Origin of the sequence: Shewanella sp. SM74 (assembly GCF_025653725.1) — a bacterium.
In the GTDB taxonomy this organism is placed as follows: domain Bacteria; phylum Pseudomonadota; class Gammaproteobacteria; order Enterobacterales; family Shewanellaceae; genus Shewanella; species Shewanella oncorhynchi.
This window is the reverse complement of sequence record NZ_JAKKRZ010000005.1, coordinates 173,014-225,431: the sequence shown is the minus strand read 5'-3', so window position 1 is coordinate 225,431 and position 52,418 is coordinate 173,014. Positions and strand designations below refer to the sequence as shown.

Annotated in this window: 50 protein-coding genes and 4 pseudogenes (1 of these 54 running past the window's edge); 22 read left to right on the top strand and 32 right to left on the bottom strand. The window is 43.7% G+C overall.

What is annotated here, in order from left to right; genetic code table 11:
- Positions 1 to 157: transposase (locus L5M49_RS07875; protein WP_263265784.1), on the bottom strand; the 157-nt coding region annotated here is incomplete at its 3' end.
- 92 nt (positions 158 to 249) lie between these two features.
- Between L5M49_RS07875 and L5M49_RS07870 the strand changes: the two are divergent.
- Together L5M49_RS07870 and L5M49_RS07865 are read left to right on the top strand one after the other, a co-directional pair.
- Positions 250 to 501 (top strand): annotated as a pseudogene (locus tag L5M49_RS07870) (hypothetical protein); the annotation flags it as partial.
- Positions 502 to 802: 301 nt separating this feature from the next.
- Positions 803 to 1,159 (top strand): glutathione S-transferase N-terminal domain-containing protein, encoded by a 357-nt coding sequence (locus L5M49_RS07865; protein ID WP_028760396.1) that lies wholly within the window; start codon positions 803 to 805, stop codon positions 1,157 to 1,159.
- A 161-nt stretch (positions 1,160 to 1,320) separates the two neighbouring features.
- Here the strand turns inward: L5M49_RS07865 and L5M49_RS07860 are convergent, their stop codons facing one another.
- Entirely contained in the window at positions 1,321 to 2,010 is a 690-nt protein-coding gene (locus tag L5M49_RS07860) for an energy-coupling factor ABC transporter permease (RefSeq protein WP_263265781.1), read from the bottom strand.
- 131 nt (positions 2,011 to 2,141) lie between these two features.
- Between L5M49_RS07860 and L5M49_RS07855 the strand changes: the two genes are divergently transcribed.
- Positions 2,142 to 2,603, top strand: a complete 462-nt coding sequence (locus L5M49_RS07855; protein WP_263265780.1) for a hypothetical protein — start codon at positions 2,142 to 2,144, stop codon at positions 2,601 to 2,603.
- 138 nt (positions 2,604 to 2,741) lie between these two features.
- Here the strand turns inward: L5M49_RS07855 and L5M49_RS07850 are convergent, their stop codons facing one another.
- From L5M49_RS07850 to L5M49_RS07835, 4 genes are read right to left on the bottom strand one after another with little or no spacing between them, the layout of a single operon-like run.
- Positions 2,742 to 2,921: a Trm112 family protein gene (locus L5M49_RS07850; RefSeq protein ID WP_006081200.1), complete on the bottom strand. Its 180-nt coding sequence runs from the start codon at positions 2,919 to 2,921 to the stop codon at positions 2,742 to 2,744.
- Positions 2,922 to 2,931: 10 nt separating this feature from the next.
- Positions 2,932 to 3,927 (bottom strand): tetraacyldisaccharide 4'-kinase, encoded by a 996-nt coding sequence (lpxK, locus tag L5M49_RS07845; RefSeq protein WP_263265779.1) that lies wholly within the window; start codon positions 3,925 to 3,927, stop codon positions 2,932 to 2,934.
- Entirely contained in the window at positions 3,928 to 5,736 is a 1,809-nt protein-coding gene (msbA, locus tag L5M49_RS07840) for a lipid A export permease/ATP-binding protein MsbA (RefSeq protein ID WP_105252892.1), read from the bottom strand.
- A 32-nt stretch (positions 5,737 to 5,768) separates the two neighbouring features.
- Positions 5,769 to 8,087, bottom strand: coding sequence for a DNA internalization-related competence protein ComEC/Rec2 (locus L5M49_RS07835; protein ID WP_263186267.1), 2,319 nt, complete (start codon positions 8,085 to 8,087; stop codon positions 5,769 to 5,771).
- Positions 8,088 to 8,119: 32 nt separating this feature from the next.
- On the opposite strand from L5M49_RS07835, the gene L5M49_RS07830 reads away from it, so the two are divergent.
- The 5 genes from L5M49_RS07830 to L5M49_RS07810 all read left to right on the top strand — a co-directional run bounded on the left by L5M49_RS07830 (position 8,120) and on the right by L5M49_RS07810 (position 10,828).
- Positions 8,120 to 8,629, top strand: a complete 510-nt coding sequence (locus L5M49_RS07830; RefSeq protein ID WP_028760402.1) for a DUF2062 domain-containing protein — start codon at positions 8,120 to 8,122, stop codon at positions 8,627 to 8,629.
- Positions 8,630 to 8,886: 257 nt separating this feature from the next.
- The gene (locus L5M49_RS07825; RefSeq protein ID WP_028760403.1) at positions 8,887 to 9,291 is read left to right on the top strand and encodes a phosphate-starvation-inducible protein PsiE; all 405 of its coding nucleotides are present in this window, start codon (positions 8,887 to 8,889) and stop codon (positions 9,289 to 9,291) included.
- A gap of 158 nt (positions 9,292 to 9,449) precedes the next feature.
- Complete coding sequence (locus L5M49_RS07820) at positions 9,450 to 9,752, top strand: PilZ domain-containing protein (RefSeq protein ID WP_263192887.1); 303 nt, start codon at positions 9,450 to 9,452, stop codon at positions 9,750 to 9,752.
- 76 nt (positions 9,753 to 9,828) lie between these two features.
- Positions 9,829 to 10,497 (top strand): AAA family ATPase, encoded by a 669-nt coding sequence (locus L5M49_RS07815; protein ID WP_028760405.1) that lies wholly within the window; start codon positions 9,829 to 9,831, stop codon positions 10,495 to 10,497.
- Positions 10,484 to 10,828, top strand: coding sequence for a replication protein RepA (locus L5M49_RS07810; RefSeq protein ID WP_105252895.1), 345 nt, complete (start codon positions 10,484 to 10,486; stop codon positions 10,826 to 10,828). Before L5M49_RS07815 ends, L5M49_RS07810 begins: the two co-directional genes overlap by 14 nt.
- 382 nt (positions 10,829 to 11,210) lie before the next feature.
- Here the strand turns inward: L5M49_RS07810 and L5M49_RS07805 are convergent, their stop codons facing one another.
- The gene (locus L5M49_RS07805) at positions 11,211 to 11,453 is read right to left on the bottom strand and encodes a YecH family metal-binding protein (RefSeq protein ID WP_263265778.1); all 243 of its coding nucleotides are present in this window, start codon (positions 11,451 to 11,453) and stop codon (positions 11,211 to 11,213) included.
- A gap of 128 nt (positions 11,454 to 11,581) precedes the next feature.
- Here L5M49_RS07805 and L5M49_RS07800 point away from each other — a divergent pair, with 128 nt between their 5' ends.
- From L5M49_RS07800 to L5M49_RS07780, 5 genes are all read left to right on the top strand, one after another.
- Positions 11,582 to 13,279 carry a sensor histidine kinase gene (locus tag L5M49_RS07800; RefSeq protein ID WP_028760408.1) on the top strand — a complete coding sequence of 566 codons (1,698 nt, stop codon included), beginning with the start codon at positions 11,582 to 11,584 and terminating at the stop codon, positions 13,277 to 13,279.
- Positions 13,276 to 13,986: a two-component system response regulator BtsR gene (gene btsR / locus L5M49_RS07795; protein WP_028760409.1), complete on the top strand. Its 711-nt coding sequence runs from the start codon at positions 13,276 to 13,278 to the stop codon at positions 13,984 to 13,986. The genes L5M49_RS07800 and btsR overlap by 4 nt, the downstream gene beginning before the upstream one ends.
- Positions 13,987 to 14,185: 199 nt before the next feature.
- Positions 14,186 to 15,646: a carbon starvation protein A gene (locus tag L5M49_RS07790; RefSeq protein WP_263265777.1), complete on the top strand. Its 1,461-nt coding sequence runs from the start codon at positions 14,186 to 14,188 to the stop codon at positions 15,644 to 15,646.
- Positions 15,647 to 15,828: 182 nt separating this feature from the next.
- On the top strand, positions 15,829 to 16,212 hold the full coding sequence (locus L5M49_RS07785; protein ID WP_198572217.1) for a VF530 family DNA-binding protein: 384 nt from the start codon (positions 15,829 to 15,831) through the stop codon (positions 16,210 to 16,212).
- 169 nt (positions 16,213 to 16,381) lie between these two features.
- Positions 16,382 to 16,837, top strand: a complete 456-nt coding sequence (locus tag L5M49_RS07780) for a FlxA-like family protein (RefSeq protein WP_263163214.1) — start codon at positions 16,382 to 16,384, stop codon at positions 16,835 to 16,837.
- Positions 16,838 to 16,889: 52 nt separating this feature from the next.
- On the opposite strand, the gene L5M49_RS07775 is transcribed toward L5M49_RS07780, so the two are convergent.
- From L5M49_RS07775 to L5M49_RS07745, 7 genes are all read right to left on the bottom strand, one after another.
- Positions 16,890 to 17,834, bottom strand: coding sequence for a hypothetical protein (locus L5M49_RS07775; RefSeq protein ID WP_263163216.1), 945 nt, complete (start codon positions 17,832 to 17,834; stop codon positions 16,890 to 16,892).
- A 57-nt stretch (positions 17,835 to 17,891) separates the two neighbouring features.
- The gene (gene ribA, locus L5M49_RS07770) at positions 17,892 to 18,506 is read right to left on the bottom strand and encodes a GTP cyclohydrolase II (protein ID WP_006087423.1); all 615 of its coding nucleotides are present in this window, start codon (positions 18,504 to 18,506) and stop codon (positions 17,892 to 17,894) included.
- 273 nt (positions 18,507 to 18,779) lie between these two features.
- On the bottom strand, positions 18,780 to 19,136 hold the full coding sequence (locus L5M49_RS07765) for a YibL family ribosome-associated protein (RefSeq protein WP_028760414.1): 357 nt from the start codon (positions 19,134 to 19,136) through the stop codon (positions 18,780 to 18,782).
- Positions 19,137 to 19,250: 114 nt separating this feature from the next.
- Entirely contained in the window at positions 19,251 to 19,712 is a 462-nt protein-coding gene (gene nrdG / locus L5M49_RS07760) for an anaerobic ribonucleoside-triphosphate reductase-activating protein (RefSeq protein WP_105252903.1), read from the bottom strand.
- A 104-nt stretch (positions 19,713 to 19,816) separates the two neighbouring features.
- Positions 19,817 to 21,934 carry an anaerobic ribonucleoside-triphosphate reductase gene (gene nrdD / locus L5M49_RS07755; RefSeq protein ID WP_263163218.1) on the bottom strand — a complete coding sequence of 706 codons (2,118 nt, stop codon included), beginning with the start codon at positions 21,932 to 21,934 and terminating at the stop codon, positions 19,817 to 19,819.
- 261 nt (positions 21,935 to 22,195) lie between these two features.
- The gene (locus tag L5M49_RS07750) at positions 22,196 to 22,885 is read right to left on the bottom strand and encodes a hypothetical protein (protein ID WP_173496521.1); all 690 of its coding nucleotides are present in this window, start codon (positions 22,883 to 22,885) and stop codon (positions 22,196 to 22,198) included.
- 120 nt (positions 22,886 to 23,005) lie between these two features.
- On the bottom strand, positions 23,006 to 23,494 hold the full coding sequence (locus tag L5M49_RS07745; protein WP_263138198.1) for a MarR family winged helix-turn-helix transcriptional regulator: 489 nt from the start codon (positions 23,492 to 23,494) through the stop codon (positions 23,006 to 23,008).
- A 146-nt stretch (positions 23,495 to 23,640) separates the two neighbouring features.
- Here L5M49_RS07745 and L5M49_RS07740 point away from each other — a divergent pair, with 146 nt between their 5' ends.
- Positions 23,641 to 24,651, top strand: coding sequence for an NADP-dependent oxidoreductase (locus L5M49_RS07740; RefSeq protein ID WP_263265776.1), 1,011 nt, complete (start codon positions 23,641 to 23,643; stop codon positions 24,649 to 24,651).
- A 135-nt stretch (positions 24,652 to 24,786) separates the two neighbouring features.
- Here the strand turns inward: L5M49_RS07740 and rssA are convergent, their stop codons facing one another.
- On the bottom strand, positions 24,787 to 25,734 hold the full coding sequence (rssA, locus tag L5M49_RS07735; RefSeq protein WP_105252908.1) for a patatin-like phospholipase RssA: 948 nt from the start codon (positions 25,732 to 25,734) through the stop codon (positions 24,787 to 24,789).
- A 250-nt stretch (positions 25,735 to 25,984) separates the two neighbouring features.
- Between rssA and L5M49_RS07730 the strand changes: the two genes are divergently transcribed.
- The 4 genes from L5M49_RS07730 (at position 25,985) to L5M49_RS07715 (ending at position 29,100) form a co-directional block, all read left to right on the top strand.
- Positions 25,985 to 27,340 (top strand): DEAD/DEAH box helicase, encoded by a 1,356-nt coding sequence (locus L5M49_RS07730; RefSeq protein WP_173496518.1) that lies wholly within the window; start codon positions 25,985 to 25,987, stop codon positions 27,338 to 27,340.
- A 203-nt stretch (positions 27,341 to 27,543) separates the two neighbouring features.
- Positions 27,544 to 27,981: a DUF3010 family protein gene (locus tag L5M49_RS07725; RefSeq protein ID WP_028760422.1), complete on the top strand. Its 438-nt coding sequence runs from the start codon at positions 27,544 to 27,546 to the stop codon at positions 27,979 to 27,981.
- A 48-nt stretch (positions 27,982 to 28,029) separates the two neighbouring features.
- Positions 28,030 to 28,554, top strand: a complete 525-nt coding sequence (locus tag L5M49_RS07720; protein WP_105252910.1) for a M48 family metallopeptidase — start codon at positions 28,030 to 28,032, stop codon at positions 28,552 to 28,554.
- Between the two features lie 90 nt (positions 28,555 to 28,644).
- Positions 28,645 to 29,100, top strand: coding sequence for a hypothetical protein (locus L5M49_RS07715; RefSeq protein WP_173497885.1), 456 nt, complete (start codon positions 28,645 to 28,647; stop codon positions 29,098 to 29,100).
- A gap of 371 nt (positions 29,101 to 29,471) precedes the next feature.
- On the opposite strand, the gene L5M49_RS07710 is transcribed toward L5M49_RS07715, so the two are convergent.
- The 4 genes from L5M49_RS07710 to L5M49_RS07695 all read right to left on the bottom strand — a co-directional run bounded on the left by L5M49_RS07710 (position 29,472) and on the right by L5M49_RS07695 (position 36,393).
- Positions 29,472 to 30,773, bottom strand: coding sequence for a peptidoglycan DD-metalloendopeptidase family protein (locus tag L5M49_RS07710; protein ID WP_028760425.1), 1,302 nt, complete (start codon positions 30,771 to 30,773; stop codon positions 29,472 to 29,474).
- Positions 30,774 to 31,037: 264 nt separating this feature from the next.
- Positions 31,038 to 34,094: an AAA family ATPase gene (locus tag L5M49_RS07705; RefSeq protein ID WP_263265775.1), complete on the bottom strand. Its 3,057-nt coding sequence runs from the start codon at positions 34,092 to 34,094 to the stop codon at positions 31,038 to 31,040.
- Complete coding sequence (locus L5M49_RS07700; RefSeq protein WP_263265774.1) at positions 34,091 to 35,236, bottom strand: exonuclease SbcCD subunit D; 1,146 nt, start codon at positions 35,234 to 35,236, stop codon at positions 34,091 to 34,093. Before L5M49_RS07700 ends, L5M49_RS07705 begins: the two co-directional genes overlap by 4 nt.
- Before the next feature lie 383 nt (positions 35,237 to 35,619).
- Complete coding sequence (locus tag L5M49_RS07695; protein WP_173245583.1) at positions 35,620 to 36,393, bottom strand: TSUP family transporter; 774 nt, start codon at positions 36,391 to 36,393, stop codon at positions 35,620 to 35,622.
- Positions 36,394 to 36,549: 156 nt separating this feature from the next.
- On the opposite strand from L5M49_RS07695, the gene L5M49_RS07690 reads away from it, so the two are divergent.
- Positions 36,550 to 37,437, top strand: a complete 888-nt coding sequence (locus L5M49_RS07690; protein ID WP_168823676.1) for a LysR family transcriptional regulator — start codon at positions 36,550 to 36,552, stop codon at positions 37,435 to 37,437.
- A gap of 153 nt (positions 37,438 to 37,590) precedes the next feature.
- On the opposite strand, the gene L5M49_RS07685 is transcribed toward L5M49_RS07690, so the two are convergent.
- The 5 genes from L5M49_RS07685 to L5M49_RS07665 form a co-directional block, all read right to left on the bottom strand.
- Positions 37,591 to 37,986, bottom strand: a complete 396-nt coding sequence (locus L5M49_RS07685; protein WP_105252914.1) for a ribonuclease E inhibitor RraB — start codon at positions 37,984 to 37,986, stop codon at positions 37,591 to 37,593.
- A gap of 22 nt (positions 37,987 to 38,008) precedes the next feature.
- The gene (locus tag L5M49_RS07680; protein ID WP_028760431.1) at positions 38,009 to 38,239 is read right to left on the bottom strand and encodes an RNA-binding S4 domain-containing protein; all 231 of its coding nucleotides are present in this window, start codon (positions 38,237 to 38,239) and stop codon (positions 38,009 to 38,011) included.
- 75 nt (positions 38,240 to 38,314) lie between these two features.
- Positions 38,315 to 38,851, bottom strand: coding sequence for a GNAT family N-acetyltransferase (locus L5M49_RS07675; RefSeq protein WP_028760432.1), 537 nt, complete (start codon positions 38,849 to 38,851; stop codon positions 38,315 to 38,317).
- 83 nt (positions 38,852 to 38,934) lie between these two features.
- On the bottom strand, positions 38,935 to 39,213 hold the full coding sequence (locus L5M49_RS07670) for a peptidylprolyl isomerase (RefSeq protein ID WP_028760433.1): 279 nt from the start codon (positions 39,211 to 39,213) through the stop codon (positions 38,935 to 38,937).
- A 171-nt stretch (positions 39,214 to 39,384) separates the two neighbouring features.
- Positions 39,385 to 41,214, bottom strand: a complete 1,830-nt coding sequence (locus tag L5M49_RS07665) for a DUF885 domain-containing protein (protein WP_263265773.1) — start codon at positions 41,212 to 41,214, stop codon at positions 39,385 to 39,387.
- A gap of 79 nt (positions 41,215 to 41,293) precedes the next feature.
- On the opposite strand from L5M49_RS07665, the gene L5M49_RS07660 reads away from it, so the two are divergent.
- Positions 41,294 to 41,803 carry a diguanylate cyclase domain-containing protein gene (locus tag L5M49_RS07660; protein ID WP_028760435.1) on the top strand — a complete coding sequence of 170 codons (510 nt, stop codon included), beginning with the start codon at positions 41,294 to 41,296 and terminating at the stop codon, positions 41,801 to 41,803.
- A 71-nt stretch (positions 41,804 to 41,874) separates the two neighbouring features.
- On the opposite strand, the gene L5M49_RS07655 is transcribed toward L5M49_RS07660, so the two are convergent.
- From L5M49_RS07655 to L5M49_RS07630, 6 genes are read right to left on the bottom strand one after another with little or no spacing between them, the layout of a single operon-like run.
- Complete coding sequence (locus L5M49_RS07655; RefSeq protein WP_131524317.1) at positions 41,875 to 43,122, bottom strand: tetratricopeptide repeat protein; 1,248 nt, start codon at positions 43,120 to 43,122, stop codon at positions 41,875 to 41,877.
- On the bottom strand, positions 43,122 to 43,745 hold the full coding sequence (locus tag L5M49_RS07650; protein WP_131524316.1) for an energy transducer TonB: 624 nt from the start codon (positions 43,743 to 43,745) through the stop codon (positions 43,122 to 43,124). Before L5M49_RS07650 ends, L5M49_RS07655 begins: the two co-directional genes overlap by 1 nt.
- A gap of 1 nt (position 43,746) precedes the next feature.
- Positions 43,747 to 44,151 (bottom strand): ExbD/TolR family protein, encoded by a 405-nt coding sequence (locus tag L5M49_RS07645; RefSeq protein WP_037428129.1) that lies wholly within the window; start codon positions 44,149 to 44,151, stop codon positions 43,747 to 43,749.
- Positions 44,152 to 44,164: 13 nt separating this feature from the next.
- The gene (locus L5M49_RS07640) at positions 44,165 to 44,692 is read right to left on the bottom strand and encodes a MotA/TolQ/ExbB proton channel family protein (protein ID WP_113938836.1); all 528 of its coding nucleotides are present in this window, start codon (positions 44,690 to 44,692) and stop codon (positions 44,165 to 44,167) included.
- The gene (locus tag L5M49_RS07635; RefSeq protein ID WP_173496514.1) at positions 44,692 to 46,047 is read right to left on the bottom strand and encodes a MotA/TolQ/ExbB proton channel family protein; all 1,356 of its coding nucleotides are present in this window, start codon (positions 46,045 to 46,047) and stop codon (positions 44,692 to 44,694) included. Before L5M49_RS07635 ends, L5M49_RS07640 begins: the two co-directional genes overlap by 1 nt.
- Positions 46,047 to 46,829 carry a DUF3450 domain-containing protein gene (locus L5M49_RS07630; protein ID WP_113938838.1) on the bottom strand — a complete coding sequence of 261 codons (783 nt, stop codon included), beginning with the start codon at positions 46,827 to 46,829 and terminating at the stop codon, positions 46,047 to 46,049. Before L5M49_RS07630 ends, L5M49_RS07635 begins: the two co-directional genes overlap by 1 nt.
- A gap of 938 nt (positions 46,830 to 47,767) precedes the next feature.
- Here L5M49_RS07630 and L5M49_RS07625 point away from each other — a divergent pair.
- Positions 47,768 to 48,168 (top strand): annotated as a pseudogene (locus L5M49_RS07625) (IS5/IS1182 family transposase); the annotation flags it as partial.
- Positions 48,169 to 48,179: 11 nt separating this feature from the next.
- Here L5M49_RS07625 and L5M49_RS07620 read toward each other — a convergent pair.
- Positions 48,180 to 49,275 (bottom strand): annotated as a pseudogene (locus L5M49_RS07620) (ISAs1 family transposase).
- Between the two features lie 117 nt (positions 49,276 to 49,392).
- Here L5M49_RS07620 and L5M49_RS07615 point away from each other — a divergent pair.
- Positions 49,393 to 49,686, top strand: a pseudogene (locus L5M49_RS07615) (IS5/IS1182 family transposase); the annotation flags it as partial.
- Positions 49,687 to 49,821: 135 nt separating this feature from the next.
- On the opposite strand, the gene L5M49_RS07610 reads toward L5M49_RS07615, so the two are convergent.
- Positions 49,822 to 52,418: the 3' portion of a TonB-dependent receptor gene (locus L5M49_RS07610; RefSeq protein ID WP_263265772.1), read on the bottom strand. The gene runs 220 nt beyond the window's last position; the window shows 2,597 of its 2,817 coding nt (coding positions 221-2,817); the start codon falls outside the window, past its right edge; it ends in the stop codon at positions 49,822 to 49,824.

The following is a 52,418-nucleotide window of genomic DNA, read 5'->3' as shown; positions in this document are numbered from 1 at the left end:
AGCCCTCTGATGAGATGGTTATTGATTTTCGAGAACATTTTGCCAATTGAGCGGCGACGTTAACCAGACGGGTGGTACGGCGAGGATCACCCAGTGCCGCCGAAGAGAACACAGATTTAGCCCAGTCGGCCGCATGATGAAGAGCAGAAGTTAGCATGATCGTTACCATGTTGGGAGTCACATGGAAGATCAGATCCTGGAAAACGGGAAAGGTTCCGTTCAGGGCGCTACTTGTGTATAAGAGTCAGGGCCAAAGACGCGCAGCTTTCCGATGACGAAATCACCACCCGCTGGCATATCGCTTTATATAATCTGTCGGTAAAAGCGCAGAATGTTAACGATGGCATGTTGGGTAATTTGGCCCAAGAAAGAGCCAAAGCCGTTAAAGCTTACCTTGTGGACGTGAAAGAAATTGCTCCAGAGCGGATCTTCTTGCTCGAAAGCCGAGTGAGTTTAACCCAGAATGCAGCCCAAGTGAGCCTCACCATTGATGCTCAATAACTCTGCTAATTAACTGCTTTTTATATAAAACTAAGCCCGCTAAAGTTCGACTTTAGCGGGCTTTTACCTTATGGCTAAGCGTCATAACCAATCAAAAAACCATTCTTCTACAATCAAATCATCTATCTGTTAATTCACTCTAAAATGTTGGCCGTGCTTGGTGCCATAGGTTACACTCTGCGGCCTTTATACAACTGAGATCACAGTTTTAAACGACTGGAACCCAGACTCGCCGCACGCTTTCTGTGGCGCCATGACGCACAAATGTTCTTCAACAAAAATTATCATTAAGGTCAATAACATGTTTATCATTCGCTGGATTTTAGGCAGGATTATTCTGTTTTTAAACTTCGTATTTAGCCCTAAGAAGCGCCAACGTCCACTGGCTGAGCAACAAAAAATTGATGCTCAAACTCAAGCATTAGCCCTGTATCAATATCCTGCATGCCCATTTTGTGTAAAAGTCCGCCGTGCAATGCGTCGCCAAGGACTCAACATAGTGACCCACGACGCTAAAAAAGCACCGCATAAAGATGAACTCATCGCTCAAGGCGGCAAACAGCAAGTGCCTTGTCTGCGGATTGAAGAAAACGGTCAAGTACAGTGGTTATATGAATCAAAAGAAATCATTAACTACTTAGACCAACGCTTCGCCTAAATCACGGCGCAACGGTCAGCGCAAATATACAAATAAGTGCGTCCAATAACCTTTTCAATCGTCTGTTCAATGGGCTCCTTACAAAGGGCTTTACGTTGGAATGACGAGGTTTCGGGCGCAGTTCTTTTATTGCGTTGTTTTATCACATTCTTTTATCGCATTTACTTACGCCACAAATATTCACGGTCAGAATAATCAAATAACCACTGGGGCTGATACACCACCAATAGCGTCACCGCCATGCCATTAAGCAATGCCTCTGGGAATGCCAGCAAAGGGATTAGCATCAGGTAGTCGTCCACTAACACATTCCAATCGTAATCCGCCGCAGACCACAACCACGTCGCCCAACTCAATTGATGAAACACAGTTGAGAGGCCCGCATTGATAAAACCACTGACGAAAATGAATACAAAAATATGCTTAGGAAATAAATGGTAACTGCGACTGTATAGGATAAAACACAGAAACAGCGGTACAGCCATAGCGAACAAACTAAAAGCACCAAAATCAGCGGGCTGCTTTAATATAAAAAGACTAAAAAAAGCGCTCGGCAATAGCAACACTAAGGTCGCAAGACGCCAGCCGAACATCAGCATACAAGTGACAATTCCCAGAAAATGCAGATGCAATCCAGTTTGAATACTGGCATTTAACGACCACAGTGCATTGATCCCCACCAACGTCAGCAACAAACGTAATTGGAGATGTTTATCCCGCCGGAGCTGCACTAACTCTTCTTTTGGCCATATGGCGTAAATCCATAACGCCAAGAACATAAGGCATATACCTTGAGTCAGGCCCATATCCCATTCGATTTGCGCCCATTTATTCGACCAAAACGCCAACATTACTCGCCCATCCTTAATCCATTACACCTATCGGCGCGTACTCAGCCAATGAGAATGCCATAAATCCATGAACTTTAGGGCCATATTAAGGTATTCTTCTGTCAGTTAATAACTAAGAGTTAAATTTGATTATGCCGTTTCGATATCTCAACCTTGCCATCTTAAGTTGTTTCTCGCTCATCGCCTGCAGCAGTGCGCCAATTGACCCGAGTGAACTCGCCGGAAAATTACGGGATAAGTTAACGACGGATATTAAAAACGATGGCCTTAAACTCTTCAGCTACAAAGCTCGTCTGGTCGATGAAAAATCGACAATGAATGATACAGAGCGCCCTTTTCCACACGAGGCACGCATACGTAATATGCAAGATCCCCGTGAGCAACGTCGCGCGATGCAAGATCTACAGGACTCATTAGAAATTTGGGGGAGACAGGTTGATTTGGGTTTAATCAAAACCCTTGAAATGACGGGTTATTGCCGCGAAGGTTATATTGAATTAAGCCGAATTATCGAGCCTGGTCGAGGAGAAATCCGCGGTGAGTGCCAAGAGGGGGCAACCAATGCTGATAAACAAAAATTTATGAGCTATTAACTAAACTCAAAGTAATGAAGAAACGTGCACAGTTACCAATACAAAAAAACTTAAATTGGCTAAAAATAGCGAAAACGATAATAAGCAGAATAAAAAGTAAGCATGCGCGTATGAGACAATACGCGCATTCACATCACACTAAACTGATTCGGTCAGTGGCACAGCACGATTTTCCAATAACACAGGGATACCTTCAGTGATCGGATAAGCAAGTTTATCTGCCTTACAAATCAACTGCTGCGTCGTTTTATCGTACTCAAGTTTTCCCTTACACACAGGGCAAGCCACTATATCTAACAATTTTTTATCGAATGCCATAGAAGTTTCCTTATTTAGCTGCAGCCACTTCACGAAGACGTGCGAGCAGCTGTTCATCAAATTGTGGGGATAGCTTGGCATCGACCGCCAAATACCACCAGTTTTCTTGTGCAAAATCGCGACATTTAACCGCATCTTTTTCTGTCATCAACAGTGGCAAGCCTTGGGCTAAATCACCTAACTGGGTTTTATCGTAGGCCTGATGGTCATCAAAACCATGGCAGAAGGCCAGTTGATAGCCTTGTGCGCGCAACGATTCAAAGAAACGCGCTGGATTACCTATGCCTGCCATCGCAACGAGCGGCTGAGACTTATCGAAAGTATATTCACCAGACATCGCATCACATTTAACAGGCTTCACTGCCATAGGTGTCAGTTGCATTTCGAACTGCCCTTTTGCCGCTGGGCCGCCATTACTGACGATAAAATCCACGGTATCGAGACGCCACACGCCTTCACGCAATGGACCTGCTGGCAATAGCAAGCCATTGCCTAAACCGCGCTGACCATCAATTACCACCAACTCAATATCGCGTGCCAGAGCATAATGCTGTAGGCCATCGTCACAGATGATGACATCGACACCAAACTCAGCAATAAGCGCATTAGCCGCATCGACCCGTTTAGCGCCAACCACCATGGGCACTTGAGTACGCGCCACTATCATGGCAGGTTCATCACCCACCTCTGCCGCACTTGCACCTAAGCAAACCGATTTAACGCCTTGAATATCAACACCGTAACCACGACTGATCACACCGGGGTGAAATCCATGTTGGCGCAGTAATTCAATCAGATAAATCACAGTTGGCGTCTTACCACTGCCACCGACGGTAATATTACCGACGACGATGACAGGTACAGGCATTGCAGTTTGTGATTTCATTCCGAGGTGAAACAAAGCGCGGCGCACATAAGTGATAACCGCGAATAAGCCAGATAAAGGTAACAAGAGCCATCGCAGTGGATGGCCCTGATACCAAATTTTATTTACTAAGGCCTGCATCTAACTACCAAATTGCATCTGGTATAATTTGGCGTACATGCCATCTAATTCCAATAGTGATTGGTGCGTCCCGCGCTCGACGATACGCCCCTGATCGACTACTAAAATCTGATCCGCACTCTCGATGGTCGACAACCTGTGGGCGATCACTACAGATGTGCGGTTTTGTCTGAGGTTATCTAACCCTTTTTGAATGGCTTTTTCTGACTCAGTATCCAGTGCAGAGGTCGCTTCATCGAGGATCAACACGGGCGCATCACGTAGCATAGCGCGCGCAATCGCAATCCGCTGCCTTTGACCACCGGACAATAACACACCATTCTCACCCACTTGGGTATCAAGGCCCTGGGGCAGCTGATCAATAAACTCCATCGCATAGGCCAAGGTCGCAGCTTCGATGATCTGCTCACGAGTGGCTTCACCTGGGTAGGCGTAAGCGATGTTATTGGCTATCGTGTCATTGAACAAGGTCACCTGTTGCGATACTAGTGCCACTTGATTACGCAGCGATTTTAGCGAGTAATCGTAGATACTGACGTCATCAAGCAGAATATCGCCGGATTCAAGGCCCGTATAAAAACGGGTCACTAAACTCGCAATAGTCGACTTACCTGAGCCAGAACGTCCAACTAAGGCTAAGGTTTGTCCAGGTTTGACTTCAAAATCGACATTCTCAAGTGCACGACGATCTTGGCTGTCATAGGTAAAACACACATTATCAAAACGTAGATGACCCTTAGCACGCTCGACAGTATAAGTTCCCGTATCGGACTCAGGCAGCGTATCCAGTAATTCAAACACTGTGGTACAAGCCGCAATACCCCGTTGAAATTCGGCATTCACTCGGGTTAAGTTTTTGATTGGCTGTAACATGGCCATCATAGCGCCAAGAATCGTCGCGAAAGTACCCGCGGTAAGATCAGCTTTCATGCTGTCTAAGCTTGCCGCATAAAGTACAAAGGCTAAGGCGAATGAGCCGATAATCATGATCAGAGGCTGACTAATGGCTTGTGCCACAGCTAACTTCATATTTTGATGGCGGTTTTGATCGTTTACTTTAGCAAAACGAGTGGCTTCGGTTTCCTGTCCACCAAAGGCCAATACGTTTTTATGGCCTTTAATCATTTGCTCCGTAGTCGCACTCACCCCGCCCATGGCTGTTTGAATTTGCTTAGAGACCTTGCGGAAACGACGACTAACCACCGCAATGACCATGCCCATGATAGGACCAATCACAAGAATACAGAGGGATAGTTTCCAAGAGTTATAGAACATCAGCACCAGCATACCAAACACAGTCACACTATCGCGGACGATGGAAATCAAAGCACTTCCCGATGCTCGAGCGATTTGCTCAGTATCAAAAGTCACTTTTGAGATCAAGTTACCGGTATTTTCCTTATCCATATAACTGACAGGCAGGCTCAGATAATGCTCAAACACTTGCTGACGCATGTCCATGATCAAACGTGCACTCATATATGAAATGCCGTAAGTCGAAACAAAGTTAGCAAAGCCACGTAGGGAAAACATAACGATAACCACAAGCGGCGCCATCATAAGCACGTCGTTGTTTGCGTGGAAACCTTCACTGGTTGGCAATGCGATGCCGTTGGTCACCGCAGCAGGTGCGCCGCCGGAGAAACCCTTATCAATAAAGGGGCCGATGAAAGCGATAAAGGCGGCATCGACGAGACCATAAATAATTAATCCCGCAACTGAAAGCATAAACATGCCTTTCATCTGTTTTATATAGCCCAGTAATCGTTTGAAAACTGTCCACATTTCGTCTTTAGGAGATGTTGTCATTGATAACACTAAATTATGGCAAAGTAGGCATTCTACTCTGGATTAATCAAGTCACCAAATCTAAACAGAGAGTTGTACCAAAATGGCGCTAAATCACCACGATAGGTCTTAACCTCTCGCTCAGACTGCTGAAAAATCACACTAATTTGCCCTTCTATACCTGTAGTTAGGCCCATAATCTCCCGTTGCTGATACCGTTCAACCACTGTGGATTTTGGAAACCCCCAGCGATTAGCAAAACCAGCAGGAAACAAAACTAACTTGGGGGCAACAGCATCAATAAAGGCTTCTGTTGACGAGGTTTTACTGCCGTGGTGGGGCGCAACGAGCACTTCACTTTGTAACTCATACTCACCACTTAGGGCACGACTTAATAGCGAAGTTTCGATTTGCTTTTCGATATCCCCCGTAAGCAGTAGACTCTGCCTGTCATCATCAATGCGTATAACACAGGAACCATTATTACCCACTAACGCTTGAGGCGGAGAAAGCAAATTCAAGCTCAGCCCTTGCCATTGAATCTGCCTTGGGCGGCAATCTTGGCCGCTAAAGCCAGCCACGTCTGTGATCACTAAAGCCTTAGGGTAAGCCTCAATCAAAACAGGGGCACCACCTGCATGATCGTTATCGCTATGGCTGATAACAATATAATCAATATCTTGAATGCCTTTGGCTTTTAGGAAAGGTAATATCACCCGCTCCGCATAACTGAAGTCATCACCAAAGGCGGCACCAGTGTCGTAGACCAGCCCTCTACCATTCTTTTCAATAACCACAGCTAAACCTTGGCCCACATCCAGTAAATGCATAGCCCATCGATTATTTTGAAAGGGTGACCACAGCGTAATACAGAAAAGCAAAGCGGGAATAAACAGTAAACTCAGCAGGCTTAACCAAGAAGTATAATTTTTATTTTTAGGCACATAGCGCCATAACACACCACCGATGAGCGCGGATAACCCCAAGGCTAATATCGTATCTGAAAGCGCTAACCAATGGGCTGGCAATTGCTGGCTTATGTCTAGCAACTGCGAATAGGGTGATAAACTCCAATCACTTAGGCGAAGCAGTCCCAACCAAGAGAACCCAAACGCAGTACCAACCCACCAGCATATAAATCCCGCCATAGCTAATGGGATAACAACAAAACTAAACCATGGCACAGCTAGGATATTCATCCACAAGCTGTGTAAACTCACACCACCAAAGAGTGCTCCTTGCAGTAATCCAAGCCCAAGGCTCAAGCGCCACTGGATGGCCCAAAATTGCAAAAGCCCCGCGCCTACACGCGTCCTTCGAGTCGACACAGCCGTAAACTCTTTGGGCTGGATGACTAAGGTATATAAAATCACCCCTAAAGCACAAAACGACAGCCAAAATCCCGCACTTAAACAAGCAAGCGGGTCGAGTAACAATACGACAAACAATGCAAACAGCAAGCGCTCCCACGCAGTAGAAAATCGCTTTAATAAACTCAGTAGCATTAACAGTAAAATCATCACGAGTGCACGCTGAGTCGACACACCAAAGCCTGCAAGATAGGCATAAAATGCGGCGCCTATACCTGCCGCGACTAACGCAAAAGTCATATTACGTCGACTCTGATGTGACACCAAACGACTCAATCCAAACAAAAGGCAAGCGTATACCCATGCCGCGACAACGGAGAGGTGCAAACCGGAAATCGCCACTAAATGGCCAGTGCCTGTCTGCCTTAGTGCTTGCCAACGAGCTTGTGAGATCAAATGCTTATCCCCCAAAAGCAAGGCAAGTAAAATGTCACCTTGAGGTAAAGAGGCTAATTCAGGTGTCAATGCGCTTATGAGGTCATTACGTAATGAAGGCGAAACCGCAAGTAACTGCGCCTCAATCACTCGTCCTTTACCGACAACATGTTGACTGATTAATTGTTTTTGTTCGTTGTAGCCGCCTTGATTTAGCACGCTAGCAATGCTCTTAGGTGTCAACGTAAACAGCCAAACCTGACCCACATCGACTTCTGGCGGATCTTTCCACGTGAGTCGCAATTTTGCGTTTGGCCCTAAGATTAAATTTGGTTTAATGAGCGATATATCCAAACTTAGCCAGTCGCTGTTTCGACTAACTAGTGATATGATTTCGCCCCTTACCTGTATAGGTTGTTGTAACACTGGCAAATCCTGCCTAGATAATCCTAAGCAAAAACCAGTTAGCCATGCTACCGCAAAGAGCCCACCTGCACAGACAGGGATTTTTCGGTGTAAGATTAACGCCCCAACAACAAAGTAGGGTATGTAACTGACTGGCGGCAGCGAAGGCCATAACATCGCTGATAATAAGATGGCACTAAAGCCAAACATGAATCGATTCATAGTGAATTAAGTTAAGACAGCAATTTCAGCATATGCCAAAAAAATTAATTAAAAGATTTATGCCTAAGCCTGAAACCTTGCGTGAGCATAAACACTTACGCATGTTCGGACGCTTGTTACACAATCCCAATCTATGGGCACTTAATCGAAAATCCGCCCCAGGCGCATTTGCCGTAGGGTTATTTGTCGCTTGGATCCCCATGCCATTTCAGATGGTTGTTGCAGCGGCTTTTGCCATTCTATTTAACGTTAATATTCCCGTTTCAGTTGCATTAGTATGGATAACCAATCCCTTAACTATGCCAGTGATGTTTTATGGGGCGTATTTGCTCGGTGCTAAAATACTCGGCCATGCTCCGCAAGATTTTGCCTTCGAAGCAAGTTGGCAATGGATTGAAGCATCGCTTGCGACCATAGGTCCGGCATTCTTACTCGGGTGTCTCGTGCTAGGAGTGGTTTTTTCCGCTGTCGGTTATTTGCTGATTAATAATCTGTGGAAATATTCAATTATGTTTAAGTGGCAGAAACGCAAGAATAAATAATCTTTTATATTCAAACCGCTTATGTTGGTACAACGATTTAGTCGAGGTAACAGCATAAGCGGATTAACACATTCGCTCTCGCTTCCCTTTTGTTCATCATATAAATCACCTTCTACATACAAGCACGTTAACTCCACTTTGCGCCGAATTTAAGATCGTACATATCTGTGAATTAAATCACACAGCGGCGCCTAGCTTTTCCCTAAAAACAGATTTTTGCTGTTACTATTTATAAAAACATCAAGTAGGGAATATCCATGCCTTTTTATCATCAATATGGTTCTAAAAGCCTTAAAGCCGTTGAACACTTAGTCCTATTTATTATTGCCATTGCCACCGTTGTCGCAATAGGCCAAGAAATTGTGCATATCATCTCTGTACGTATGGTCGCACTGGCCGATTTACTCTTGTTATTTATTTTCTTAGAAGTGTTAGCCATGGTGGCTAACTACTATGAATCCGGTAAGTTACCAGTACGTATGCCGCTTTATATTGCGATTGTCGCCTTGGCCCGTTACCTAATCTTAGATATGAAGAGCATGGAAGACTGGCGTATCGCAGCAATATCATTATCGACGCTAATTTTAGCAGCAACCGTGATTGTGATTCGTTGGGGCCAATTAAAAATGCCTTATCCAAAAAATCAAGAATACGACAATTAATCAAATACCTGAGTTGGTGCTATTGAAACCTAAATCAATGGCACCTGCTTTTCTCGTTTTAAAACTATTATCAAAGACCTAGCTTTCACATTGGTATTCTGCCAAAAAGCAATTATGCTAGTTTTACTGAGATCAATAATTTACGGGGCAATTGAGTTATGGGTGACCATACTAGTGGTTTTGAAGAAAAACGCACATCGCTGCGAGTCGACATGGAAGCAGAGCGCGTGGTCTTGAATTGGATCGACACTCAAGGCATGAAGCAAACAGATGAAGGTGTGTGTATCGACTTAGCAAGACGCGGCATTTTATTCGATTATAAAAATCCGTTTGCACTGGGCGAACTCATCGAAGTGACCTTTAATCCCAATTCATCCCAACAAAATACAGTTAAAGGACAAGTCTGCCGTTGCGCGAGATGCCATGACCAAAGCTACCATATTGCTATGCAACTGCTTTAATTTAACTTAAATTTCGCAGCTTTAATGGCTCTGTTCTACACTCAATGAATTGAACAATTCATTAAGGGGCGTCAGTATGATCTTGCTGGTAGGTGGTGAAAAAGGTGGTAGCGGAAAAAGTTGTCTCGCTCAAAATCTTGCCGTTTATATTAAGCAAAAATTTCAGGCAAACGTCCTCATGGTCGATTGTGATCCCCAACGCACGACTTCAGATTGGATCCAAGCCAGAAATAATGATCCAAGCCTCCCAAGTATTAATTGCATCCAACTTTACGGCAAGATTCGTAATGATTTACTCAGCCTCAATGAGCGTTTTGACTACGTAATTGTAGATTGTGGTGGCCAAGATAACTTAGCCATGCGCGCAGCTATGTCGGTAGCGACTTATGTTGTGATCCCCCTCAGACCCAAAAGACGCGATCTCAAAACATTACCCCACATGGAAGACATGCTAAGTACGTGTAAGATGGTGAATCCTAAAATGATCGCGACTATAGTGCTAACCCAATGTCCAGCGCTTCCTACACAGTTTAAACGCATTTTAGAAGCCAAAGATGTGGTGCAATCCTTTGGACTAAGAGTGCTAAATTCAGTTACATTTTGCCGAAATATTTATGATGACAGTGAAGAAAGAGGCTCTTCAGTCGTCGAAATAGAACCCGATGGGAAAGCAGCCGATGAGATCCGCGCCATAGCGGATGAGTTATTCGCAATGCCACCAGAAAATAGCTATGAGCTTAACTGATCTTAAACGTAAGAAACCTAAGCAAATCATCAAGCCGGTTTCTGTCGATGATTTCATTGAAGATGCCAATAACTACGCCTTAGGTAAGGCGAGTTTATTAGCTGCGCCCACAACACACACCATAGTTAAGGGCTTAGATAAAAAATCGACTAAGATTTATCGCCACGCGACCTTTACCCTCACTGAAAACAGCATTTCCCAGCTTGACGCCCTATCGAAATCCACCAATATTGCAAAATCTCGATTACTGCGTATTTTGATCAATGAATTTACCCAACTCACCCCCGCACAGCAGGAGCAAATTGCAAATAAGCGCCACGATGAAACCTGAGCTTCAACAAAACGATTACACGTCTATGTGACTAAAACTAATCAACGAAATAAAATGAGTACACGCTATTGTCACTGTGTATTATACCAATCATATTAAATAGTTAGTCAGTTCAGAGCCTCACTGGCATCTCAATCCAAGGCGCATTGACGCATTGACGCATTGACGCATTGACGCATTGACGCAGAAATGGTTATTCCCTTTTAAGTCAATGCAACAATGCCTGTGTGGCTCCAGAAGGGCGGCTGATATTCACTGCATGGCAACACGCTTATACAGCGTTTAATGCTTTGGACAGAGCACCGCTATGCCTTCAAGCCTTCGCCTTGTCTAAAGCGAGTTAAATTCCCGCTGAATAAACAGATAGTTAATACGATGGGTATTAATGCTCACACCTTCGCCCAGCCACAAGTTGAATACCTTGGGACGTTTCGTAAAACTTACCTTTAGCTATGAGTAACTGAATTAACGCTTCGGCACTCAAATCAGTTGAACTACAAGTATGGTATCGAGCCGCCGAGCCAAACTTTTGCTCCATCATGGAAATTAATTCAGGCTTTATAATAGCGGCCCCTTGAGCTACCATCAGCGCCATAACATCATGACCGTGAACAGAATTGGACATATGCCCTCCTAAAGATGCAATATTATTGTTCTTTATATCCTAACGGTTAAATTCGAACCCTGATCTCGCGCACAAACTTTCAAATAGGGACGACTGCGCCGACATCTGTGACGATAATGTGAGCCATTATGTCTTTGATCCTATTACTGACCCAACAGATGTCGCTGTACTTAGTGATCGTTTACTTAGTCAGTAAAACACCACTGTTTAAACTGTTTGCCGAAACGTCTCCTCGTCTGCCACATAAGATTTTTATGTATCTGATTTTTTCGAGTTTCTGCATCATGGCCACTTATTTTGGTGAGCAAACCTCGGGAGCGATTGCCAACACTCGTGCTATGGGCGCAGTTTTGGGCGGATTATTAGGAGGACCCGTTACTGGTTTTCTGGTGGGACTAACTGGTGGGCTACACCGCTACAGTATGGGCGGCTTTACTGATATAGCCTGCGCCATCTCCACCACCTTAGAAGGCTTATCCGCTGGGATGATAAGCTTCTACTTAAGACGCGCAGATAAAAGTGAGCTCATCTACAATCCATTACTCGTTTGCCTAGTGACTTTTTATGCTGAAATGATGCAAATGAGCATCATACTTTTGGTCGCACGCCCCTTCGATGATGCATGGGAATTGGTACGTCAAATCGCGCCGCCCATGTTATTAGTCAATTCCGTGGGAGCAGCACTCTTTATGAGCATGATCCGTGACCAAAAAACCATGTTTGATAAACTCTCATCGAGCTTTTCGACTAAAGCATTAAAAATTGCCGAACGCAGTGTCGGATTACTATCCAAAGGATTTAACGAAGAAAGTAGTAGTCACGTCGCCCAAATCGTCATCGAAGAAACCAATGTGGGTGCAGTGGCCATCACGGACAGGGAAAAACTGTTAGCCTTTATTGGCATAGGCGCCGATCACCATCTCCCTGGTACACCGATTTCGTCCAAAATAACCTTAGAAGCCATCAATCAAAATAAGGTCATGTTCGCCGATGGCGTTGAAACGCCCTATGCATGCTCTATTTCTTCTCATTGCCGTCTAGGGTCAAGTCTAGTGATCCCGCTGCGCAGTGATACCGAAGTCATTGGCACGATTAAACTCTATGAGCCTAAGAATAAACTTTTTTTGAATATCAACCGTACTTTAGGTGAAGGTATTGCCCGCCTGTTATCGAACCAAATTCTTTATGGGCGTTTTGAGCAACAGCAAAATCTACTGACTCAAGCCGAACTTAAATTGCTACAGGCTCAGGTCAATCCGCACTTTTTATTTAATGCACTGAATACCATTAGCGCGATTATCAAACGTGATCCTGATATGTCTAAGCAACTACTGCAGCAGTTATCGCAATTTTTACGGATCAATTTAAAGCGAACGACAGGCTTAGTGACGCTTGGGGATGAGCTAGATCACATAGCGTCCTATCTCACCATTGAAAAAGCGCGTTTTATTGATAAATTACAAGTCAGTATCGCGATACCTGAATCACTCTACCACTGTAAAGTCCCCGCCTTTACCCTGCAGCCAATTATTGAGAATGCCGTAAAGCACGGCACTTCGCACATGATTGAGCAAGGGCAGATTAAAGTGACAGGCAAGCTCGAAAATGATGTGTTGGAGCTAGAAGTCACAGACAATGCAGGGTTGTATCAGCCCATTGAGGGATCAGAAGGCCTAGGGATGAACTTAGTGCATAAGCGAATTCAAAATATTTTTGGCGAACAATACGGCGTGACAGTGGAGTGCGAGCCCGATCAATTGACTCGTGTCACCATAAGATTGCCCATAGAAAGCCCTGAAACATCAAATATGGATAACCGCACGTGATCACTTGTTTAATTGTCGATGATGAGCTGTTTGCTCGTGAAGAATTAGCTGACCTTTTGGGGCAAGAACACGACATCCAAATCGTCGGTCAATGCGCCAATGCTATTGAGGCATTACAGAGCATAACCAAAGAAAAACCTCAGTTAATCTTTCTTGATATCCAAATGCCACGCATTTCGGGCATGGAACTTATTGCAATGCTCGACCCCGATGACATGCCGAAAATCGTGTTTGTCACCGCCTACGACGAATTTGCCGTCAAAGCCTTCGACAATCATGCCTTCGATTATTTACTCAAACCCATAGATGCCGACAGACTCAGTAAAACCCTCACTCGTGTGCGTAAAAATCTAACGCCTCAGGCTATGGACTCCATTACCCCAAAGAGTCTTGAACATATTCCCTGCTACAGCGGCAATAAACTCAAAGTCATTGCAATCCAAGATGTGGAATATGTGTTCAGTGACTTAAGCGGCATCCATGTGGCCAGCACGAAAGGCAAAGTCCATACCCAGTTGACCTTGAAAGTGTTCGAAGAAAAAACCCCACTGGTGCGCTGCCATCGGCAGTATTTGATTTCACCTAAGGCGATTGCTGAAATTGAGCTGTTAGATACAGGGGCTGAAGTCACCACTCATTTAGGCGATAAAGTACCCGTATCACGCCGCTATCTTAAAAGCCTTAAACAGCTATTTGGCTTTCAATAAACACAATCCAAAAGTCATCTTAGCGACGTATTTTTAGCCATAAGATAGCCAACAACACTCACCGTTAACATACAATGGTAACCACTTAAGCTCACCTATTGCCGCTCACACTGCATTTTCGACCACTCATTGAGATTACAAAGTTTTATATCAACAACTTGTTTACACTCGCCAGAACTCAAATGGGGAGATAACAAAAATGATGTGGTTCCTACTCTGTGTCGGTCTACTGATCGGCGGCTACTTTATCTACGGCGCCTTTGTCGAGAAAGTCTTCGGCATTAACGCTAATCGTCAAACACCCGCTTTCAGTCAAACTGATGGCGTCGACTTTGTGCCTATGTCTAAAGGCAAAGTCTATCTAATTCAATTATTAAACATTGCAGGCGTAGGCCCAATTTTTGGTCCTATCTTAGGTGCACTCTATGGTCCTGCAGCCATGTTGTGGATTGTGGTTGGCTGTATCTTTGCAGGTGCAGTACATGACTACTTCTCCGGTATGTTGTCAGTGCGCAATGGCGGTCAATCCGTGCCAAACCTTGCGGGTAAGTATTTAGGTAAGAGCGCCAAACACTTCATGAACGTGTTTGCTATTGTGCTGTTACTGCTCGTCGGTGTGGTATTTATCTCTGCGCCTGCTGGCTTACTTGGCAAGCTTACTGGTTGGGATGTCAGTATCTTCGTTGGTATAATCTTCGTCTATTACCTGATTGCAACTGTGGTACCTGTCGATAAAATTATCGGTCGTCTGTACCCCTTCTTTGGCGCTTTATTGTTCTTCATGTCGTTTGGTTTAGCTTTCGCAATTATGCTATCAAGCGAGCAAACCTTACTGCCTAACGTACAAGCGGGCGATTTCTTCCAAAACTTAAATCCGAACGACATGCCACTTTGGCCTGCCCTATTCATCACTATTGCCTGTGGCGCGGTATCGGGTTTCCATGCGACTCAATCACCGTTAATGGCCCGTTGCGTTGAAAACGAGACGAATGGTCGCTTCGTCTTCTTTGGCGCCATGATTGGCGAAGGCATTATCGCATTGCTTTGGTGTGCCATCGCGTTGTCTTACTTTGGCGGAGTAGAAGGGTTAAGTGCGGGTATGTCAGGTAACCCTGCCAACGTCGTCTATGAGGCCTCTACCGGTCTGTTAGGCGCTATTGGTGGCTTTATGGCTATCCTAGGAGTGATTATTCTGCCGATTACCTCAGGCGATACGGCTTTTCGTTCAGCGCGTTTGATTCTGGCTGAATTTTTCAATATGCCACAAATCTCACTACCAAAGCGCTTAGTGTTAGCTCTCCCACTGTTTGTTATCGGCGGCATATTGACCCAAGTGGACTTTGGTGTGATTTGGCGCTACTTCGGTGTAGCAAACCAAGCCACTGCAGTATTAATGCTGTGGACGGCTTCGGCTTACCTGCTACGACATAACAAACTACATTGGATTGCGACAATTCCAGCGATGTTTATGACCACTGTGGTTATCACCTTCCTACTGAACTCGTCAACCTTAGGTGCCGGTTTACCTATGACGGTATCAACCATAGCGGGCATAGTCACAACCTTAGTGATTACAGCACTCTTGATTGTGAAAACCAAAGGTAAAGGCGAAATTGATTTACCGGTTGAAACTGAGCTTAAAGAGACAGTCAAAGACTAGTCAAACAGTCCAAATGACCAAACTAAAACAGGCGCTTTATTGCGCCTGTTTTGATCATACTGCTCCACCAATAACAGCTATCACAGGTTTGAGCTAGCAAGGAATTCAAGCTTGACTCGATACCATTCCACACTGTATCAGGCATACAAAACTGCTATACTCCCGCCATAGCACATTGCAACATGCATAATATGAATCAATCGAATAACCCGCTCCACGGCATTAAACTGGAAACGATCATCACTTATTTAGTCGAGAAATACGGCTGGGAAGAATTAGGTGAAAGAATTAATATCCGTTGTTTTACCCACGATCCCAGCATCAAATCCAGTTTACGTTTTTTGAGAAAAACAGAGTGGGCGCGGGATAAAGTCGAATATCTTTATTTAAGAGCCAATAAATTACCCTTGCCGCCACCCAAAGTAGACTCTAGTCAAACGGCTAAGAAGCCTGCGGCAAAAATTGCGACGAAGAAAACCAATCAAACTCCCCCTGACAAGTCAGCTAAAAGCGATAAACCTAACACAGATGACAAAGTAAATAGCCATATTTGGGGTAACAGTTAATCTTCGCCCTCTGCAGCCATAAAACGTGAACAGCCCTCACTTAAGGGCTGTATTATCATCAGCTCTATCGCGCTTTTTGCCAAATAAGCCAAAAATTAGCTTCAGTTTTCCAATTAATGGCCGATAGCGATTTGAGTATCAACACAGTTTGCATCTAATGGAGTATGGAATGAGCATTAATGGAATAAACAGTGCCACAATCGGCTCAACTTTCACTCCGGTATCGAGCGCATATATCGCAGCAACTCCTGCCACAACAAAAACGGCGACTAATGAATCGACAGCAGATGCGCAGGATACTCAAGACACAGTCTCCATTTCTTCAGCCGGCCGCGCCGCATTGTCCGCAGATGTAGGTGCCCCTTTAAGAGACAATGCTGCAGCCAAAAAAGATGGAATAGAAAATGATGCGTCAGAAGAGCCCATGACGTTAATCGACCAACAGATCCAGAAAATAAAAGAGCAGATCAAAGCACTACAAAAAATGCTGGCCAAACTTAAAGGAGATGACTCTGAGGTTGCGGAGCAACAACGTAAGTTAATCCAAGAACAGATAATGCAGCTAAGTAGTCAAATAGCAACCTTGACTGATAAGAAGATGCGCGACGCGCAAAAGTCAGCTTAGACAAGATAACTTACCAATAGTCTTTGTAATACAGCCCGTAATGGATGATAACCTAGATAGGAAAGCTAAACATTAAACGCCAAACATTGAGCCCATCGCCACGACGATAACTAAATCCGATGCGATCAACACTCAATAATTCACCGCCTAACGGCTTAGAAAAGGCAAGGGAGAAGCCTGCCTCATAGCTGCCAGAAACAATAGTATCTTGCTCTATCTCGCTGATAAATCTGAGTTCATTGAAATACCAATAACCCACGGCAAAGATCCTTGGTTGCACCTGCAGATCCCACCATTGCCAGCGTGGTGCTAACCCTAAATCAACACCTGTTTGTAGTACTGCAAATTGATCCGAAAACTTACCATAGTGCTCACTGTACCCAGCAAAGCGTAATCTCGATACCCACACAGCATCCTGCCCTGCTAAGGTAAAGTCATACAAGCTACTGATCCCTGAGGCGATAATAGCAACGTTATCGTTTTTATCGAAGTTAGTGCCAAAACCGATATCTAAATACCCTTCCATTCGAGTATTTTCGCTCGCCTGCCAATGATGCTCAAAACCTGGGGTAACTGTCATAGTGCCTATCGACGACGGTAACTCGCCTTCAGTGATATCTTTGGCTAAATAATCAAAAAAGCCAAAGGAGATAGGTAACCGTAACCAAGTTTGGCTACCGCTATCTTTCTTCAAATCAAAAGTTAACGGAATACTAACGACGGTGGCATTTTGGTTTGCAGCGCGGTAAACGCCAGTGCCAAGATAACTACCAAAGGCGTAAACAGAATTTGGATTAGTGCTAGTTTCTATCGGATTACTACCATTAGCATTATTAGGTGCATGATTGATAGAAAAGTCGGAATAATCCGCTTGAGATGCAGATATAAATGTATTTGTAGCAGAGACACTATCGGCAAAGGTGGTAGGAATAACGCTCAGTAATGCCAAGCACATTAGCGACAAGCTTAATAGCAACCGACTGAAACAATGGCTCAATTGACTTAAACCTTCCTCATTTTTAACTCAATCGGTCGACTCATCATGATGACAAAACTACTTATTTTCATCCATAAAATGATATTCAGACATCATGTGTCCAAGCTCAGTGGATTTAGTTTTTAAGTACGCTTCGTTATAACGATTTTTACCAACTTGCAGCGGTACGCGCTCAACCACTTCGATGCCAAACTCCTTCATCGCTTTCACTTTACGCGGATTATTGGTCATCAAACGCACATGCTTCACCCCTATCTGTTCCAGCATAGGCTTGATCATGTCGTATTTACGCATATCCGCTTCGAAACCGAGTTGCTCGTTGGCTTCAACCGTGTTGGCGCCTTTATCTTGCAGCTCATAGGCGCGAATTTTATTCAGCAAACCAATGCCACGGCCTTCTTGGCGTAAATAGAGGATAAAGCCACTGCCCGTTTCCGCAATATTTTGCATGGCAGCTTGTAACTGAAAACCACAGTCACAACGCAAGCTAAATAAAGCATCGCCGGTTAAACACTCGGAATGAATACGGCCCAACACAGGTTCATCCGCACTGAGCGTACCGAATGTGAGCGCAACATGCTCTTTACCTGATTCGGTATCTTCAAAACCATGCATGGCAAACACGCCCCAAGGAGTGGGTAACTTTGACGTCGCGACATATTTTATCGACATACTTAACCTTAACGACAACTCTCATTCCATGAGACGAATAAGATCCCTAGAAACAAAACGAGGATTAGGCACTTAGCCAACTAAGCGCACCATTCTAAAGTGTTTTCGAACAATCCAGAAATACTTTAGTGTTTTAATCAACTAAACCAAACATGAATGTCTTTTCGATGGGCAGCACGAAGGAATGGATTAAAACGAAGCAGTGCATTAAATACAAGGAGCACAAACACGTGATCGACACTCGATCCCGTGCCAGTGACATCCTATCCCACATTAAAATTTTGCGGGAGCGTATCCAGTAACTTCCGTTAGCCCCATTTCACGGCCGATAGCCGTCATAGGGTGGATTACCACAAGCCCTTTGACAGACTTTTTCAGTTTGCCCATGTCTGCTTGTTCCGCTTTTGTCAAAGCACGATGGAAAGGCAAACCTTTAATATCTGACCCTTGCTTATTCAATAAGCGGGTTTGTTGCCCTTTCACACTGCCGATTTGCTTAGTGACCGCAGCGATTTCGCGTTTGAACTGGGCAATAATGACGTCATCGCCTCTTTGTTCAGCCGCAGCAAGTTTACGACGAAATTTATCTAATTTATCGTTAAGCTGCTGCAGTTCTTGCTTTAAATTCATTCTGTTACCTTAAATTACCTAAGTTAGCCACAGTAAAATCTTAGCCTGATTATGCTAGCGTCTGTGTCAAGGCCTGAGATTATAGCAGCAAGTTACAGATCCTCGTTACCGCTTTTATAACAAACGAATGATCTGATTGCTGCTACCGCGAAAGACAAGACTCGGATCGGCAAGACTTTGTTCAAATTTTCCGTCCACCAGCACATCAATATAAGCCAACACGGCGCGCTGTTCATCACTCAACTCATCGAGCACATAACCTGTCCACAGCCAAATATCCTTCCCCTTACACTCAGCCTTGACTCGTTTGACGAGCGTCAAAATGGCACTGAGATTGACAGGCAATAAAGGATCTCCGCCCGAAAGCGATAAACCACGGCGCACAATCCGCTGATCATTGAGATCGGCAATAATCCTATCTTCCATCGTCCTATCAAACACATGCCCAGAACGGGGATCCCACGTGCTTTGGTTGTAACAACCGCGGCACTGGTGCTCACAGCCAGAGACAAACAAGGTCGCACGGGTACCTGGGCCATTGACCACATCGATAGGGAAATATTGATGGTAATTCATTGATGGTCACTCATAGTGCATTTCATCTTTTAACACTGACACTCATCCCGTGGCACTATTTGATGCCACGGAATAAGTCTAACAGGCAGAATAAGGTAATAGTGTTACAAGTGTTTGATCCTGCGTTTTACTTCTTCTTGCTTGCCATAATTAAAGGGCCGCGCATCAGGACTGCCTAAGTAACCGCACACACGGCGCGTCACAGAAACCCGACTAGGCTCATGATTGCCACACTTAGGGCAAGTGAACCCTTTACTGGTACAACTAAATTCACCGGTAAAGCCACAGTCGTAGCATTCATCAATTGGCGTGTTAGTGCCATAGTAAGGCACGCGGCTGTAGCTATAATCCCAGACGTTTTCCAGCGCTTCGAGGTTATGCTGCATATTGGGATATTCGCCATAACAAATAAAGCCGCCGTTCGCGATAGCGGGATATGGCTGTTCAAAATCAATTTTATCGTAAGGGTTAACACTTTTTTCCACATCGAGGTGGAAACTATTAGTGTAATAGCCCTTGTCCGTCACCCCTGTGACTAGCCCAAATTGCTTCGCATCCAGTTTACAAAAACGGCTGCAGAGACTCTCACTTGGCGTGCTATACAGACTAAAGCCATAACCTGTTTCGGCCTTCCATGCATCCGTGGCCGCTTTAAGATAGGCTACAATAGCGACGGCTTTTTCCCTCAATTGTGTATCATCAAATACATGGGTTTGGGGGCCATAGAGTGCATTCATGGTTTCATGCAGTCCAATGTAACCGAGTGAAATCGACGCACGGCCATTTTTAAAGATTTGCGCCACATCATCATCAGCGCGCAAGCGTACACCACAGGCGCCTTCCATATAGAGGATAGGTGCCACGCGGGCTTTAACACCGTTCAGTCGCTCAATACGGGTATCCAGTGCTTTACGAGCTAATACTAATCTGTCATCTAAAATGCGATAAAATTCAGCTTCATCGCCATTGGCTTCTAAGGCAATCCGCGGCAGGTTTAAACTGACCACTCCCAAATTATTGCGCCCTTCATGCACAAGCTCGCCATTTTCTTCATAGGTGCCTAAAAAGCTACGGCAGCCCATTGGGGTTTTAAATGAACCGGTCACTTTCTCGACTTGCTCGTAGTTGAGAATGTCGGGATACATGCGCATTGTCGCGCATTTGAGCGCCATCTGTTTTACATCGTAATTGCAATCGCCCGCTTTATGATTAATACCATCGCGAATCGCAAACACTAGCTTAGGGAATACTGCCGTCTTGCGATTTTTACCCAATCCCGCCATCCGCACTTTGAGCATAGATTGCTGAATTAAGCGTGATTCCCACGACGTACCTAAACCAAACCCAAAGGTCACGAACGGTGTTTGGCCATTGGCGGTGTGTAAAGTATTGACCTCATATTCCAAAGACTGGAATGCATCGTGACATTCTTTTTCAGTTTGCGCCGTGGCAAAGGCTTTGGCGTCGGTAATCTTCCAATTCAGGGCAATTTGGTAATGCTTGTCGTAGCTCTTAGCGACAAATGGCGCTAACACTTCATCGATACGGTTGATAGTAGTTCCGCCATAGATATGACTCGCCACTTGGGCAATAATCTGCGCGGTCACCGCTGTCGCTGTTGAAATAGACTTAGGGGTTTCAATTTCGGCATTACCCATTTTAAAGCCGTGGGTCAACATGCCAGCTAAATCAATCAACATGCAGTTAAACATCGGGAAAAACGGAGAGTAATCTAGGTCGTGGTAATGGATCTCGCCCGCTTCATGGGCAGCGACCACATCCTTTGGCAAAATATGACTCTTGGCGTAATGTTTGGCGACTATGCCCGCGAGTAAATCCCGCTGAGTAGGAATGACTTTTGAATCTTTATTAGCATTTTCATTGAGTAAAGCCGCATTGCTTTGCTCAACTAAACCACGGATTTCGAGGTTGAGTTTACTGGTCGCTTCACGGCACACATCTCTGTCGTGACGGTATTCGATATACACCCGCGCCAGGGACTTGTACGGCCCTTCCATCAGTAAATTCTCAACCGCATCTTGTAGATGGTGGATATCGACTTCAGCTAATGGCGCGACGCTCTGACTGATACACGCTGCCACTGTCGCTGCATAGTCGCCATCCTCTATTCCAACTGAGTTTGCAGCGGCATTCACTGCATCCCTTATCCTTGTTTCATCAAAAGGTGTGCGGCAACCATCACGCTTAATTACGACTGGCATTGTTCAGTTCCTCTCCATCTCGCCTAAAAATTAACACTACATCTAGTGATTTTAAAAGCATAAAACACAATATGTAGAGCATTAGGCTACAATGACGGTAAGGAGTCCATGATCCAGATCATAGTTTTTAGGATGAAATAAAAGAACAAACAAGAACTGCAGCTAGGCCCAATTATCTGAAAATTGCGCCTTGACCTGCTGATTAAACCCAGCTAGTTGAATGCGTGACAATTTGTGTTTATCACGCACTATGGATGTGAATTAACGTTTAGCAAGCGCAAGATAACTACTGAGTTGGCCCGATGCAGATTGATGTGCCCCCATAGATGAAGCAAGTTGCATCATAGATTTTAGCCCCTGCCACTGCTGCTTTTGAGCATCCGTAAGCGGAGGTTCAGAATTCAAATAATCCGTCAATTGGCTAAGGACTTTCGTGGCCTTCTGGGCTAGCACCGGCGACTGAGCATCATCCATATTGGTTAAGACGTTTTTAGCATCAACTAAGGTATTGATAAGAGGATTATTAGGTGATTTTTTAGCTAATGACTTGATTTCATCATCTAAAAAATCTTGCAACGATTGTTTAGTCGGCGTTGTTGTGCTCGGCACTGTAATACCGTTTTTCGATAAACGCTCGAGTTGCACATCCGATAAAATGCCATCTTTTTGTAAGCGCGACACCAATGCGGGAATATCGGCGACGCCAAATTGACCATCGGCAAAAAAATCCTTCGCCATCGATTGAATTTTCTGTGCGCGTTGCGCCCTTGGCGACAGCGCTATCTCATCGGTTTTACCGTTATCGGGTTTGGTAGCATCCGTCTGCGTTTTATTTGTTTCTGTCGTAGTATCGGTTTTAGCCGTGCTCGTCTTTTGGCTATTGGCACCATAGGCATCGGCGATACTGGCACTGCTGCGATTAAGATTAAAGGCATTTAAAATAGAATTCATCGTCAAAAATTCGGCGTCTAAGACTCAATAACGGTTTTAAAGCAAAAACTAAGCCAATCAAGTATTAATCTGTGCAGATCCTGAATTTTCGGGTAGCGAACAGCACCAGTAGATTTATCTCTAGGACTGTAAATCTTCAATAAGGGCAAGACATTGCCGCCTTAGTAAATCGAGTGCCTCAGCGTCCATCTGCACTTTATCAAGCAAGGTTTGCTTCAAGGCAAGAGCTTCGTGCCTGATACCCTCTCCTTGACTTGTCAGAGTGATCAGCTTTTTCCGCTCATCTTCAACGCAGGCTAATCGCGTAATCAACCCCTTCAACTCTAACCGCTTGACGATTGGCGTTAGGGTTCCCATATCGAGTTTAGTCGCCATTGATAGCTGGGTTTGGCTGCAGCCGTTTTGACGCCACAGGGTTTGCATCACTAAATATTGAGGGAAAGTTAACTCATATGCCTCGAGTAGAGGCCGATAAGCACGCACTAATGCATTGCTCGCAGAATATAACGCGAAACAAACATTATCGGATAAACAGAGTGGATCGCTAGAAGCTTGGCTATGAGTCTGTTTTGTAGCGTCTAGCTCAGGTTGAGGTAAGCAATTCTGCACGTTTAAGCGCCTGTCATTTAAACATAACGCTATCTTATCCGATCTGTCCCACCTCATCTAGTTTGCGCGCAAACTATTTGCATTCAATCTTAAAGCCACGTAGAGTTAACATCATTCGTTTGCGCACAAACAAAAGGTGAGTTTTTATGAAGAGTATGACTGAAACCCGTGAAATCCATCTAGCTAGTCGCCCAGAAGGCATGCCTACAGCACAGAATTTTACTTTAGTAAATAAAGCGTTAGCACCGCTCGCTGATGGACAAGTGCTGATTAAAAATCTATGGATGTCGGTTGACCCTTACATGCGCGGGCGCATGGTTGAACGCAAGAGTTATGTTCCGCCCTTCGCCTTAAATCAAGTCTTAGAAGGCGGTGCGATTGGTGAAGTTATCGCGTCAAAAAACACCAAGTTCCCGGTTGGTACTAAAGTCAGCAGCATGCTAGGTTGGCGTGAACACGCAGTCACAGATACCGCAGGACTAACAGCTTTACCACTAACTACGCTTGATAGTTCACATTTCCTCGGCGTACTCGGCATGCCAGGCATGACAGCTTGGACAGGACTGACTCGCATTACAGATTTAAAAGCGGGTGAGACACTGTTCGTTTCCGCAGCCTCTGGCGCAGTAGGTAGCGTAGCCTGCCAAATTGGTAAACTAATAGGTGCTCGTGTAATAGCCTCTGTCGGTTCAGATGAAAAAGCTGAATTATTAAAAAGTTATGGTGTTGATGCGGTCATCAATTACAAGACTTGTGGCAATCTCACCCAAGCGTTGACAAAAGCCGCCCCAGAAAGAATTGACGTGTATTTTGAGAACGTCGGTGGCGAGCATTTAGCCGCAGCGCTGAGCAATATGAAAGATCATGGACGTATCGCTGTTTGCGGTATGATTTCGCAATATAACAACACAACTCCAACGCCTGGCCCTGACAACTTAGCCCTAATTGTAATGCGAAAACTCAAGTTAGAAGGTTTTATCGTATCCGAACATTGGGCGCATTATCCTGAGTTCACCGCAAAAATGGCTCAATGGTTAGCGGAAGGCAAAGTCAAAGCAGAACAAACAATTTATCAAGGGCTTGAACAAGCACCTGATGCTTTTATCGGTCTATTTGAAGGTAAGAATCGCGGTAAAATGTTGGTAAAACTAGCCTAAGTCACCAACAAAGCGGTATAAACATCTCAATATGAGATAGCAAATAGTCGGTATCGCGAAAGTGATACCGACTTTTGTTTATCTTGCAATCAAACGCTATCTATATGAAAGCTTTTGACTCTACATTTTGCATCATCAGCCTTTCCAGAGCGCAGCTTCAATCAAGTGGGCGACTTTCTCCACCGCAGCTTCGCCGGCGGCAATCGCCTCATCAGCACGGTGAAACTCCATAGTGCCGATATTTCCCACCTCTGGCACAATACAAATATCTGGTGGATCGCCCATCAACCGCGCCCGCTTATGTCTTTGCTCTAAAATACCCATAGATTGCGACATCACAGCAATCATCCCCGGATTCGATTTAGTGCCGAGCGAAAACTTATCGGTTAGGTTACTGACATAATCTCGGCCACGGGCAAATAAATCCATAAAGCCCGTTTCTTGTCGCGCTGGCATATCCATTTCAGCTTGGACAGTCCTTTGGCTGGTCATATTCACGGGTAACACTTGGATACGCCCAGAATGATAACCATATAAATCCACTGCAATCACTACATCAACGCCCATGGCACGGCTAACCGAAACAGGAACAGGATTCACCACAGCGCCATCGACTAACCAGCGTTCTCCTTGTCTGACAGGGGCTAAAATCCCCGGCATGGAGCAAGAGGCCCGTACCGCTTGCCGTAAATCCCCTTCAGTAAACCAAATTTCCTGACCAGAGTATAAGTCAGTCGCGACGGCTGCAAAGGGACGATTGAGATTCTCAATATTCACATCTCCTATACGTGCATGCAGCACATCGAACACCTTGTCTCCGCCGATAAGCCCGCCCTTACGCCATCGAATATCCATCAAGCCAAGCACGTCCCAACTAGAAAAACCGCGCACCCATTTTTCTAACTCGGGTAAATGATCATGGGCGTAAGCGGCACCCACTAAAGCCCCCACCGAACATCCAGCCACTTTATCGGGCTTAATACCCATGGCAGCTAAACCATTCAATACTCCTATATGTGCCCAACCTTTCGCCGCCCCACTGCCCAAGGCAATACCTACCGAAGGGGTTGTTCCGTTAGCCATAAATCATTTCTCCTGTAACTCAATGCAGTACACGATAACGTAAAATCCTGCCATATCCACTGTCAATCGGTAAAAACGACACAATTAAGAGGTTGTAATACCAATGTAAATAAATACAATCAACAGAGCATAAATGGCACACTTTCTACATCAATCCGTGCATGAAGCAGAGATAATCACCGATGTGGATAGCTGAGCAAGGGCGATTAAGGCTATAATCTGCCCTTACTAAGATTTAGGGGATATACCTTTGCAATTTACCGATTTTTCTCTGGACCAGCGTCTGCTTCAAAGCATAAAACATATGGGGATCACAGAACCCACCGCCATCCAGGAACAAGCACTGCCTATCGCATTGGCAGGTAAAGATTTAATGGCGTCATCAAAAACGGGCTCAGGTAAAACCTTAGCGTTTTTGTTACCCGCATTGCAAAGAGTCATTTCTACCCGCTCACTGTCGAAACGTGATCCTAGAGTCTTGATTTTATTACCGACTCGCGAACTAGCACATCAGGTTTATAGTCAGCTTCGCCTCCTTGTCGCCAACACCCAATACAAGGCCATCAGCGTACTGGGCGGTGAAAACTTTAATGACCAAGCCAAAGCCTTAGCGAAAGAACCGCATTTTATTGTCGCGACTCCAGGCCGTATCGCCGATCATTTAGAACAGAAGCATCTTTTTCTCAATGGCTTAGAGTTATTAGTCCTCGATGAAGCCGACCGCATGTTAGATTTAGGCTTTGCCCCGCAGTTAAAAGCCATCAACGATGCAGCCGATCATAAACGCCGTCAAACTCTGATGTTTTCTGCCACGTTAGATCACGACGAAATCAATGATATCGCAGCAACATTACTAAAAAATCCAGCGCACGTGGCGATTGGCGCGGCTCACTCTGAGCATAACGATATTCATCAACGTATCTTTTTATGTGACCACTTAGACCATAAAGAAGCGTTATTAGCCCGTTTGCTCAAAGATGAAACCCATAAACAAGTGATTATTTTTACCGCGACGCGTCCAGATACTGAGCGCTTAGCCGCTAAATTAACCACGCAAGGTTTTGCAACCGCCGCACTCAGCGGTGATTTAAAGCAGGCCGCACGAAACCAAATCATGGACCAATTTGCCCGTGGCCAACAACAAGTACTAGTGACAACCGATGTCGCCTCTCGCGGCCTGGATTTGCTCAATGTGTCCTTGGTCGTTAACTTCGACATGCCTAAATTTGCCGAAGAATACGTGCATCGTATCGGCCGTACTGGTCGTGCAGGCGCAAAAGGTGATGCGATATCGCTCGTCGGGCCAAAAGATTGGGACAACTTTAAGAAAGTCCAAGTCTTCCTCAGAAAAACCTTTGAGATCAGCACAATTCCAGGCCTAGAAGCTAAATTTAGTGGTCTAAAAAGCAAAGCTAAACAAACGCCAGTAAAACGTGTTGCTAAAGCGGAGCTTGCTAAAGGTAAGAGCAAAAGAACCAAAGCAACCACACCAGCACCGTCGCGGGATAAGCGTTTCATCACGGGCGTGGATGTCGGCGATGCTCCTATGCGTAGAAAACCTGCTGCGGCACAATTACTGCAAGATAATGATACTGAAGAAGTTTAAAACTAATTTATGCATAAAGGCCGGTGGATTTAACATCAGATATTATCTCTGATACAAATCACATAGGCATGATCTAATACTGGAAATTGACATACTAAAATTATCAGTCTGTCGCCAAGCGAATCAAAAGCGCATGGTAAACACTGATCCTCATGTCATTTCCAGCTACAATAGCGCTATTATCGATATTTTGAAGGTGTAACATGAGAGTTTGTGGTGTTGAATTAAAAGGTGGCGAAGCCATTATCAGTTTATTGAGCTATGAAGGTGAAACCTTCAATGTGCCAGAATGCCGTAAGGTGTCTTTCACCGTTTCCCAATCTGCTACCACAGAAGCTATTCGTGAGTTTCACTTCGCTTTTCATAAGCTTATGCAAGATTATCGCGTTGATGAAGTTGTCATCATAGAACGTGAGCAAAAAGGTAAACTCGCGGGTTCAGCGACAAGCTTTAAACTTGAAGCAGCCATTCAATTAGGGGAATTACCTGTCAGTCTATTGTCTCCTGTCACTATCAAAGAGCAAAACAAGCGCAATCCACCCCAAGTTGATTTCGATAGTTTAGATCTTAAAAAAGTACAGCAGTTAGCTTTCGAAGCCGCTTATGCCCATCAAAATCGCCGAATTTTTGGCAAAGTATAAGTAATGTGATGAACTCAGGCTCCGAAGTCATTCGGAGCTAAATCCTCTATGAATCCATTAAAGTACTTAAACGGTTACAGCCTTGATATTCAACAGCAGGTACAGCAACATCTCGATGCTGGCACATTACCCAAGCTATTGCTGAAACGTCATCCTGTCATACATAGCGTTCGTAGCGATAAAGCGCTGTACGACTATACTCAGACGATTAAAAATCAATTTTTACGCCAGTCCTCCCCGCTCTCAAAAGTGATATTTGATGACAAAATTAATATTAGCCATCATGCACTTGGCTTGCATTCTTACGTAGCACGAGTTCAAGGCAATAAAATCAAAGCGAAGAACGAAATTCGCATTTCTTCGCGTTTAAAGCGTGTGCCAGAACCTTTGTTGCGTATGGTCGTAGTACATGAATTAGCCCATTTAAAAGAAAAAGATCACAACAAAGCTTTCTATAATTTGTGTACCCACATGGAGCCGGATTATCACCAGTTTGAATTTGATTTGCGCTTATTATTGACTTGCATCGACGCTAACATATCCCCTTATTCTACAGATAAAGTCGATACCTAACCTTCGTATATTTTTCGCCCAAAACTTGACTGATAATAGTTTTCATTTAGAATGCTGAAGTATCTCACGCAGGAGAACTCAGTAATGACAATGACGAAACAGAATATCGATAAACTTTTGAGCAAATGGTGTAAAAAACAAGCTAAAAAGTTACTCAAAACACAGGCGAAATCTGTTTCAAGTTCAGGAAAAGTGATTCCATCCTTATCTCGTCTGAACACCCTGACTGATAAATCTTTGACGAATAAAAAGGCTCAACGAAAGCACCTCACCCAATTACTCTCTAAGCATATTGCTCAGCAAGAATTTGCCCATAGCAATAAGTCAACACTCAAAAAACAATTAAAACTCGCGAAAGCTAATTTTATTGCCGCAAATGATGCGACATTTTCATCGACTATTATTACTCGACTTTCTCCTTTACCCACGGAACACAGCTTTGCATTACGTCCCTTTAAAAAATCACCCTGTGGTGGCTGTCCCGCATTAAAAGGTAAATTGTGCAAGTGCGCATTAAAAGTAATGCAAAGGCGCCACGCAAGCTGATAGGCACGATTTAGCACTGCATTTGGGTTCTCTGTTCAGTCCTTAATAAAAAACGTTATAAGCTCTTCAGCCGCACAATTTTCCTCTTCACAACCTTTTGAATGACTCGCTATAACACTTCTAACTGAAGATCCTACCTATTTTATCCCCTTATGTTTTATCGCCACGACTTCGAGTCGAACAAATTTTAAGCTTTTATACAACTCGAACAGTACTCGTGATAGCAGGAAAATGTCTACCATAATAAGTATTGTGGAAACAAAAATGCCGATGAAATTTTCATTTCATCGGCATTGATAAACTCTTCTAGAAAGTCAGTGCTATTGTTTATTCAAACTTTGATACTATAAATTCTATTAGCTTAGGTTTGGCTAACCTAAGTTCATTATAGCTTCACGACTCTTCACCATATTAGTGAATGTGCGTAAATCTTGATTCGCTAACTTGCTCGACATAGGAATATCGGCTTTCAACGGATCAACAGGTTTACCATTGATATGGAATTCATAATGCAAATGCGGGCCAGTCGAACGACCTGTATTACCAGATAAAGCAATCACTTGACCGCGAGTTACACGTTGACCTTTACGCACTAACGCCTTAGACAAATGTAGGTAACGGGTACGGTACTTACCACCATGTTCAATCACAATATACTTACCAGCAAACTGATGGTCCGTCACTAAACTGACAATTCCATCACCAGGTGCAACAACTTTAGTCCCGATCGGCACAGAAAAGTCTGTTCCATTATGGGGAGAAATACGCCCTGTGATTGGGTGTTTGCGATGGCTGTTAAAACGTGAACTCATACGCGGTTGTTTAGCTAACGGATAACGTTGGAATGCCCGAACTAAACTCTGACCTTTAGCATCATAATAACTACCATCAGAATATTGATATGCACTAATTTCAGAACGGCCACTTTTAATACTGACACCTAAAATTTGGCTACTTCCCGTCGGTTCACCTTCAACATATTGATCATTTACCAAAACTGAGAATTTGTCGCCAGCTCGTAAATCACGGGCAAAATTCAATTTTTCTTTGAGTAAATCTTCAATTCGCTGAATATCTGCAGCGGCTAAGCCCATTTTTTGTGCTGAAACGTAGAAAGAACCTTTAATATCACCAGTCAAAATTCGATTTTGCCAAACACCTTCAACGTTCACTTCTTCAACATTAAAACTACCGTCTTCATAACGTGTAAAAACCACTTGGCGGGCAGCGTTAAAATAAAGTTCTAATTTTTGTAACTGGCCTTCACTATCAAGCCAAAATTGCATTCTGTTGCCAGGTAACAGGGTATCAAGTGCCAAAATGTTTAAATCAGCTTCTAAAACCTTATACATAGTTTGCTGATCAACACCCGCCTTGGAAAATAACCCACTTAAGGTATCACCGGAAACGATAATTCGCTCAAACTGGGGAGCATTATTAATGAGTGCAGCTTGATCTAGGACTTCAGGTTCAGAAACTTGAGGGAGAATATTTTCAATATCGAGAACAACAGGGATACGCTGAGCAGTTGGCGTAACATGGTTATTATTCGGCATCAACATCGCAGCACCCATCAACAAACTACCCATTAATAGAATGTTCTTTTGGGTCGATGATAAGTTCTGCAAACGGGTTTGCGATAAGTTGATAAAGTTGGGTTTGCCTGTTTGCAACGCTTTTCACCTTTCGTTAACTTTGCGTTCTATTTTTGACCAGTCCCTTTGAGGGAAGCCCGAATTTTTTCCAACTTATATCAAAAAACCGATTATGACAAACGCTATTTCACTCTTTTGTTGTACCATTAATGAAAAACATGCGCTAGTTGGCATTTCCAACTCACTTTGTGTGTATTATCCGAATGTTAAACACACAGGAGATACAATAAATAACACTTATAAAACAATTTGTTATTTATCGCACTCTGTGAGAATGAACAACTAAGGCAAAACTATCGTCATTTCGCTCCCATGTGAGGTTTTATTGATGTCGATGCGGGTATTTATCTGCTCTTTCATTTCCGACACGTGCGAGATCACCCCTATCATGCGGCCAGAGGATTGCAAATCCATCAGGGTCCGAATGGCCAGTTCTAAAGAATCTTGATCTAAACTGCCAAAGCCTTCATCGATAAATAAAGTATCGAGTTTAATACCACCTGCATAGGCTTGCACTACATCAGATAGGCCTAACGCCATAGATAATGCTGCCATAAAACTTTCACCACCGCTTAAGGTGGCCACAGGACGCACTTTGGAGGTATAAGCATCTTCTACTTCTAATTCGAGCCCAGAAGCTTTGTTGCCCTTGGCCCTATCTTCCTTACGTAGTAAACGATAACGCCCTTTGCTCATTAGGTGTAGCCTGTGGCTTGCCTCTAACAACACATCGTCAAGCAGTACGCTTAACACAAAACGTTGCAGACTGATCTTATTACCTGTATTTCCATTAGCGACATCTGCAAGGGTGCCGATAACCGCATATTCATCTTCCAAAACCTTAGCTTTTGCATCGGCAATACTCAGCTGGGTTTGGGTTTGCATCAGTAATACTGTGCGCGTGTGAAGCAACTGCCATGCCTGCTCTGCTGCGTGTAATGCTTGCTGCGCGAACTCAAGCTCAGCAGCCAGCTTAATGCTATCAGGTGGCACTTTATCTTTAAGCTTAAGCGCTAACTGCTCGCACTGTGCCTTGGTCAAAGCACTGCGCTGCTGGTAAGCCTCAATCTCGCTGGCTAATGCGCGCTGTTGTTCTTCATCGAGCATGGCCTCAAATAAGGCCTGTTGATCGGCAAAACCTACTGCGACTAATTGCTGATTGAGTTGCTGCTGTGCACGCGTTTGCTGGGCTAATGCTGCCTCAGCAGCATTTTCAGCACCATTAAGTGCCGCTTTAGCCGCAACAAAAGATTGGCCAGTCTGTTGTTGGAGATCCCTAACACTAGCAATCTGTTGCTTAATTTGGCTGATACTTTGCTGATTTTGCGCGATTGCTGCAGTTAAGGCCTCAAGCGTTGCAAGCGCAGATGGAACACTTTGCTGCATGTGCGCTAACTGCCCCTGCAATATATCCACTTTAGATTGCAGTGCACTGTCGTGTGTTTGTCCTTGCTCTAACTTTTGTTGTAGATGCGTTTCCTGTGCGTGCAACAATGCAATCTCTTGCTGTAACAGCTGTAACTGCTGATGGGCTTGCTCCGCTTGAGTGAGTGAGAAAGCGTATTGCGACAAGGTATGTGTATGTTCGTCTAAAGAAATATCAACCGCAGTGCCCAATTGGACCGCGAGATCTTGTGCTTGCTGTTGCAAGGTTTCTAACTGCGTTTGTAGCCCACGATATTCCGCTCTGGCTTTGCTCAGGATTTCTTGGGCATTCGTTTCAGCCTCTAGTGCTAATTGCAGCGCTTCATCACTTGGGAGCGGCTCTTGGCTTTGTGCTGGCTGTGGATGTGTTTGGCTGCCACAAACGGGGCAAGGTTCATCTTGCTGTAATTGCCGCGCTAAAATAGCGGCCTGTCCTTGGTGCCAAGTCAACAATAAGGCTTTATATGCAACCTGTGCTTGCTGATGCTGAGCACTGAGTTGTTGCCCTTTGACTTTAGCCTCAACAAGTTTTGCCTGTGTCGACGATACCCTTGCCGCCACTTGTTGCCATTGCTGATAGGTAGACAATAATTGCTGTTGCTGCTGGTGCGCTTGTTGCAATGAGAGGCGAGTTTCGCTGTTGGCCTGTAGTTGCGGCAGAACGGATTCCAATTCACGGCGTTTTTGGACTACGGTGGTTAACTCATTTTTGCTGTTCTGAAGTTGTGTTTTCGCGCTAATTAGCTGCGCTTGCTCTTGTTCGAGGGTTTTATTAAGCCTATCCAATTCCCTAAGCTGCGGCCCTAAGGCATTCAGTTGCTGTTTGACCTGTTCCAGTTCGAGTAACGACGCTTCCAACACGGGCAAATCAGCAGCCTTAAGCTCTGCGTTATCGAAGGCTTGTTTAGCATGGATTAATGCTGTTTTCGCATGATCAAGTGCGAGACTTGCTGCCTTGGCTTCCTGCTCACGAGCCACAAACACCTCAAGCATAGGTGCCATGTGCTGCGCCTGTTTAGCCAAATTCAGTTTATAGGTTTGCGCAGCCATGTTTTCTTGCTGTGCATCAAGCGCAGCAACCGTTTGAGTTAAGGCATCAAACTGCACAAATTCGGCCAATAAATGCTGGGCGGCATCGCTGGTTTTTATCACCCATTGTTGCTGCTGTAATGCTTGTTCTTTCGCACTTTGGGCAGTTTCAAGTTCTGGCGTGAGCTTGGCTAATTCACAGTTAAGCTCGTCATCGGATGCTAAACCCGCACTTTGTAAAATGCCATCACGGCGACTGCGTTGATCTTTCACTAAGGCGCGGATATCTGCAGCCTTACTTTTTAAGGAATCTTCAATACGTCGGTATATATGAGTTTGAAATAGCTGACTAAATATCAGTTCTCTGGCTTTAGAGTCTGCCATTAACAATTCGCGAAATTTTCCCTGCGGCAACACCATCACTTGGCGAAACTGCTCCACATCGAGGCCAGTTAAGGCTTCAATCTCAGCGGTTGCCTCAGAGACTTTGCTCGCTACAAGCAAACTTTCATTACCCTCGGCGTCTATCTTATATAACTGAGCTTCGGGCTTCTGCACCGTTGAGCCGTCACCGCTTTTTTTAACCCTGTCTTGCTCTGGCACACGGCGAATACGATAACTGCAATTACCCAACTGAAAACTAAAAGTGACTTCTGTTAGCAAACTATCATCGGCCATATCGCAGCGCATCTGGCTGCCTTCACGCTCATTACCCGTGGTTTTGCCATAGAGGGCAAAGCAAATACCATCGAGCAAGGTCGTCTTACCAGCACCAGTGGGTCCATTGATCAAAAATAACGGATTAGTCCCTAAGGCCGTAAAATCAAGTTGTTGCGTCGATGCAAAGGGGCCAAAAGCTGACATGGAAAGGCTAAGTGGTCTCATGCTTGGCGCTCCTCATTGTGTAGCTTAGTCAGGAGTTCATCCATCACGGCTTGCTGTGCTTGTGTTAATGACTCGCCGGACACTTGAGAGAAAAAGTCACGGAACATGTCCATCTCGCCTTTTTTGATATGATCTCGGCTCAAGGTGACTTGTTGCTGCCCCGCCATCAGACCAGTCCGCTCTAAATGCAGCACATTAGGGTAAACGGCTCTCAATTTTCCCATAGCATCTAAAATGGCATGTTTATCAAGAAGTCTGACCATAAGGTAGTCCTCACGCTTGATATCCGTTTTACCTTGGGCGAGTAATGTGGCTAACTCCCCTTCTAAGATGCGGACATCGCGTATTGACGTTAATGGCAATAAACTAATTTTAATCGGCGTTTGCGCGCTAAGTTCGACTAAGGTCACCGACTTATGTTGATGTTGTTCGCTAAAGGAATACTTCAAAATCGATCCTGAGTAGCGCACATGCTCTGCACCTTTGTATTGCGGTCCGTGCAAATGCCCAAGGGCGACATAATCAAACTCAGTAAATAGCGTTGGCGATATTTTATCGGCGCCACCAATGCTCAGTGGTCGCTCAGATTCTGACTCGCTACCACCATCCAAAAAACAATGGCTTATCACCACTTTCGGCAAACCTTGGCTATCGTGCTGGCGTACTTGTTCAAGCAATAGCGTCATTGCGGCCTCATGGCTTGCCGCCTCACACTCAAAAACTTGGCGCACTGTGGCAGGTTCGACATAGGGCAAGGGATAAAACACCACATCACCACTTGAACTCGATAAAGTAATGGGATGAATGTCAGCACTCAAAGGCCCAATAATATGTAACCCACTTGCCGCCATTTGTTTTGCTGCAAAACCTAAGCGCTCGTGACCATCGTGATTACCTGCAATCATAATGACTTGCAGGCCTAAATTATGTACTAAGCGGTTAAGCACATCATCTAACAGCGCAACCGCATTCGCAGGCGGAATCGATCTGTCATAAATATCCCCCGCCACAATCACGGCATCCACCTTGTGTTCATCCGCTAGAGCAATAATTTGCTCGAGCACAAATGCTTGATCATCCAGTAGTGATTGATTGTGTAATTGACGACCTATGTGCCAGTCCGAGGTGTGGATAAATTTCATAATCGCTCTTTTAAAGAAGTGGTGGCGCTAAACCCGAGCGCACATGCCGCCCGTCGATACAAAATAAGTCTGGCAAGATAGACACTGCACTTATATCAATCGGATTAAATATGTACACAATATTTAAAATACACGCCAAAACAATAAGAAGCTTAAAAAGTGTATTAAAAATGACAGGTAATACTATTCAAAAAACTTGAAAGAGTACACCTAACTCAAAGTAGGATGAGACGTTTTAAGTCGTCATTTGGCGGATCTTTTGGGTGATATCCACCTCGGCTTAACTTTTGAGCCAAGATGGACGCCACTAAGATACACTCATGCGCAGCTTAAAGAGCGTCTATTGATGAGTGAGTTTTATAAAATACTTAATATCAAAGAGTTTACGAAAATAAATTATATTGGCTCGCCAAAAGTTTAAAACTCATAGCAAGGGACATAGTCACCACCAACGGCTTAATAATCTTTGTACCTTTAGTGACCACGAGACGAGAACCCAAGGTTGCACCAATCGCTTGCCCTGCCAGCATGACTAATCCTAATAACCAAATCACTTTTCCGCCCAAGGCAAAGAAGATCAGCGAAGCAATGTTAGTGGAGAAATTAAGTAGTTTTGCGTGGGCAGTTGCTTTCGCCAAACCAAACCCCGCTAGCGATACAAAGGCCAGCGCAAAAAAGCTCCCAGTACCAGGGCCAAAAAAGCCATCGTACAATCCCACGCCCAATGCCGCAGTAAAGGCAAATGCGGTAGGAGTCAGCACTTGATGTTTATCATCTTCTGAAATCTTTTTCGAAAATAAAAAGTAACAACCAATAGCCAAAATCAAAAAAGGTAACATCAACTCCAGCACTTTAGTATCGACGAGTTGAACTAGAATCGTACCCAATGCCGCACCGATAAATGCACAAATCAAGGCTAACTTAACGGATTTAAGATCAACCAGCCCTTTACGGACAAAGTACAAACTCGCAAAAAAACTGCCGCCACAGGCCTGCAGCTTATTTGTCCCTAAGGCAACCGCAGGCGGCAAGCCTGCCCACATAAGTGCAGGAATGGTCAGCAAGCCTCCGCCACCGGCGATTGAGTCAATAAAACCAGCCACCATAGCGACGGCAAAAAGTATCGCTGCGATTTGTAGAGTCAGTTCAAATTCCATGATGATTTATTATTCTTCTGATAAAAAAGAGAGTGATTGCCGAACATTAGACTGCGTTTGCCAAATAAACGCAAAGGAGTTATTGTCGCCACAGCGTGAGATAAACTCACACAAAATCCCGAGTCCTGTTCTGATTTTCTAGCAGTAGGAAATAAAATGTTTGCCGAACTACCGCCCCTCAATTCTCTCCGTGCCTTCGAAGCCGCAGCACGTTTACAGAGCATGACATTAGCTAGCAAGGAGTTGCATGTCACCCATGGCGCAGTCAGCAAACAAATCAGAGTATTGGAGGATTATTTAGGTTTTGCGCTCTTTGTACGTTTACACAAAAAAGTTGGTTTAACCGATGAAGCCAAACGCTATTTACCCCATGTTCAAGCCGCTCTGCAAACATTATCTAGTGCTACAAGTGACTTGCGCCGTCAGCCCACTAAGCCGCAAACCTTAGCCATCAATGTGCTGCCAAGCTTAACCATCAATTGGCTCATTCCAAGAATGGAGCAGTTTAAATCCCGCCATCCACACTTGTATGTCGACTTATCCATTGGCGACTTTGCCGTGGATTTTAGCCAAGGTCGTTATGATATTGCGATCCGTAGTAGCACAGTCATCCCTAAGGGCGCGAATTATATCAAGCTGATGGATGAGGATTTATGCTTAGTTTGCGCGCCTTCGTTAGCGCCTAAACTGCAAAATATCGAGGACATTAATCACGTCACGTTACTGAAACACACCACCAGACCCGAACTTTGGGAGTATTGGGCGGAAAAGGTGGGTTTAACACTCACCCAAGCACAAACCTTTGGTGTCGAGCATTTTTATATGCTGAGTCAAGCGGCTGCGAGTGGCATGGGCGCAGCACTTATTCCGCGATTCTTCATCGAAGAACAACTGGCAAATGGCAGCTTAGTCATCCCCTTCGACGCCCCCTTTACCAGTCCCTATCGATATTATTTACTCACCCCAAAATCCCCAAGCCTGCCGTTAAAAGCTCAAGCTTTTATCGACTGGTTATTAGAGATTTTTGCGCCCTATCGTCATTAATCTGCATTAAACGTATCTCAGTTTAAGCGAGGCACAATAACGCTATAAGTGCCAAACGAGGCTATTGAGATCACTAACGGAGCGCAGAAAAACATCAATAAAAAACCACCCAAAAGGTGGTTTATTAGATTCAAGGCTTAAAGCGCATCAAAATTAGTGATTGCAATGCTCACCGTGAACATGGTCATGGTCATCATCGTCCATAAACTCATCGTCACCGTCTTGATGTTGCATTACGCCCCAACCGTCGGTCATGCCGCCGAATTCGGCAGCAAAATCATTTAGCATGACTTCTTGTTCAACCAATGTATCGTACTCAGGCACCATATTGAGACAAACAATGATTTCCCACTTACCAAGCTCATCATTCAGATTCAGCTCAAGCTCGCCTTCCAAGTCAGAATTTGTTAATTCTTCTAACGCAGTTTCAGCATCGCGTTGGTCATCAAAAACCAAAAAGAAATCAACATCTAACTCTTTAGTTAAATCGATTCCCGCTTCAGCCATTGCGGCCAGCATTTTACCATTGTCATCATCTGGAAATTGCATTTCTTGCTCCACTGTTTCAGGCTTATTCTGCCGCAATGATTTGAACTGATTCACCATTAAAGCTGACGATGTCGCCCGCGATAATTTTTTTACGTTTACGAGTTTCAACTTCACCATTCACAGTGACTTGACCTTCGTCGATAAAATGTTTGGCTTCACCACCCGCATTGCTCATGCCTTGCACTTTTAATACTTTGTACAATTCAATGAAATCTTCGCCAGAATGCAAAGCCAATTGATTAATTTGCGCCACTTAATACACGCCTTCTAAAAATAAACCTGCGGGCATTATACCAGCACAGTACAAAATTCGCTGAAGATAATTTGGCTAGAGACGTCTTTCATCGGCGAGTAGGCCAAAGGCTGATTCATCGAGCCAGTTTTCACCTATTTTGAATTGCTGCCTGAGCAAACCTTCAAGCCGAAAACCACACTTTTCGAGTACTCGTGCCGATGCGTGATTATCTTTAGCACAATGCCCAACAAATTTATGTACATTAAAACTTAAACAGGCCCAATCAATGACCGCCATTAAGCTCTCAGTCGCATAACCTTTACCGTGGCCCTCTGCCGCCAGTAAATAACCCACTTCGGCACGCTGTTCCTCGAAACTTTGACAATAAAGGCCCGTTAAACCAATAAACTGCCCAGTATCAACTGTCTCAATCACTAAGGTCAGCCAATCGCCAGAACCGTAGAACCAAGTATCGGAACGCTGCTGAAACTTACTGCGGATCACCTCTTGCGACTCTGGAACGCGTACAAAACGATTAATCTCAGGATCGTTATGCAGTGCATAAAAATGTTCCCAATCACTATCTTGTAAGCTCCTGAGCTTCAATCTATCAGTGTAGAGTTCCAGCATAGTGACTCCGTGATGAGCATATAAAACAAAACGGCAGCAAACGCTGCCGTATCAAACAAGCTGTATTAGATAAGCGGTAAAACTTACGCGCGACTGGTCACTTCAAGTAAATGAAAGCCAAATTGCGTTTTCACGGGGCCTTGTACTTCATTTAATGGTGCACTAAAAACCACTTCATCAAACTCTCTGACCATCATGCCAGGACCAAATGACCCCAATTCGCCGCCTTGGGCACCTGATGGGCAAGAAGAGTGCGCGCGAGCAATTTGAGCAAAATCTGCGCCTTCCATTATTTGCTGTTTCAGCGCTTGACACTGCTCTTCACTGCTGACTAACAAATGTCTTGCTGTTGCCTGGACCATAGTAAAACTCCTGTAAGGATCATGAGACATTTGCCCCAAATATCATTGAGTTCCCACTAAAACATTCGTTTTAACAGGTTTTGAATCAACAGTATAAAAACTTTCTGTTGAATAAAAAAGTCTTAAAATGCCGTCACTGACAACAAAGTCAATTAACGGCATCTTACACGGCTAAGCTTGTTTCGACGCAATCCAACGATCGATCTTGTTTTCCATGACCGCCATGGGTAATGAACCTGAGGTGAGGATTTGATCGTGGAACGCTTTAAGATCAAATTTATCACCCAAGGCTTTTTCTGCGCGGGCACGCAGTGCCAAAATCTTCAACTGACCGACCTTGTAAGACAAAGCTTGACCAGGGATCGCCATATAGCGCTCCACTTCAGCGACTATGTCACTCTCAGCCATAGGCGAGTTGTCTTTCATGTACTGAATCGCCTGTTCACGACTCCAACCTTTAGAATGAAGGCCAGTATCAACCACTAAGCGCATCGCACGCAGCATTTCATCGGAAAGCTTACCAAAATACTGGTAAGGATCGGTAAATAGCCCCATCTCAATACCTAAGTATTCAGCATAAAGTGCCCAACCTTCCTCGAAAGCGGTATAACCGCTAAAACGCTGGAACTCAGGCACACCAGTCAGCTCTTGTTTGATCGCGATTTGGAAGTGATGCCCAGGAGCGGCTTCGTGCAAAGATAAGGTCGTCATCCCCCACTTAGGCTGTGCTTTGAGGTTATAAGTGTTGATATAAAACACCCCTGGACGGCTGCCATCCACCGCAGGCGCTTCATAAGAGGCACCCGCTGCTGATTGTTCTCTAAAACTTTCAACCGGCTTAACCACGTAATCAGCCTTTGGCATCACATTAAAGTAGTTAGGCAATACATGATTGATTTTATCTTTTAATACCATATAGCCATCAATCAAGCCTTGGCGATCGCTATAGAAATACTGCGACTCTGAAGATAAAGATGCAAAAAACGCCTTCAAATCACCCTTAAAACCAACCTGCTCACGCACCTTATCCATCTCAGATAAAATTCGAGCCACTTCACCTAAACCAATTTGATGAATTTCATCTACAGACATAGTGGTGGTCGTATGTGAGTTCGCCAGATGCTGATACCAAGCTTTACCGTTAGGCAAACCTGACCAACCATCAGTCGCCCGCGATTTAGGTAAATAGGTTTGCTTAAAATAATCGCGTAAGTTCGTTAACGCAGGCACCATACGCTCGGCTATCATGGCTTGATAACGGGTGGTCAATTCCGCTTTATCTTGCTCTGAAAAACTTTCGGGGAAATGCTGGATTGGCGAGTAGAAAATGCTCTGAGTCGCATCCGTCGTTAACATAGCATCTAACTGAGGAATAATGCGCTCTACCAACACTCGAGGTAGTACCACTTTACTTTCAATACCTTGATTCATACGATTTTCAGCAAGTGCGACCCACTTGATGAAACCATCGACTCTCTGTTCCCAATTACGATAATCTTGGACAGTCTTAAAAGGTTGTGCACTTTCGCCACTTCCCAGCTGCACCATAGTAATGACAGTGCTATAGAACTGGCTTATCGGCATAAAGCGTGAAGGGAAAGTTTCGTCCACTAACGCCATATCACGGTCATAGACGAACAGGTCATAACTCAACTGTAGATCCGCAGGCAGTTGCTTTGGATCTATCGCACGCACCTGAGCTAAATAGTGAGTGTTAAGATCATGACGAGCCTTAAGGTAATCCTCAGTTAAATCTCCGCCGAAATCGGCGTTATAGTCATTAACGCCGACAAAAGTAGCGTAGATGGGCTCAAGCTTTAGGTAATCTTTAAAATAAGCATCCACAAGCGCTAAGTAACGCTGCTCTGCCGTTTGAGTTTCGCCCTGCACAGCTGTCGTATTAGCCGAGCTATTTTCTTGAACTGCAGTGGCTTCAGGCTTAGAACAACCTTGAAGGGTGAGGATTAACGCTATCGAACCTGCCAATAAACCCAATTTCATTTTAATATTTCTCCTTTTTGGCCCGCTATTGCAGAACTGTTTCTATACTTAGTTCAAGGTCTGCTATCGGAGTTAATCTATGATCTACTCGTTCCGCAACTCAGGTTTCAGGGATCCAGAAACTGGAGTCTATAACCAAACCTATTTCATGGAAGTATTCAACCGAGAATGGCATCGTCACATGAGAGACCACCAAAGCTTGGCACTATTGTATCTGTGCCCTCACATTCATGAAACCGTCAAACAACCCCATTTACTCGAATTCTTTACCAAACAAGTGCAAGAAGCGCTATTAAGAGCAACAGATATGATTGCTAGACTAGATCACAATCACTTTGCGTTGGGTTTGTTCAATATAGATGAGGTGGGAACGGAAGTAGTGTTAAAGCGAATAGAACAGCAAATATCTGACTTTAACCAAGATTTTGGTAAACATCATAAACTGACAATCGACTATAAACTGGCTGCCTGTATTTGCCTACCTACACAGGAAAGTAAAATAGAGTCACTCTTCAGTAATGTCAGCCAACTTTCACAACAGCTTGAAAAAAATCATGATCAATCCCAAGCTTTAATCCGCTTACAGTAAATAGGTTTATTGATACCAAAGAAAAAGCCCCTTGCGGGGCTTTTCGATTCAAACACTAAACTGCGAAGTAATTACAGCGTGACATTATGCATACGTGCTTTCTCTTTAATATAAGAGATATAGCTATTTGCACTCTTCTGTGTCTTCTTATCATTAGCAGCTAACACTGCACGGTTATAAGCCGACTTATACTGTTTCAAACTTAAATGAGCCAAAGCTAATTCGAAGTTTGCTTCACCAGGATGATCAATACCCATTGATATGGCTTTTTCAAGCACAGGGATCGCTGCTGTATATTGTTCATTCAAGTTTAATAAGCGACCTTGTTTCAAGTAAGTCTTGCCATCATTGGTGATGGCTGCAGCTTTACCGTAATACTCAGCAGCTTGCTTAAACTCTTTCGCATTTTGATAGAAACCCGCCAAAATCTCTAAAGACTTAGCGTCCTCAGCGATCATGCCTGATTTCATATGTTTCTGATAAATTTTAGCGGCTTGATAAGGAGCACCTTTTTGTGCCATTAACTGCGCTAAACGCGTAATGTTGCCCGCGCTATCTAAGAAACCATTTCTATAAGCCAAATCGTAAGTTGCAAGAGACTTGTCATAGTCTTCAACCATCAAATAAAACTGTGCTAATTGAACCCACAATCTGCCATCATCCGGGAATAAAGGCACCATGACTTCTAACACGCCAACAGCTTTCTTATACTTCTTCTGATTGAAGTAAGCTGTCAGTTTCATTTGATACAGACCTTTATCAGGAGCTTCAGCTAATGAAAGACCTTTGTCGGCCACTTCAATCACTTTATCCCACTGCTTAAGTTCTGAATGCGCAATACCAATACGGCGATACATTTGAGAATCGGATTTACAAGTAAATTCCATCCACTTGTAATAATAAGGAATCGCTTCCTTAAACTTTTTCTCTTGTAATAGCAAATCAGCATAAAGACGCATAGTTGCAGCATGATCTGTACCACCTAAAATATCAGCTTCAACAGCTTGTTTTAGGTACTTGATCGCGGTATCCATTTTGCCTTTCTCGGCATAAAAGTTACCCAACATACGTGCAACATAGGCTTTATCGAAGTCGTTCTTGGCATTTGCCTCTAGCAAAATAGCAATAGCTTCATCGACCTGACCATTGGTATAAGCTTCAAATGACTTCTGAACTTTCTTCGCCGCACCTTCGCCCACGGCTTTAGATTGACGTTTGTCGATAGCACACTTTTCTTCTGCGACTGCAGATGAAAGAGTTAATGAACCTCCACAAACAGAAAGCAATAATAGAACTGCGATTTTATTAACATTACGCATTATTGGTTGCCTCCTTTATCTAAGGTGAAGTCTAGTTGTACTGTCATACCAGGTTGTTTCAATGGCTTGCCATCAACAATCTTTGGCTTGTACTTCCACTTCTTCAGTGCACGAATAGCTTCTTTATCAAATAAGCGTTTTGGTTCTGCTTGAATAACTTCAACGTCGTCGATACCACCGAGTTCGTTAATGGTAAAACGAAGTTGTACCCAACCTTCTTTACCATCACGCGCCGCAGCAATTGGATACTGAGGTTCGATACGAACGATAGGTGTAGCATCACCATCGCGAGTCATCATATTGCCTAATTTAAAACCGGTACTTGGACCACCAGCTTCTACACCACCCATATTGAACGACATTGCTGTGTCAATATTGCTCGAAGATTCTGGCGGCGTTGCCTCAGGCTTCTGTGGCTGTTCTGGCGGTGGCGGCGGCTTAGGCACTACCCTTGGCTTATTCTGTGCTTTTGAATCCTGTCTATCCATAGTGATTTCAATTACAGGGGTCTCGGCCGATGTTTCGCCGCGCTGTGCGCCGCCACCGACCAAGAACGCCATAAAAGCGAACAGACCAAAAGTCACAGCAGCACCAATAATGATCGATACTAGTGCTCTTAGCATATTAATCGTTCCCCGCAGATACCGAAATTTTATCTATACCAGCCGCTTTGACTTGGTCTAGAACTTTAACAACTAAGCCGTGCATTGCGTCTTTATCAGCCTGAATCAATACCGCAGCTTCAGGAGCTTCAGCCAGCATGCGCTCAACGTTTGCCGTTACACGTTCGATATCAACCTGACGGTTTTCCATCATGATCACGCCTGTTTTACTGACGCCGATAAAGATGTTAGCCGAAGGTTTTGAAGTCGCTTGCGAAGCTTTTGGTTTGTTATAATCCAAACCAGAAGGTTTCACAAATGACGTTGTTACAATGAAGAAGATCAACATGATAAACACGATGTCGAGCATCGGTGTCATATCAATTTGCGCTTCCTCGTCTACACTGGAATGCTTTTTACGTGCCATGTTCAATCTCTCTCTAGTGGTGCGGCATGCTGTCTTTTAGCTTTTCTAAACTGATTTTCATTTTTACATCCAGACGAGTACTAAAGAATACTCCCGATAATGCTGCAACCATCCCCGCCATCGTGGGCATAGTCGCCATTGAAATACCAGCCGCCATTAAACGAGCATTACTCGTCCCCTGAACTGCCATCACATCAAACACTGAAATCATACCGGTTACGGTACCTAACAAACCTATCATAGGACAAATAGCTACTAAGGTTTTAATCATCAGCATACGTGCATTCAAATCTTGCTTCGCTTGGGACAGCCAAGCTTCACGGATACGGTGTGCGTACCAAGAGGTTGTTTCCTCTCTAGCATCCCACGCAGATATGATAGCTTTATGTTGCTTTGGTGATATCCAATTAAGATACCAATAACGCTCAAGCATCAATACCCACATGAAGAACAATACAAACGCAACCAACCAAAGGACGTTTCCTCCAGCGGCCATGAAGCCCCTGACGGAATCCCATATGTCCATCAGGTATAGCATCATTAGTTAGCCCTCTTCTCAGCATGTGCTGCGATAATGCCCGCACTTTGCTCTTCCAAAATTTGGGTGATTGATTTGCTACGCGCAACGAGTATTGCATGTAGTAACATCAGTGGCAGAGCCGCAACCAGACCTTGTACTGTAGTAACCAGAGCCATAGAGATACCACCCGCCATCAGTTTAGGATCGCCAGTACCGAACAGTTGGATACTTTGGAAGGTCGCAATCATACCAGTTACTGTACCTAGCAGACCTAACATTGGGCCGATAGCTGCAATGACTTTCAAAATTGAAATTCGAGCTTCTAATGCAGGCGTTTCTTTCAGAATAGCTTCATCCAGCTTCAACTCTAATGTTTCAACATCAACATCTTTGTTTTCATGGTAAACCTTCAAGATACGACCAAGGGCATTGTTACCTGGGTTATCAACATTCTTAGCTTGGCGTTTAACTTTTGCACCGATAGCTGCCAGCACAATGAAACGCTCAACCGCAATTAATAAACCAATAGCAAGTAATATCAGAATAATATAACCAATGGTACCGCCTGACTCGATACGATCTTCCATGCTAGCTTTGTTCGTAAAGATGTTTAACAGTACGCCACGTGCAGGGTCGATATAGAAAGGTGCTGTACCAGAAGCCGTTTCTTCCCATTTTGCAACAGCGCTAACTTGATAGCCTTCAGGTTGTTGAGATAACTGCTGAATTAAACCTAATTCAGGGTTATATACAACGTATTTACCGTCAGCCGTTAAGTTATAAGCACCAATACGATGAATAGTCGTCGTTTTCACGTTACCATCAATTTCGGTAACAGAACCTTCAAACTTAACCACTTTGCCAGATTGCGCCATTTCAAATAGCTGCTCTTGCCAAAATTGTTCTAACTCTTCAATTTTTGGCAATTGCTTACGGGCACCTAAATCAGCGATGAATTTATCGCGATTTGGGAATTGAGCACTGATGTTTGAGCTTGCCAGTTTACCAGCGAAATCACCGGCTTCACCTTTAACTACACCAAACATTTCACCCAAGTCACCTTGAGCCGTTTTTAGATCCTCTTCTAACTGAGCAATTTTACGCTCGTTATCTAAGAACGCTTGGTTTAAATCTTTACCACGTTGCTTTTCAGCAGCTAAAGCATCTTTTTCACGCTTTAATAATGCAGCTTTGTCGCCACGTTCTGCTTGGAATTCTTGCTCACGCTTACTGTTGACTTTACCTTCTGCAGCGCGTTCAACTTTAACTTGTTGCAATAATTGGTCAATTGACTTAGGCGCATCAGCAGCGCTCGCCATACCAGCAGTTAAAGAGAAACTTGCAGCCAACACAGCTGTAGTAATTAACTTCTTCATTATTGTGCAGTCTCCGCAGCAGGAATTGGTAACGCGAATAGATCTAGAGCGCCTTGTTTACGGGCAATGCGGATACCTTTGGTCAGTTCACGCAAATAGCTGTCATCTAACTTATCCCAACCCTTAGATTCTGGGTTGTACATCCAGCCAGTCTTTTGATCTAAACTCTGTGCATAAAGAGCAACACGACCTAAGTTAAAGAAGTCAACCAACACTTCTTTACCATCTAGGTTTAACTTACCTTGGTTAACGGCAACAGCACTACCGTATTCACGCTCAATACTATAAGCATCAAGAATTAGACGGTATTTTTCTGCTAGTGTGACTTCGGCAGTATTAAGAAGTTTTTTCAGTTCATTAACACGATTAGTGCGTATTTCAGAATTAAAAGGTAAATCTAATTGAACAAACTGTTCTAATGACTCAACCATTTTAAACATTAATGGCACAACACCTTGGCGAAGTTTATCAACACCATTGATGTCACCCTGCACTGAATCCATTGTCTTTTGTTGATCAGCGACTAAGCTTGCAACGTAATCGTTATATGATTTCAGTGATTCGCGCTCATCTGCGACAGAACCATACTCAAAAAGCATGTCTTGTGCTTGATCGAAATACTTATCAACGTTCTTTTGCGACGCAGCAGCATCAGCATGGATCATACTATCCGCTTTCTGCACGTCGGTAAGAGGATCTGCAACTACTAAGTTGCTGCTCGCTAATGCCAGCACGCCAACAAGTGCAGTAGCGATTTTTGTTCTATTGCTTACCTTGGACATAGTTCCCAACCAATTTGAAGTGAATAAAAAGGTTTAACTTACCAGCAACATAACGACAAGGAATAAATACTTGCCGAAAAAATTTCTGTAAGTTCGTCTTTCTCTTGTGATTCTTAGTTTTTTCTTCCCTTTCCTACGCCCTTACAGGCATAGACCCGCTGGCATCATTTCACAAAATGTTGACCTGTGTCAACATTTCAGACGACTAAAAACTAGTGTAAAGAAGCGTTAATAATGAAATTTTTTACGAAAGGTGTTTTTTTAGGCGGAAATGAATCTTTAGGGTTATTATTATTTGTGTTACAAAATATAAAATCAATTTAAAACCCATAAAATCATAAAGATAGTTCACTCTCAACTTTGTGTGCTCCGTTTGTTAAAATTAACATTTTTTAACATTGAAGCAACTCGAGTAGATGTTCTTTACTCATATTCCCCGATAAGATTTACTTAACTTGAACTCGGTGTAAGAACATCAGAACTAGCGGCACCGTGTGATAAAATCTTTCGACCTCAAATAACCCCATCACACAGAAAGCCTTGACACAACAAGTTAGTAGGAGTGTTTTGTGATATCTATGATGTTTCCGTTGTTTTCATCATGAGACAGAAGAAAACTTTATTAACTGAAGAGACGCGCTGACTGCTTCACAATGAATGAAGTGATGACCACCATTATCTTCTTCCTAATACCCACCATAGTGTTTTCAAAAATGTCTACACTGGCTAACTGACTCCTTTTTACAAAGCAGCTTTCCTAAATTTACTCAATTACCCCGCTTTTCTTGGAGAAATGTCTAGGATCTGTTGCTCTTTCGAGAGTGATATTTAGAGACATAGCAAGACGTTATTATTTGTTTTACAAAAAACTAATAACTTCAAGCCATGCCAAGATTTATGCTAACTGATACACAGGGAAAAGCTATTTCATTTAACTAATGAAAAGCATAGACCATGTTTATGGTAAACCTGAATATAGGCAAAAAATCAAAGGCATTCTTTATCGCCTTCGACAATTATTCCTTTGCAAGGTTTTCCCAAAGAATTCGATCATTGGAGTACAATCTTTAGACAGCTTCATTTATTGTCTAAAAAAGCATGTGGGCTTACCTATAAAAAGCCTTAGCTAGACTTGCTAACATAGGATTAGTCTTTATCCATGACTCGATCGTGCGCGTACATCAGTACTGAACTGATGCAACCACACAGAACAATCAGAGCCTAGATAAAAGTCGAAGCTGTAATTAAACTTATAGCAGTCGATAGCGGAGAATTACCGATTTATGTCGAATTATCAGAAAGCCAGAGACACAATATTACTATCACAGCCAGCCTCATTGCAGGGGCTGATTACACTTTTTGACCAGCACCAAAAATAATCTCCTCTGTGAAGTTATCACTCCAGCATGCCCTATTAAACTTCTGATTCTGACTCGTTTTTGCGGGATGTAATTTCACTAAATTTAATGCCCAACGCCTTAAAATTGCTAAGATATTGGCACCGTCTTCATCATACATCTTCTGCTTATCTTCTTGAAATAGCGTATCTAAAAGCCAGTGTTGATTGTTTTCTGTTTGCCAGTGCAGTGCGCTCTAATCGCTGTACCAAATTCTGTGGACGTTAGCTCTGCACTACTCACATAAAAATGGGTATCAATGCTGATGGTATTGCCCACCTTACGATGCCGTTCAACGGCGATTAATGTGCGCAGTTGAGCCCATTTCGCCTTTAATTCTACTGATAAATTCAATGGGCATTGAAAAATGAACCGTTTTTCAACTCGACCATGGCCTTTATCGTCTTGTGTAAAACATTCAGCATCTGGATTCTTCTCAATATAATCTGCAAATTGTACTTGCACTGCCTCATGTAACGTTGGCTGCTTACCTTTCACTTGCAGAATACAATCACCACCTTCTTTTACTATGTAATCAAGTGTTTTAGTCTGACAGTGGAGCGCATCAAATGTCAGTAATTCTGATTTCAAATCAAGGCAAGTTAGCCGCTCCTGAACCAGTTTCAACTCACTCTTTTTACTCACGCCTGATTTTGCGTTAAACACTAAGCCGGGGCCAGTATCATAAGCAGTGACCAAATGTAAGGTTGCGCTTGAAGCTGATGCTTTGGCACCTTTAAGCACTTTCCCAACAATCGCAATGGGGGATGTCGATGTTCATTGACCCAACTCATGAGTGCATCAAGAAGAGATTGCTTAGATATGCCTCTGAAAATTCGCCCAATACTTTGCTGACTGGGAATACCATTTATGAAAGGGCGATGTTGGCGTAGCCACGTCAGTTTCAATGTACCGAACTCATGGCAATCAGCCCAACTTTGCGCGCCTGAGATAACCGCACTCAGAATAAGAAAACAGATATCAATGACATCATGTTCTAGATTTATATGGGAACGACAATCAGTAATGTTTTCGAAATGTTTAAACATATTAGGTGTTGAGACAAAGAAAAAGAGGGCTATTTGATCACACTAACGAGATCAATCAAGTTATTTTTATCTCTTTGTTTATAAAGGGGACGTATGAAAATCGATCGAGCATGATCAGCCCCTGGCCTCATTGAGCACTTAAAGCAGGTTGATACTGTGACTGTTGATAAAGGTTATGGAAGTGATACTTTTCGTGAATTCTCCGCAAATAAAGGTGGGAAATCAGTTATCTCAAAGCGCAACGATAACAACACACCTCAAGTGAAGATTGATTGGTGTTTATATCGACATTTGGTGGAGAATAATTTTGAAAAATTAAACACTGCCGAGCAATATAAAAAATTAGCGAAGAATTACGCCAATATGGTTTCACTGGCATTTACGTTAATGTGGTTACCATGTATAGCCTGAGTAATACTTGTACAACAAAAACAATAAGCCCTAATCTAAGCAGCATATTTACATGACTTTACTTACTAATAAAAAAACCGGATCAACATTGATCCGGTTCCATTCTGTAATAGTCTAATTACCGATAGTCAGTCATTAAAACTTGGCAGTAACACCAGCATAGAAATAACGTCCTGTTACATCATAAGCCTCTGACGCAGTATTGATACCTGTTGAGCCAGAATTAGAGCCTTGAGGCAATAATGGAGGTTGTTTATCAAATAAATTACGGACACCTACCATTGCTTCCCACCCATTCGCAAATGTATAACTAGCATTTACATCATGGTATATAACCGCATCAATCTCGTTAAATGTAGTTAATGAAGCACCATCTGTAAAATTACCATTACTTTCATCTACTGAGTCAACAACTGCATCCCAGTAACGCATACGCCATGCAAAGCTCATCTCATCAAGAGCATAGGATAAATTCAAGTTAGCTCTATGTTCTGGATGCGTAACATCACCGACATAATCAATGGCCTCACCAGATAGAATGCCTGTAACAACATATTCATTAGTGTAGTTCCAAACTAGTTGAGCTTTAAAACTACCAGGCCCTAAATCAGTCGTATAATTAAATTCAGCATCAATACCTGAAGTATCAATGTTATTTTCGTTAGATGTACCTGAATGAACTTCAATCAAAGCACCTTTAAAATCACGTACAGCAGCTCCATTACAATTTTGTGAGAACTGACTTGCATCAACATCAAAACAGCGGTTCAACACTGTCGTGCGACTTGTTGTAGAAATTGCATCCTTCACAGATATATCATAGTAATCTAACGTAAATGCCAAATCATCAACGATTTGCCAAATAATACCTGCACTCCAAGTATCAGCAGTTTCCGCTTTGACATCAGGGTTACCACCTTGTGTACCACCAGTGGCCTGACGCTCTGCTTGAGTTAACTTAAAGACTCCATCAGCAGCGATTCGATCACTTACAGATTGGATTGCACGACAATTAGCCGCCGCATTTCCAGCAGTTGTTGCAGTCACACCATCACAAGGATCGGCTACAGTAGCAAAAGTTTCACCACGTCCTCCGTATAAATCAGAAATATTTGGAGTACGTATAGCTGTGGCAGCAGAAGCCCTCACCTTAAACGAATCAAATGGCGTATATTCTAGACCAGCATTCCAAGTCCAATCACCACCAGTAACAGAATGATCAGCAAAACGCGCAGCTAAATCAAATTCCAGGTTTTCAAGAACAGGAAGAATTGCTTCAACATAAACGTCTTTTGAGTATAATTTGCCATCGGTAGGATCTGATTGGTTAGTACTTGACGCACCTGTTTGAGCTAAATCCCCAGGACTGTAAACGCCACGTTCTTCACGATACTCCAAACCCATGGCAACACCAATATCCCCCCCCGGTAATGCAACAGGTAAAGCTCCTGTTACGCTACTTCCTAAAACAAACTGCTCTGCCTGACCAGTTGCTTTTGCTGGAGATTCAATATACTTAACAGCCTCATCAGATACAGTACCCGCACCAAATAAATCTAATGGAACGCAACCTTGTAAACGTGCTAGTTCATTAGCACATACTAAGTTGCCATTGGCATCTTTAATCACATCCAAAGCAAGTGCTGCTCGCTCTTTATTTACCTGACCACCGTTATCTTGTAACTGGTCAGTTCTTCCCCAGGTCATGTATGTTTGGGATGCCCATGCATCATTTATTGCCCAATCGACACCTGTAGCAATACGAATTGTATTTCTTTCTAAATCTGTAGAGCGAGGACCAAATTCAGCCAATCGACGAGTAAACGTTGTCTGATTTAAATTTGTGATTCCGTCAGCAATAAGTGCATTACGTAAGGCATCTGGAATCAATGGAGAATTAATGTCCATTCCACCTTTACCATTACGATTTTTCAACCATACATCGTTTACGACATCTAAAGGTGTTGGTTCAATAGTAGAATCTATAGTTTTAGTCGTATTCCAGTTAAGTTCAGTAAACATAGATACGTTATCTGCTAGCTCCATATTCAAGCCAGCCGCTGCATATTTACGCTCAAGTGGAGTAACTAACTGCCGATATTCTGCTCTGTTAAAACTACCTGTTGCACCTGAATATAAAGTACCATCACCATTATACTTACCAATTTTGCCTTGTGGGGCGAAAGAGGAATTCAATGGACCAGCATATTCGTTACCATTCTCATCAAGAAAAACTGCCAAGTCCTGTTTAGAAAAATCACGGTCAGTTGCTTTAATACCTTCATCATCATCATAGCCCAACGAAACCCAAGCATTACCACCTGACCAAGTTTTACCGGATGTAAGGCTAACAGTCTTAGTATTACGATCACTTTCTCCAGAAATACCTGTTTGAGCATTTACTTCTACACCATCAAAATCTTTACGAGTAATGATGTTAACTACACCAGCTACAGCATCAGAACCATAAATAGCAGAAGATGCACTTTTTAAAATTTCGATACGTTCAATCATAGAAGTCGGAATTGCGTTTAAATCTACTGCATAACCACTTGATGGATCAACACCAGAAACAAATCTGCGACCATTGACAAGAACTAAAGTTCTTGAGTCTCCTAAATTACGTAATGAAGTTGTATTGAGACCAACTGTAGATGTAGTGAAGGCACTATTTGATTGATCTGAACCAGCAATTGTTACTGGTGATGAGTTCAAAATATCCGCAACGTTAA

What these genes read in the sequence shown, in the direction of transcription:
- L5M49_RS07725 (WP_028760422.1), top strand. Translation starts at nt 27,544, where the DNA reads ATGAGAGTTTGTGGTGTTGAATTAAAAGGTGGCGAAGCCATTATCAGT.
- L5M49_RS07685 (WP_105252914.1), bottom strand. Translation starts at nt 37,986, where the DNA reads ATGCAATTTCCAGATGATGACAATGGTAAAATGCTGGCCGCAATGGCT.
- L5M49_RS07785 (WP_198572217.1), top strand. Translation starts at nt 15,829, where the DNA reads ATGCATAATATGAATCAATCGAATAACCCGCTCCACGGCATTAAACTG.
- ribA (WP_006087423.1), bottom strand. Translation starts at nt 18,506, where the DNA reads ATGTCGATAAAATATGTCGCGACGTCAAAGTTACCCACTCCTTGGGGC.
- L5M49_RS07805 (WP_263265778.1), bottom strand. Translation starts at nt 11,453, where the DNA reads ATGTCCAATTCTGTTCACGGTCATGATGTTATGGCGCTGATGGTAGCT.
- L5M49_RS07650 (WP_131524316.1), bottom strand. Translation starts at nt 43,745, where the DNA reads ATGCTAAGAGCACTAGTATCGATCATTATTGGTGCTGCTGTGACTTTT.
- L5M49_RS07780 (WP_263163214.1), top strand. Translation starts at nt 16,382, where the DNA reads ATGAGCATTAATGGAATAAACAGTGCCACAATCGGCTCAACTTTCACT.
- L5M49_RS07630 (WP_113938838.1), bottom strand. Translation starts at nt 46,829, where the DNA reads ATGTCCAAGGTAAGCAATAGAACAAAAATCGCTACTGCACTTGTTGGC.
- L5M49_RS07860 (WP_263265781.1), bottom strand. Translation starts at nt 2,010, where the DNA reads ATGTTGGCGTTTTGGTCGAATAAATGGGCGCAAATCGAATGGGATATG.
- lpxK (WP_263265779.1), bottom strand. Translation starts at nt 3,927, where the DNA reads ATGCAGGCCTTAGTAAATAAAATTTGGTATCAGGGCCATCCACTGCGA.
- L5M49_RS07855 (WP_263265780.1), top strand. Translation starts at nt 2,142, where the DNA reads ATGCCGTTTCGATATCTCAACCTTGCCATCTTAAGTTGTTTCTCGCTC.
- L5M49_RS07675 (WP_028760432.1), bottom strand. Translation starts at nt 38,851, where the DNA reads ATGCTGGAACTCTACACTGATAGATTGAAGCTCAGGAGCTTACAAGAT.
- L5M49_RS07655 (WP_131524317.1), bottom strand. Translation starts at nt 43,122, where the DNA reads ATGCGTAATGTTAATAAAATCGCAGTTCTATTATTGCTTTCTGTTTGT.
- L5M49_RS07765 (WP_028760414.1), bottom strand. Translation starts at nt 19,136, where the DNA reads ATGAATTTAAAGCAAGAACTGCAGCAGCTTAACGATAAATTAGATAAA.
- L5M49_RS07705 (WP_263265775.1), bottom strand. Translation starts at nt 34,094, where the DNA reads ATGAGACCACTTAGCCTTTCCATGTCAGCTTTTGGCCCCTTTGCATCG.
- L5M49_RS07750 (WP_173496521.1), bottom strand. Translation starts at nt 22,885, where the DNA reads ATGAATTCTATTTTAAATGCCTTTAATCTTAATCGCAGCAGTGCCAGT.
- L5M49_RS07820 (WP_263192887.1), top strand. Translation starts at nt 9,450, where the DNA reads ATGGGTGACCATACTAGTGGTTTTGAAGAAAAACGCACATCGCTGCGA.
- nrdD (WP_263163218.1), bottom strand. Translation starts at nt 21,934, where the DNA reads ATGCCAGTCGTAATTAAGCGTGATGGTTGCCGCACACCTTTTGATGAA.
- rssA (WP_105252908.1), bottom strand. Translation starts at nt 25,734, where the DNA reads ATGGCTAACGGAACAACCCCTTCGGTAGGTATTGCCTTGGGCAGTGGG.
- L5M49_RS07850 (WP_006081200.1), bottom strand. Translation starts at nt 2,921, where the DNA reads ATGGCATTCGATAAAAAATTGTTAGATATAGTGGCTTGCCCTGTGTGT.
- L5M49_RS07715 (WP_173497885.1), top strand. Translation starts at nt 28,645, where the DNA reads ATGACGAAACAGAATATCGATAAACTTTTGAGCAAATGGTGTAAAAAA.
- L5M49_RS07640 (WP_113938836.1), bottom strand. Translation starts at nt 44,692, where the DNA reads ATGATGCTATACCTGATGGACATATGGGATTCCGTCAGGGGCTTCATG.
- L5M49_RS07865 (WP_028760396.1), top strand. Translation starts at nt 803, where the DNA reads ATGTTTATCATTCGCTGGATTTTAGGCAGGATTATTCTGTTTTTAAAC.
- L5M49_RS07635 (WP_173496514.1), bottom strand. Translation starts at nt 46,047, where the DNA reads ATGAAGAAGTTAATTACTACAGCTGTGTTGGCTGCAAGTTTCTCTTTA.
- L5M49_RS07800 (WP_028760408.1), top strand. Translation starts at nt 11,582, where the DNA reads ATGTCTTTGATCCTATTACTGACCCAACAGATGTCGCTGTACTTAGTG.
- L5M49_RS07720 (WP_105252910.1), top strand. Translation starts at nt 28,030, where the DNA reads ATGAATCCATTAAAGTACTTAAACGGTTACAGCCTTGATATTCAACAG.
- L5M49_RS07815 (WP_028760405.1), top strand. Translation starts at nt 9,829, where the DNA reads ATGATCTTGCTGGTAGGTGGTGAAAAAGGTGGTAGCGGAAAAAGTTGT.
- L5M49_RS07700 (WP_263265774.1), bottom strand. Translation starts at nt 35,236, where the DNA reads ATGAAATTTATCCACACCTCGGACTGGCACATAGGTCGTCAATTACAC.
- L5M49_RS07810 (WP_105252895.1), top strand. Translation starts at nt 10,484, where the DNA reads ATGAGCTTAACTGATCTTAAACGTAAGAAACCTAAGCAAATCATCAAG.
- msbA (WP_105252892.1), bottom strand. Translation starts at nt 5,736, where the DNA reads ATGACAACATCTCCTAAAGACGAAATGTGGACAGTTTTCAAACGATTA.
- L5M49_RS07670 (WP_028760433.1), bottom strand. Translation starts at nt 39,213, where the DNA reads ATGGTCCAGGCAACAGCAAGACATTTGTTAGTCAGCAGTGAAGAGCAG.
- L5M49_RS07665 (WP_263265773.1), bottom strand. Translation starts at nt 41,214, where the DNA reads ATGAAATTGGGTTTATTGGCAGGTTCGATAGCGTTAATCCTCACCCTT.
- L5M49_RS07835 (WP_263186267.1), bottom strand. Translation starts at nt 8,087, where the DNA reads ATGAATCGATTCATGTTTGGCTTTAGTGCCATCTTATTATCAGCGATG.
- L5M49_RS07660 (WP_028760435.1), top strand. Translation starts at nt 41,294, where the DNA reads ATGATCTACTCGTTCCGCAACTCAGGTTTCAGGGATCCAGAAACTGGA.
- nrdG (WP_105252903.1), bottom strand. Translation starts at nt 19,712, where the DNA reads ATGAATTACCATCAATATTTCCCTATCGATGTGGTCAATGGCCCAGGT.
- L5M49_RS07825 (WP_028760403.1), top strand. Translation starts at nt 8,887, where the DNA reads ATGCCTTTTTATCATCAATATGGTTCTAAAAGCCTTAAAGCCGTTGAA.
- L5M49_RS07695 (WP_173245583.1), bottom strand. Translation starts at nt 36,393, where the DNA reads ATGGAATTTGAACTGACTCTACAAATCGCAGCGATACTTTTTGCCGTC.
- L5M49_RS07790 (WP_263265777.1), top strand. Translation starts at nt 14,186, where the DNA reads ATGATGTGGTTCCTACTCTGTGTCGGTCTACTGATCGGCGGCTACTTT.
- L5M49_RS07830 (WP_028760402.1), top strand. Translation starts at nt 8,120, where the DNA reads ATGCCAAAAAAATTAATTAAAAGATTTATGCCTAAGCCTGAAACCTTG.
- L5M49_RS07740 (WP_263265776.1), top strand. Translation starts at nt 23,641, where the DNA reads ATGAAGAGTATGACTGAAACCCGTGAAATCCATCTAGCTAGTCGCCCA.
- L5M49_RS07645 (WP_037428129.1), bottom strand. Translation starts at nt 44,151, where the DNA reads ATGGCACGTAAAAAGCATTCCAGTGTAGACGAGGAAGCGCAAATTGAT.
- L5M49_RS07690 (WP_168823676.1), top strand. Translation starts at nt 36,550, where the DNA reads ATGTTTGCCGAACTACCGCCCCTCAATTCTCTCCGTGCCTTCGAAGCC.